The sequence below is a fragment of the Photobacterium sp. S4TG1 genome (assembly GCF_036040035.1).
In the GTDB taxonomy this organism is placed as follows: Bacteria; Pseudomonadota; Gammaproteobacteria; order Enterobacterales; family Vibrionaceae; genus Photobacterium.
Genome location: NZ_JAYXUH010000001.1, coordinates 1 through 57131 on the forward strand (window position 1 = coordinate 1; position 57131 = coordinate 57131).

At 39.6% G+C, this 57131-nt stretch carries 66 protein-coding genes and 1 pseudogene (1 of these 67 running past the window's edge); 15 read left to right on the plus strand and 52 right to left on the minus strand.

Annotated features, from left to right (window positions below; genetic code table 11):
- Positions 1-178: 178 nt before the first annotated feature.
- Both VXS03_RS00005 and VXS03_RS00010 read right to left on the minus strand, forming a co-directional pair.
- Positions 179-1366: a DUF3800 domain-containing protein gene (locus VXS03_RS00005; RefSeq protein WP_327761273.1), complete on the minus strand. Its 1188-nt coding sequence runs from the start codon at positions 1364-1366 to the stop codon at positions 179-181.
- A 772-nt stretch (positions 1367-2138) separates the two neighbouring features.
- Positions 2139-2261: pseudogene (locus VXS03_RS00010) on the minus strand (DUF188 domain-containing protein); the annotation flags it as partial.
- Between the two features lie 360 nt (positions 2262-2621).
- Here VXS03_RS00010 and VXS03_RS00015 point away from each other — a divergent pair.
- A complete protein-coding gene (locus VXS03_RS00015; protein ID WP_327761275.1) occupies positions 2622-3524 on the plus strand; it encodes a hypothetical protein in 903 nt (300 codons plus the stop codon).
- A 22-nt stretch (positions 3525-3546) separates the two neighbouring features.
- Positions 3547-4353: an HNH endonuclease gene (locus VXS03_RS00020; protein WP_327761276.1), complete on the plus strand. Its 807-nt coding sequence runs from the start codon at positions 3547-3549 to the stop codon at positions 4351-4353.
- A gap of 149 nt (positions 4354-4502) precedes the next feature.
- Here the strand turns inward: VXS03_RS00020 and VXS03_RS00025 are convergent, their stop codons facing one another.
- From VXS03_RS00025 to VXS03_RS00190, 34 genes are all read right to left on the minus strand, one after another.
- Complete coding sequence (locus VXS03_RS00025; protein WP_327761277.1) at positions 4503-5381, minus strand: hypothetical protein; 879 nt, start codon at positions 5379-5381, stop codon at positions 4503-4505.
- 66 nt (positions 5382-5447) lie between these two features.
- Positions 5448-5732 (minus strand): MarR family winged helix-turn-helix transcriptional regulator, encoded by a 285-nt coding sequence (locus VXS03_RS00030; protein ID WP_327761278.1) that lies wholly within the window; start codon positions 5730-5732, stop codon positions 5448-5450.
- Between the two features lie 40 nt (positions 5733-5772).
- Positions 5773-7077: a site-specific integrase gene (locus VXS03_RS00035; RefSeq protein WP_327761279.1), complete on the minus strand. Its 1305-nt coding sequence runs from the start codon at positions 7075-7077 to the stop codon at positions 5773-5775.
- Entirely contained in the window at positions 7077-8051 is a 975-nt protein-coding gene (locus VXS03_RS00040; RefSeq protein WP_327761280.1) for a hypothetical protein, read from the minus strand. Before VXS03_RS00040 ends, VXS03_RS00035 begins: the two co-directional genes overlap by 1 nt.
- 3 nt (positions 8052-8054) lie before the next feature.
- Positions 8055-8258, minus strand: coding sequence for a hypothetical protein (locus VXS03_RS00045; RefSeq protein ID WP_060999062.1), 204 nt, complete (start codon positions 8256-8258; stop codon positions 8055-8057).
- Positions 8255-8623 carry a phage tail protein gene (locus tag VXS03_RS00050; RefSeq protein ID WP_087819789.1) on the minus strand — a complete coding sequence of 123 codons (369 nt, stop codon included), beginning with the start codon at positions 8621-8623 and terminating at the stop codon, positions 8255-8257. The genes VXS03_RS00045 and VXS03_RS00050 overlap by 4 nt, the downstream gene beginning before the upstream one ends.
- Positions 8624-8631: 8 nt before the next feature.
- A complete protein-coding gene (locus VXS03_RS00055) occupies positions 8632-11394 on the minus strand; it encodes a phage tail tape measure protein (protein ID WP_327761282.1) in 2763 nt (920 codons plus the stop codon).
- Positions 11395-11506: 112 nt separating this feature from the next.
- A complete protein-coding gene (locus VXS03_RS00060) occupies positions 11507-12076 on the minus strand; it encodes a hypothetical protein (RefSeq protein WP_060999070.1) in 570 nt (189 codons plus the stop codon).
- A 92-nt stretch (positions 12077-12168) separates the two neighbouring features.
- Positions 12169-12663, minus strand: a complete 495-nt coding sequence (locus VXS03_RS00065; protein WP_327761283.1) for a phage major tail tube protein — start codon at positions 12661-12663, stop codon at positions 12169-12171.
- Complete coding sequence (locus VXS03_RS00070; protein WP_327761285.1) at positions 12656-13831, minus strand: phage tail protein; 1176 nt, start codon at positions 13829-13831, stop codon at positions 12656-12658. Before VXS03_RS00070 ends, VXS03_RS00065 begins: the two co-directional genes overlap by 8 nt.
- A complete protein-coding gene (locus tag VXS03_RS00075; protein ID WP_327761286.1) occupies positions 13831-14025 on the minus strand; it encodes a hypothetical protein in 195 nt (64 codons plus the stop codon). Before VXS03_RS00075 ends, VXS03_RS00070 begins: the two co-directional genes overlap by 1 nt.
- A 58-nt stretch (positions 14026-14083) precedes the next feature.
- Complete coding sequence (locus VXS03_RS00080) at positions 14084-14404, minus strand: tail fiber assembly protein (protein ID WP_327761287.1); 321 nt, start codon at positions 14402-14404, stop codon at positions 14084-14086.
- 14 nt (positions 14405-14418) lie between these two features.
- Complete coding sequence (locus VXS03_RS00085) at positions 14419-15222, minus strand: hypothetical protein (protein ID WP_327761288.1); 804 nt, start codon at positions 15220-15222, stop codon at positions 14419-14421.
- 3 nt (positions 15223-15225) lie between these two features.
- On the minus strand, positions 15226-15879 hold the full coding sequence (locus VXS03_RS00090) for a hypothetical protein (RefSeq protein WP_327761289.1): 654 nt from the start codon (positions 15877-15879) through the stop codon (positions 15226-15228).
- Between the two features lie 8 nt (positions 15880-15887).
- Entirely contained in the window at positions 15888-16190 is a 303-nt protein-coding gene (locus VXS03_RS00095) for a hypothetical protein (protein WP_327761290.1), read from the minus strand.
- A complete protein-coding gene (locus VXS03_RS00100; RefSeq protein WP_327761291.1) occupies positions 16183-16563 on the minus strand; it encodes a hypothetical protein in 381 nt (126 codons plus the stop codon). The genes VXS03_RS00095 and VXS03_RS00100 overlap by 8 nt, the downstream gene beginning before the upstream one ends.
- 6 nt (positions 16564-16569) lie before the next feature.
- Entirely contained in the window at positions 16570-17094 is a 525-nt protein-coding gene (locus VXS03_RS00105) for a phage tail-collar fiber domain-containing protein (RefSeq protein WP_080176538.1), read from the minus strand.
- Positions 17091-17834, minus strand: coding sequence for a phage tail protein I (locus tag VXS03_RS00110; protein WP_327761295.1), 744 nt, complete (start codon positions 17832-17834; stop codon positions 17091-17093). Before VXS03_RS00110 ends, VXS03_RS00105 begins: the two co-directional genes overlap by 4 nt.
- Positions 17818-18798 carry a baseplate J/gp47 family protein gene (locus VXS03_RS00115; RefSeq protein ID WP_327762012.1) on the minus strand — a complete coding sequence of 327 codons (981 nt, stop codon included), beginning with the start codon at positions 18796-18798 and terminating at the stop codon, positions 17818-17820. Before VXS03_RS00115 ends, VXS03_RS00110 begins: the two co-directional genes overlap by 17 nt.
- Positions 18792-19124: a phage baseplate protein gene (locus tag VXS03_RS00120; RefSeq protein ID WP_087819800.1), complete on the minus strand. Its 333-nt coding sequence runs from the start codon at positions 19122-19124 to the stop codon at positions 18792-18794. The genes VXS03_RS00115 and VXS03_RS00120 overlap by 7 nt, the downstream gene beginning before the upstream one ends.
- Positions 19121-19705: a phage baseplate assembly protein V gene (locus VXS03_RS00125; protein ID WP_327761296.1), complete on the minus strand. Its 585-nt coding sequence runs from the start codon at positions 19703-19705 to the stop codon at positions 19121-19123. The genes VXS03_RS00120 and VXS03_RS00125 overlap by 4 nt, the downstream gene beginning before the upstream one ends.
- On the minus strand, positions 19686-20177 hold the full coding sequence (locus VXS03_RS00130) for a hypothetical protein (protein ID WP_327761297.1): 492 nt from the start codon (positions 20175-20177) through the stop codon (positions 19686-19688). The genes VXS03_RS00125 and VXS03_RS00130 overlap by 20 nt, the downstream gene beginning before the upstream one ends.
- The gene (locus tag VXS03_RS00135; RefSeq protein ID WP_087819803.1) at positions 20143-20658 is read right to left on the minus strand and encodes a phage tail protein; all 516 of its coding nucleotides are present in this window, start codon (positions 20656-20658) and stop codon (positions 20143-20145) included. Before VXS03_RS00135 ends, VXS03_RS00130 begins: the two co-directional genes overlap by 35 nt.
- On the minus strand, positions 20639-20971 hold the full coding sequence (locus tag VXS03_RS00140) for a hypothetical protein (RefSeq protein WP_327761298.1): 333 nt from the start codon (positions 20969-20971) through the stop codon (positions 20639-20641). The genes VXS03_RS00135 and VXS03_RS00140 overlap by 20 nt, the downstream gene beginning before the upstream one ends.
- 23 nt (positions 20972-20994) lie before the next feature.
- A complete protein-coding gene (locus VXS03_RS00145; protein WP_327761299.1) occupies positions 20995-21318 on the minus strand; it encodes a capsid cement protein in 324 nt (107 codons plus the stop codon).
- Between the two features lie 70 nt (positions 21319-21388).
- Complete coding sequence (locus VXS03_RS00150; RefSeq protein WP_327761300.1) at positions 21389-23386, minus strand: ClpP-like prohead protease/major capsid protein fusion protein; 1998 nt, start codon at positions 23384-23386, stop codon at positions 21389-21391.
- The gene (locus VXS03_RS00155; RefSeq protein WP_181316966.1) at positions 23370-24857 is read right to left on the minus strand and encodes a phage portal protein; all 1488 of its coding nucleotides are present in this window, start codon (positions 24855-24857) and stop codon (positions 23370-23372) included. Before VXS03_RS00155 ends, VXS03_RS00150 begins: the two co-directional genes overlap by 17 nt.
- Positions 24850-25059 (minus strand): hypothetical protein, encoded by a 210-nt coding sequence (locus VXS03_RS00160; protein ID WP_036794937.1) that lies wholly within the window; start codon positions 25057-25059, stop codon positions 24850-24852. Before VXS03_RS00160 ends, VXS03_RS00155 begins: the two co-directional genes overlap by 8 nt.
- Positions 25056-27149 carry a terminase gpA endonuclease subunit gene (locus tag VXS03_RS00165; RefSeq protein ID WP_327761301.1) on the minus strand — a complete coding sequence of 698 codons (2094 nt, stop codon included), beginning with the start codon at positions 27147-27149 and terminating at the stop codon, positions 25056-25058. Before VXS03_RS00165 ends, VXS03_RS00160 begins: the two co-directional genes overlap by 4 nt.
- Complete coding sequence (locus VXS03_RS00170) at positions 27130-27600, minus strand: hypothetical protein (RefSeq protein WP_327761302.1); 471 nt, start codon at positions 27598-27600, stop codon at positions 27130-27132. The genes VXS03_RS00165 and VXS03_RS00170 overlap by 20 nt, the downstream gene beginning before the upstream one ends.
- Before the next feature lie 17 nt (positions 27601-27617).
- Positions 27618-27911, minus strand: a complete 294-nt coding sequence (gene lysC / locus VXS03_RS00175) for an Rz1-like lysis system protein LysC (RefSeq protein WP_235180404.1) — start codon at positions 27909-27911, stop codon at positions 27618-27620.
- A complete protein-coding gene (locus VXS03_RS00180) occupies positions 27823-28212 on the minus strand; it encodes a hypothetical protein (protein WP_327761303.1) in 390 nt (129 codons plus the stop codon). Before VXS03_RS00180 ends, lysC begins: the two co-directional genes overlap by 89 nt.
- A complete protein-coding gene (locus tag VXS03_RS00185; protein WP_327761304.1) occupies positions 28199-28735 on the minus strand; it encodes a lysozyme in 537 nt (178 codons plus the stop codon). The genes VXS03_RS00180 and VXS03_RS00185 overlap by 14 nt, the downstream gene beginning before the upstream one ends.
- Positions 28713-28928 (minus strand): HP1 family phage holin, encoded by a 216-nt coding sequence (locus tag VXS03_RS00190; protein WP_036794948.1) that lies wholly within the window; start codon positions 28926-28928, stop codon positions 28713-28715. The genes VXS03_RS00185 and VXS03_RS00190 overlap by 23 nt, the downstream gene beginning before the upstream one ends.
- 408 nt (positions 28929-29336) lie before the next feature.
- Here VXS03_RS00190 and VXS03_RS00195 point away from each other — a divergent pair, with 408 nt between their 5' ends.
- Entirely contained in the window at positions 29337-29954 is a 618-nt protein-coding gene (locus tag VXS03_RS00195) for a hypothetical protein (RefSeq protein WP_327761305.1), read from the plus strand.
- Positions 29954-30973 carry a Kiwa anti-phage protein KwaB-like domain-containing protein gene (locus VXS03_RS00200; RefSeq protein WP_327761306.1) on the plus strand — a complete coding sequence of 340 codons (1020 nt, stop codon included), beginning with the start codon at positions 29954-29956 and terminating at the stop codon, positions 30971-30973. The genes VXS03_RS00195 and VXS03_RS00200 overlap by 1 nt, the downstream gene beginning before the upstream one ends.
- A 51-nt stretch (positions 30974-31024) precedes the next feature.
- Here the strand turns inward: VXS03_RS00200 and VXS03_RS00205 are convergent, their stop codons facing one another.
- From VXS03_RS00205 to VXS03_RS00235, 7 genes are all read right to left on the minus strand, one after another.
- Positions 31025-32341 (minus strand): reverse transcriptase domain-containing protein, encoded by a 1317-nt coding sequence (locus tag VXS03_RS00205; protein ID WP_327761307.1) that lies wholly within the window; start codon positions 32339-32341, stop codon positions 31025-31027.
- A gap of 7 nt (positions 32342-32348) precedes the next feature.
- Entirely contained in the window at positions 32349-32930 is a 582-nt protein-coding gene (locus tag VXS03_RS00210) for an SLATT domain-containing protein (protein ID WP_327761308.1), read from the minus strand.
- Positions 32931-33223: 293 nt separating this feature from the next.
- Positions 33224-33817 (minus strand): hypothetical protein, encoded by a 594-nt coding sequence (locus tag VXS03_RS00215; protein ID WP_327761310.1) that lies wholly within the window; start codon positions 33815-33817, stop codon positions 33224-33226.
- Positions 33814-34539 (minus strand): ATP-binding protein, encoded by a 726-nt coding sequence (locus VXS03_RS00220; protein WP_262054049.1) that lies wholly within the window; start codon positions 34537-34539, stop codon positions 33814-33816. The genes VXS03_RS00215 and VXS03_RS00220 overlap by 4 nt, the downstream gene beginning before the upstream one ends.
- Complete coding sequence (locus VXS03_RS00225; RefSeq protein ID WP_327761313.1) at positions 34536-35414, minus strand: hypothetical protein; 879 nt, start codon at positions 35412-35414, stop codon at positions 34536-34538. Before VXS03_RS00225 ends, VXS03_RS00220 begins: the two co-directional genes overlap by 4 nt.
- Positions 35415-35461: 47 nt before the next feature.
- A complete protein-coding gene (locus VXS03_RS00230; RefSeq protein WP_060999128.1) occupies positions 35462-36031 on the minus strand; it encodes a toxin YdaT family protein in 570 nt (189 codons plus the stop codon).
- Positions 36032-36083: 52 nt separating this feature from the next.
- Positions 36084-36311 (minus strand): helix-turn-helix domain-containing protein, encoded by a 228-nt coding sequence (locus tag VXS03_RS00235; RefSeq protein WP_060999130.1) that lies wholly within the window; start codon positions 36309-36311, stop codon positions 36084-36086.
- Between the two features lie 101 nt (positions 36312-36412).
- Here VXS03_RS00235 and VXS03_RS00240 point away from each other — a divergent pair, with 101 nt between their 5' ends.
- The 4 genes from VXS03_RS00240 to VXS03_RS00255 all read left to right on the plus strand — a co-directional run bounded on the left by VXS03_RS00240 (position 36413) and on the right by VXS03_RS00255 (position 38836).
- On the plus strand, positions 36413-37081 hold the full coding sequence (locus tag VXS03_RS00240) for a LexA family protein (protein ID WP_327761314.1): 669 nt from the start codon (positions 36413-36415) through the stop codon (positions 37079-37081).
- A gap of 152 nt (positions 37082-37233) precedes the next feature.
- Positions 37234-37614 (plus strand): hypothetical protein, encoded by a 381-nt coding sequence (locus VXS03_RS00245; protein ID WP_327761315.1) that lies wholly within the window; start codon positions 37234-37236, stop codon positions 37612-37614.
- Positions 37615-37616: 2 nt separating this feature from the next.
- Entirely contained in the window at positions 37617-37823 is a 207-nt protein-coding gene (locus tag VXS03_RS00250; RefSeq protein WP_327761316.1) for a DUF4224 domain-containing protein, read from the plus strand.
- The gene (locus VXS03_RS00255; RefSeq protein ID WP_107187318.1) at positions 37820-38836 is read left to right on the plus strand and encodes a tyrosine-type recombinase/integrase; all 1017 of its coding nucleotides are present in this window, start codon (positions 37820-37822) and stop codon (positions 38834-38836) included. Before VXS03_RS00250 ends, VXS03_RS00255 begins: the two co-directional genes overlap by 4 nt.
- A gap of 102 nt (positions 38837-38938) precedes the next feature.
- Here the strand turns inward: VXS03_RS00255 and VXS03_RS00260 are convergent, their stop codons facing one another.
- From VXS03_RS00260 to VXS03_RS00295, 8 genes are all read right to left on the minus strand, one after another.
- Positions 38939-39835 (minus strand): DUF2971 domain-containing protein, encoded by an 897-nt coding sequence (locus tag VXS03_RS00260; protein ID WP_327761318.1) that lies wholly within the window; start codon positions 39833-39835, stop codon positions 38939-38941.
- Positions 39836-39964: 129 nt separating this feature from the next.
- On the minus strand, positions 39965-41266 hold the full coding sequence (locus VXS03_RS00265) for an SIR2 family NAD-dependent protein deacylase (RefSeq protein ID WP_327761319.1): 1302 nt from the start codon (positions 41264-41266) through the stop codon (positions 39965-39967).
- A gap of 759 nt (positions 41267-42025) precedes the next feature.
- On the minus strand, positions 42026-42571 hold the full coding sequence (locus tag VXS03_RS00270) for a hypothetical protein (RefSeq protein WP_327761321.1): 546 nt from the start codon (positions 42569-42571) through the stop codon (positions 42026-42028).
- Positions 42572-43235: 664 nt separating this feature from the next.
- A complete protein-coding gene (locus VXS03_RS00275) occupies positions 43236-43691 on the minus strand; it encodes a YaiI/YqxD family protein (RefSeq protein WP_080157251.1) in 456 nt (151 codons plus the stop codon).
- Positions 43692-43816: 125 nt separating this feature from the next.
- Positions 43817-45412, minus strand: coding sequence for an ABC-F family ATPase (locus VXS03_RS00280; protein ID WP_080157764.1), 1596 nt, complete (start codon positions 45410-45412; stop codon positions 43817-43819).
- A 145-nt stretch (positions 45413-45557) separates the two neighbouring features.
- A complete protein-coding gene (locus VXS03_RS00285) occupies positions 45558-46034 on the minus strand; it encodes a VF530 family DNA-binding protein (RefSeq protein WP_080157250.1) in 477 nt (158 codons plus the stop codon).
- Between the two features lie 146 nt (positions 46035-46180).
- On the minus strand, positions 46181-47212 hold the full coding sequence (tdh, locus tag VXS03_RS00290) for an L-threonine 3-dehydrogenase (protein WP_327761325.1): 1032 nt from the start codon (positions 47210-47212) through the stop codon (positions 46181-46183).
- Positions 47213-47312: 100 nt separating this feature from the next.
- The gene (locus VXS03_RS00295) at positions 47313-48506 is read right to left on the minus strand and encodes a glycine C-acetyltransferase (protein WP_327761326.1); all 1194 of its coding nucleotides are present in this window, start codon (positions 48504-48506) and stop codon (positions 47313-47315) included.
- A 289-nt stretch (positions 48507-48795) separates the two neighbouring features.
- Between VXS03_RS00295 and VXS03_RS00300 the strand changes: the two genes are divergently transcribed.
- From VXS03_RS00300 to VXS03_RS00315, 4 genes are all read left to right on the plus strand, one after another.
- Complete coding sequence (locus VXS03_RS00300) at positions 48796-49719, plus strand: LysR family transcriptional regulator (protein WP_327761327.1); 924 nt, start codon at positions 48796-48798, stop codon at positions 49717-49719.
- A gap of 173 nt (positions 49720-49892) precedes the next feature.
- Positions 49893-50180, plus strand: coding sequence for a hypothetical protein (locus VXS03_RS00305; RefSeq protein WP_327761328.1), 288 nt, complete (start codon positions 49893-49895; stop codon positions 50178-50180).
- Between the two features lie 150 nt (positions 50181-50330).
- A complete protein-coding gene (locus tag VXS03_RS00310; protein WP_327761329.1) occupies positions 50331-51458 on the plus strand; it encodes an anhydro-N-acetylmuramic acid kinase in 1128 nt (375 codons plus the stop codon).
- Between the two features lie 47 nt (positions 51459-51505).
- Positions 51506-52462: an LD-carboxypeptidase gene (locus tag VXS03_RS00315; RefSeq protein ID WP_327761331.1), complete on the plus strand. Its 957-nt coding sequence runs from the start codon at positions 51506-51508 to the stop codon at positions 52460-52462.
- Positions 52463-52539: 77 nt separating this feature from the next.
- On the opposite strand, the gene def is transcribed toward VXS03_RS00315, so the two are convergent.
- Positions 52540-53052 carry a peptide deformylase gene (def, locus tag VXS03_RS00320; protein WP_327761332.1) on the minus strand — a complete coding sequence of 171 codons (513 nt, stop codon included), beginning with the start codon at positions 53050-53052 and terminating at the stop codon, positions 52540-52542.
- Positions 53053-53564: 512 nt separating this feature from the next.
- Here def and VXS03_RS00325 point away from each other — a divergent pair.
- From VXS03_RS00325 to VXS03_RS00335, 3 genes are all read left to right on the plus strand, one after another.
- Positions 53565-55766 carry an immunoglobulin-like domain-containing protein gene (locus VXS03_RS00325; protein ID WP_327761333.1) on the plus strand — a complete coding sequence of 734 codons (2202 nt, stop codon included), beginning with the start codon at positions 53565-53567 and terminating at the stop codon, positions 55764-55766.
- A gap of 207 nt (positions 55767-55973) precedes the next feature.
- A complete protein-coding gene (locus VXS03_RS00330; RefSeq protein ID WP_327761334.1) occupies positions 55974-56252 on the plus strand; it encodes a hypothetical protein in 279 nt (92 codons plus the stop codon).
- A 93-nt stretch (positions 56253-56345) separates the two neighbouring features.
- Positions 56346-57131 carry the 5' portion of a DEAD/DEAH box helicase gene (locus VXS03_RS00335; protein ID WP_327761335.1) on the plus strand. 561 nt of this gene lie beyond the right edge of the window, so 786 of the gene's 1347 nt are visible here — the first part of the coding sequence; the start codon lies at positions 56346-56348; its stop codon lies off the right edge, out of view.

The following is a 57131-nucleotide window of genomic DNA, read 5'->3' on the forward strand; positions in this document are numbered from 1 at the left end:
TCAATAGCAAAAAGCCCTCCTAATTTGAAGTGAGGGCTTTTTATATGGTAGGTATTAGAAATACCTACCAATAACACTCGACTTTTGTCAATACCAACCTTCATGATATTCGCAATATTTACCTATATAAGTTGGCTTGTTTATGTTCAATACTTTTTTAAGTTCTAGGATAATTTAATTAACGTGTTAGCAGCTGCTCATCAAAATCATCAATACTGAAGCCTAGACTTGCGATACCAATGTTCACATTTACAGTCATATTTAAAATATCAAACAGTTTATCATTGTGTGTTTTCGGCAAGACAAAATTCACTCCAGCTTTAAAATAAAGACTTGCCAACGTTCGAAGTAGTATAGATTGTTCTTTTTCAGTCAAGCTATTCTCATCACGTATTAAATATGGGACTGCCTTATTTATGAATCCAGCATAGAGATCTGCCACTTGCAGCCCAATTGCTTCTTTATCATCTTTAAACTCCAAATTCGATTGGTTTGTGAAATTAAATTTTGTATATTTAAATGCAGAAGGATTATCAACTTTGGTATTTATAGCATTTTCATGATAATACTTTAAAATATCATCAAAATGAGATTGGTTATCATGAATTATAACTACATTTGATAAATCTTGGTCAACAAGATAATTTAACCTTGCATGAATATTAGAGAACGAGCCTATATATGGTAAAATTGCTAATACTTCTCCTCTTTTATTTAAATCAGGTAAAGGAAAGAAATAGGTGTACGCCTCTCTATCTAGATTACTTTTTTGTTTAAATTGATAAAAATCATCTAAAGACTCCTCAATTCCCATAAAAATAGTATTTGCTAATGGATCTTTAGCCATTTTAGCTATATTAAGTAAATCATCAAATAAACCTTTTAAAGACTCTTCTGATGCTACTCTAGATGCATTTGTGAATTTGATAAAAAACTCTTCTGGTACATAGTCATAAACCCATTGACTAAGTTCCAAATGCATCAATTTAGCTTGCTCTGGTTCCATTTTAGGTTGAAAATACGGAGGATTTATAAGACAATTTACTATATTGGTCGAAACTATATATTTTTTATCCACAATTTCGATAATAAAATCACTTTCTTCTATGTATTTTGTTAGTTCAAGCATGAAGCCGATTTTTTTGCCAAACAACCCCTTAATTTTAGAAAATTTTAATTCTTTTGACTGAATTTTATATTTTTGCTTTAATTTTTCTATATATTCAAATAAGGCACTTAACTTTGAAGTCTCTAAACCTATGCAAGCTAATGTAAAATACTCTTGGGAGCTAAAATTCGTATTTCCCTCTGTTATTAACAAATCACCTGTATTACCACTTTCATCAATATAATATTTTTTATGCATAATTCTTTTTATTAAGATTCAGCGTACTGAAACCCACTCCTCCATAATACAAAAAACTCATATTACCTTTATAGACAATATGTTATTCCTAAAATCCCACTAAGTAAATATAAATGGTTATAGTCAACTCAGCATTTGAATAAATCACCCGATGAGTTAACATCTAATGTTCTAAAACATTTTTTCTCAAATCATTTAAAACCATAAAAATTGATCGTAATAGATTACAAGTTATACTTCAGAAACTTAAATATAAATTGCGTAGAAAACTAATGTTTAACTATATCACTTCAACTTCATACAAGAGGAATAAATAAAATTAATCAAACTCACGTTAATAAAATATGAATGAGTATTAGGTCTAACCCATAACGGGTCAAAAACTCGTTAGATTCATATTTCACATCATTGTGATCACCAAGCGATTCTGTAGTACCCTAACTACCAAGTCTATTAACCTACTCAATATAATCACATTTCTAAAAACCATAATGCTCCATATTAAACCCTACCTATTTAAATAATTAATTTCGACTATTACGGTCAGAATAAATAGCTAAACCCCACCATATTAAATTCATTTATTTTAAATAATTATGCACGTTCATTTTCTGAAAAAACACAAAATAATCATTTATATTAGCAATTCATATTAGCAATTCATATTAGCAAAACGTTAGCAATTGGGATTTAGCAGGAAAATAAGAAGAAATGTGAATACTACAGAAGGGAGAAAAGGAGGTAAAACCTAGTTCACCTCCATAGCTATAACTTATTGTATCTTATGATTTTTAGCTAATAAAGCATCAAGTTTATTAGCGAAGTTTTGGCGGTCAGCTTGTGTTAATGCAGACGGTCCACCTGTCTGAATTCCACTACTCCGCATGGTTTCCATAATATAAAATAAACACCTGTATATATATACAGTTATCGTTGTTTTTGCTAACTCCTTGTAATCTATAAGGCATTGAATTTATTGATAGCACAGTTAGAGTATTAGCAGCAATTTAATTATGAATGATTACGTAGATAATGAATTACTATTCATAAAATACTGCTTGTTGAATTGACTCTAATATGTCACTTATAACCATTTAGCATGTTCTATCACCTTCTCTGCAGACCTAAGTACTGCTTTTTAAAACATTTAGCACTAACAATGCTGTTCTTATCACACATCACACCAAAACATATTGAGTAAATAAATACTAAGAATATCCTAGCTGTATATTACATATAAGCTATTGAGTATATTATGATTAAAGCTAAATTTAGAGATAATGGCTCAGAATGTAGTACTGAAGACTACGCACAAAACCCAGATAAATATCGAGGGCTAATAGACTGTATCGAATGCTCCCAAAAAGCTTGGTTTATAAAAGGGTTTGAAACAGAAAAAATGAGTCGTATGGCTTGTTTTGGTGCAAGGCATTTAGATGGATGTAATGCTTCTACTGTAGATTTAAAATCAGAAGCAACAGATGAAAACATTGATGACCCAAATAGCCCAGGCTCTAGCTTATATGTAAATTTAGATAAATCAGCGACATCTAATATTTATGTCTCACAGGATAATGACAAACATGGTGATGAAGAATCAACTCGCCCATCACCAGCAATAAAAAATCCACTTGGCAACTCTAGCGGATATCCTTTAAATAAATCACTAAGAGGAATTCTAACTAATCTTATCCGCAACCCAAATTATGGTGAAAATGGTCTAGAAATTAAAATCGTTTCGAATGGTGGCCGTACAATTATAGACGGAAAATTAAAAGACAATATTGTAAACATTAAACATGTATCAAAAGACCATATGAGACAAGAATATATTTTCTGGGGACCAATTAATAACCTAAATATAGATAAAAAAGGTGTTCTTTGGCTAAATTATGGTGATTATCGAACAGAGCCGAGCATTCGTCTAAACCCTGAACTATCTCAAGAATTAATAAAGAACTTTAGACTTAAAGATGTTTCTGAGCTTGATGGTTCTGATTTTATTATTGTTGGTCATCTTGGCTATTCTTCTGCAGGCAAAGCTATAATTTCTACTAGTTTTACCAAATACATCTCATTCAGAAAAATGAACATATCTAAAATCGATGACCATTTGAAGTCTAGTTCCAAAAAAGAAGCAGTACTATTTGATAACTAATCTTATTACCTCAAGGATTAATATGAGCACATATCTTTTAACATGGAATCCTCGTGTATGGCCTAAGGAACAATTTGAGATCTATTATCAAAAATATACACAAGGTAAAATATTGAAATGGAGCTGTGGTACAACAAAAAAAATCCTTGTTGGCGATAATATTTTTTTATTAAAACAGGGAAAAGGAAATAAAGGTGTTATTGGTTCAGGGGTAGTTACCGCTGTTCCATATTACGCACCACATTATCAAGAAGAAAAACGTAAAGAAGGTAAAGAATCTTTATACGTAGACGTGAAATTTGATTATTTATCAAACAATCAATTCAAAACTCCAATTTCACGAGATGAATTAAATACCCCCGAATTTATTAGTAACATTTGGGACTCGCAAGGTTCCGGTAAAACAATTCCAGCTAACATTGCTGACGGTCTATTTGATTTTTGGAATTCACGTATTGAAAGAAATGAGCAGGACTTTAGTGGTCCAGATGAAGCAGAATCATCAAAATTAAAAGAAGGAGGAAAAAAAGTTATAACGGTTAACGCTTATGAAAGAAATACAAAAGCAAGAAGGTTGTGCATTGAACACTGGAAATATAATTGTGGTGTATGTAATTTTCATTTTGAGAAAACTTATGGCCAACTAGGAAAAAATTACATTCATGTACATCATTTAAAACCCCTTTCTGAAATAAATGAAGAATATGAGATAGATCCAGTGAAAGATTTAAGGCCAGTTTGTCCTAACTGTCATGCAATGCTCCATCGTAAACAACCAGCACTTTCAATAGAAGAGCTAAAAGAAATATATACAATTTATAATAAATAAAATAAACGTTACGCATCACGCTCTGCCCTTCACCACCGAAAATGGTCTAAATCACCAACCTCGGTGGTGGTGGCTAAGAGAGCCCAAAAATTTTTATTTCCCGAGAGTCGGACTCGTTTGAGGTTTTTATACGCCCAGAAGAACCTAGCTTATTTAATATTACAAGTCATCACCTTATAAAGAGGCTTCCTGCCTTCTTTATATGTTAAAACCTTAGAATACTGCGAGTCTAAAAAAATCACACCATCTACTTTTTCAGAAAAAACGCAATAATAGTGAGAGTCAAAATCAAATGTGCTTGCAACTCTCTCAAAGTTTTTAGATATATGAGTACCTACCCCTAAACTTACGATAAATAAAACATATACTCCAACAAGAGCATTTATTAAATAAAACTTATTATCACCATCTTTATTTTTGAATAGGTCTGTTTTTTCATTAAAAACAATTATAAAAAAGAGAACAACAAAAGAAATAATCACAAAAAATGGGGATAATACAATGAACATTGACAATATAGTTGAAAATGGAAGATATTTAGCATTAATTCCAAAAGTTTCATTAACAAGTACAGAGGCATATCCATTAATAATAAAAGTCAAACTACTACCGAAAATAATAGTCACTATAATATATTCCCATGGCCCTCTCATTTTCTTTTGAAATACTGCTAACACAGGAACACTTACACAATAAATACTCAATAAGCAAGATAAACATAATAAAATAAAACACAGCATTGAGTACATATCAAAACAAATTCCAACCATAGCAATTAATGCAAAAACAATAGATATAAATCCTGCGATTATATGCATTCCGTATTCTAGTATTTTATACTGAGAAAAACCATACACCCACACAAACAGCATAATAACAAATAAGCCCCCAACCTGATAACGTGCGATCGTCTTTATAATGTCAATATGTGGGAGTAAAAAGCTAAACACTTGAAATAAAGATAAATAAGATAAAACTGGAGCAATAGTGATTAAAATAAAAACTAAAATTAATAAAAACTTTTTCATATAACCTTCTTATTAGCAGTAAGTGCTAATATGCTACTAAAGTAATATTCTTAATTCATTCATTATTTAACTTTTATATAAAAAAAATACGCCACCGCATTCTCTCACAAAGACGGTTCTCACCAAATACCCTCTTTCCCAAACTGTCTTCAACAAAGTACTGGCCCACGAACTCGACAAATTACAACGCTCGGCAATCTGCTCTGCTGTTACCTTTTCACCAGGCATAATCGACTGCAGAACTTTCAACTGGGTTTTACTCAATTTGATTAGACCAACTTGGTGAGGAACTGCTCGTGCAGCTCCCATCAAATTAGCGTTGATTTGTTCGTTTTTTGTACAAATCTGCATTCTTATTATCATCCGCTGAGGTTTATAATGAAAAGTGGCTTCAAGCCAGTCTGGATAAGGGTTTATCGATGATGGGATTTTGAATCGAGACAGGTGCTAGACAGGTACACCATCCTTCTTTAAGCCATTTATGGTACGTTTCTAACGCTTCTTTCTTCTGTAATTCCATATGTGTATGGATATAGGCTTGATCTAGCTTATCCCTCGCATGATTGAGCAAAGATTCACAGACAATATAATCAACACCCAATTCAGCCCATATTGATCGTGCTCGCTTCCTAAGATCATGTGCACTCCATGCTTTCTTTGATACTCCCCGCACCCATTCACTGGCTTTAGCACTGTGTATTGGTTGATTATTCCAACGAGATAACGGGAACAAGTGATCACTGCTATAGCCTAGCTCACGTTGCCATGCTTGATATGAACGTAATAGTTCAATCATCTCACTGGTAAGTGGATAACTCATTGCTACTCCGTTTTTGGCATCTTCTTTAGGAATTAGCCACCGCTTTTCAATAAAGCTGATGTTCTTCCATAAAGCCTTTCTAGTTTCACCAATACGTGAACCATGGGCTAACATCATCATTAGAAGTAATCGTTGTGGTGGTTGCTGTTGGCCAATCGCTGGCAAGATATCAATCAGGTCTTCAGTATTCACGCGGCAGCCTTTGATTTGAGCTTCTGTAACAGAGAACGTCTCAGGGAAAAACGTCTTAAATTGCACTTCTGATAGCGGATTGGCGGTGATGTGTTTCAATCGTCGAGCGATAGAGAAAGCCGTTTTCAATAAGAAGAAGTTCGCCCTCACATAACTCACTGAATAGCCTTGCTCAAACATAGGCTGAATCAAGGCACTGTCTATCTTTTGATGGTCCATATCCGTGATAGCAACACCATGGAATAAGCTCATCACATGAGTTTCTGCCATACTTTTTAGGTTATTCAATCGCTCTTTCGTAGAACGTTTTAAGGTACATTGCCGCTGAACATGCCAATCAACCAACTGATCTACGGTTTCAAAGCGATTACATTCGATGGCTTTTCCTTTGGCTATTTGGACTGATACCGCACTCACCACATCCATGATGTCTTTGGCCTGAGTACCAGGATATTTCGCAATCCGATATGGGTATTGTTTGCCAGCTTCATAACGATAAAACCACCACGTTCCACCAGTTCGAGATGCGTTAAACCGTAAGTAAAGTGGGCATCGAACATCTTTTAACTGACGAACACGTTGATCATTAATATGACGTTTGATTTGAGCATCAGAGATTTTTACGGGGAGGGTTGCAGAAAAGAAGGCATGTTGATTAAAGCGAATTTTACTGTTTGTGATCATTACTCACCTATTAACGTAGCTTGAATACTCATTCGATTGGGTTGTAATCCTTGGCCAGAGAACGACACTTGATCAACAGAACATTGACCTTTAAAGGCGCGAGGGAAAGTGTCATCAAGTACCACTAACCCTTCAGCAAAAATGGTGGGATTAGGCGGTGCTTCAATGCTGATTTTCCGCCCTTGCCGTTGCATTTTCCGAAGCTCTGCAGCACACGCTTGTTCTGCTTCCTTCTTGGTGTTCTTATCTTTGCCTAATGACTTAAACGGTTTACTCCCCACTTTGACCTGTTGCCGGCTTCCATCTGCCGTTGAACTATAAAAAGCCTTAACACCATTAAAATCTTGTCGACCATCTAATTCTGCAGACACATTAACAAAGTCACTATTACCCGGATGATTAACCACAGGCAGTGACAGCGTAACGCTTTCAATGTGCTTACCTGAAGCACTACGTTGTTCACCCATTGGCACAAAGATAAACCGCCCTTCAACAGGTTTCGCTATTGCATCATAAGACTTAGCCAAGCGGTTCATAAATGCCGGCGTACTTTCATCAGAACGATCTATATGCTCGATTTCAATTTTTTGTAATCGCGGATGAACAAAAACATCAAAGCCATGAGGGGTAAGACAGTCATACACGATTTGTCCTACTGTTGTTTTATCCCAACTGCACGACTTACGTTCACGATAACCACTTTCATCCTTGATAGAAAAAGGCGCAACGGTGAGAACTAACGTGATCTCTCGTGGGTATAAACTCACTGACCGTTTTGATATCTGAAAACTATCCCGTACAACATCCCCCAATCGCACCGAATAACGTTCACCTTTGGGTGGCAGTCCATCAACATCATCAGAGCTCACCACCAAAGTGACGTTATCGCCTTCGGTTCCATTGCCATCATTCAACCGCCATGACTTTAAACGGTCCAAGATCAAATCAGCATTATTGCCTATTAGATGAAACATTCTTTAATCCCATGATTTAATAACACGTTGCGTTTTAGGTACCTGCTTGACTTGAGGTAACACCACTTCAGTATCGACAAAAAAAACCTCACGCCGAACGTGAGGATTTAATTGATAGAAGGCTTGTTCTAATTGGTCATTATCTTGGCCTGTGTGCTTATAGAGTAAATCGGTGATCAACTCACCGGCTTTGGCGCTTACCTTCATTCGCGGTACTCCTTCAATTGCAGCATGACATCCGTAACCATGGCTTGACCGTTATGAATCAATGCCGACTTACCTTCTTTCAGTTGTTGGATAGTCCATTTACCTAAGTTAATACCTTGGCCATCACTGACTTGTTGTGGTAATTCAATCAACGTTCGAAGCTTTTCAACTGACTCCTGCGCCCCGTATTGTAACCATTTGGCGGTTATATCAAGGGTTTCAAGCGGTCTGCCCGTCATTTCAGAGCGGGCGTCATAGATCAAACTAACTTCTGAATACGCGCCTGGTGAAGTTCGTTCAAACTTCATAATCGGTGTTTTGTCACCCACAGAAAAAACGAACTCACCAATCACTAAATGGTGCATAACGATCCTTAGCTATCTCTATCAATAGCGGCATAACTAAATTGGGTTGATAAGGTGTTCTCGCCCATTAATGACGATAATTGTTGGTTCATTTGACGGGTAATTTCTTGCGCTATCAGCTTTTCATCTTGACCCGCTGCAGCTGTTATTTGAAAGGTAGGTGAAAATGAGATGGGTGGGCTTTGCTTGGCCATCGCCTCTTTGCTTTGAACTTCATCGACCTTTTTAGCGGTTTCTTCAGGTGAATCGAGTTTCTTACCAAACCAGCCGCCGAGCATTTCACCACCCATGCCACCAGCAATAGAGCCCAACAAACCACCAATCGCAGTACCGATACCAGGTAAAATAAAAGTACCAATGGCAGCACCTAACGCACCACCGCCCATAGAGCCACCAATATCCCCCAATGCACCGCCAGTTTGTTCCATATCACCATTAATGACACCTTCAGCAACAGAAGAAGCATTCATCATCATTCCTAGCGGTTTCAATACCTTGGTCAGCCCTGTTTTGCCTACGGTTTCTGCAATATCACTACCAACGCCAATCACATCCATTGCATCAGATGCCATCGCGCCCATTGGCATTAAGGCCAAACCTGAGCCGGCTAATGCCATTGCCGTACCTTTAGGAGTAACATGGCTCATTAAAGACTGAGCGCCAGAGCCCACCTTTTGAACCATTCGACTTTCCATAACAGAACGAAGCAACCCACCAAGTCCTTTACGACGACCACGAACACGGCGACGACCTTTACGCTTTTTACGGGAACGTGCGTCTTTACCGACACTGCTACTGCCTTTACTTTCTGGCCCTTGACTAGATGAAACTGCCGCATTTAAGCTTCGCCAACGTTTGGCAGCGAGTGCCGCAATCCGTCCACCGTCTTGGGTTTCACGATTTAAACCTTTCGTAAATAAACGGGTTTTATCCATCGAGTTACCAAAGACGAGCGATAACGCTTTACCCGCTAATAACACCCCTTTCAAACCAATAAATGCTGCAACACCAAGACCCACTGCTTGAGTAACACCGGTATTCGCTTCAGCAAAATTAGCCAGTAAATCAACACCTTTACCTAACGGCTCAAGTACCCAATTAAGGGCTGGTAATAATGCACTACCAAATACCACACTGAGTCGATTTAACTTATTCACGAACATATCAATGCCACTACCAGTGGTACTGATTCTGGCATTGTATTCTTGGTCAAGAGAATCAAGATGAACGGTAGAATCTTCTTTTGAAAGCGTTAACAGCTTGGTGAAATTCGCCATATTGCCCGATAGTGATGCCACTGCACCTTTGGCCTCTTCGCCAAATATCTGACTTAATATGGCGCTTTTATCTTCTTTTGGTGCCTGATTAACGGCATTAAGCACTTCAATCAAGGTACCTGATGCATCATCTTGCATTCTTGCGGCAATATCACCAGCATCTAAACCAATTGAGGCCATCGCCTTTTGTTGAGTACCACTTGCGGCATCACCTAACGTCAATCGACCGGAGATATTCTTCAAGGCTGTTGCTGCACGCTCTTCACCCATGCCTAATGACAATAATGAAGCTGATAATGCCGTGGACTCATTGACTTTAAAACCACCTGTTTTGGCTGATGCCCCTTCACGCGCCATCACACCTGCAATATCTTTCGCTTTGGCATTCGAGTTGTTTGAAAGGTAGTTAGCAAGACCAGCAACATTCATTGCCCCTTGTTGATCAACACCTAATACCGCCTTAAAGATTGATAAGGTTTCACCGGCTTGACCCGCATCCATATCAAAGGCAACACCCATCTTAGAAGAATCAAGTACAAAGCTTTTCAGCTCATTGATGTCTTTAATGCCGCTTTGACCACCTGCAGCTAACATCGCATTGATATTATCGGCACTCATGGGTGTGGTGGTTGAGGTTTTCAGCGCCCACGATTTCAATTCAGTGGACTGCTCATCACTCATGTTGACGACTTTTTTTACATCAGCAAATGAGGTTTCATTTTTAATCGCAGTCCAAATCGATCCAACAATGGGTGCTGCAGCTACCGCCAATCCTGTTGCTTCACTGCCAATTTCACCTAACTTCGCTTTACGACTATCAATCCGACCTTGAATTGATTGCATCTCTTTTAATCGCGTATTCTGCTTTTCAAGGGCTAAGGTGGCTTTATCCGCTTGTTGTTTTAAGCGACTTTGTTCATCACCAAGCTTATCGGTACTGACACCCGCCGCTTGCAGTGAACTTTTTAACTTATTCAAGGTGTTATGTTGTTTCTCTTGCCTATCAGTTAACTTACCCACTTTTCCGCTGGCACGTTTATAAGCGACAGAGAGATCATCTGTTTGAGCTTTATTCTGATAAATTTCAGTATTAAGCGATTCAAGTCGAAGTTGAGCCTCTTTTAGCTTAACTTGTAAGACCTGTGCCCCTTCCTTTGAGGCTTGTTGCATTTCTTTATTTAACCCACGAATTTCGTTCTGAGTTAAATTGTATTCACCCCGCAATTGGGTGGTTTTCTGCTTACTCTCAGCGATGGCAGCACTAAGAGACGTCATGGTACTTTTGGTTTCAGCTAATTGAGCAGACAGCTTTTCAGCTCTAAGCTCTGCCGCTTCAAAGCCTTTAATACCCTTTAGCTGACCATTTAATGACTGAACCTCACCCCGTTGTTCTGCCAATGCTGCAGTTAATCGTTCTGTCGCGGTAGTGGTTGAAACAATGTCTTTAACGCCTTTGACTGACGCATCTAAGACAAAACTAATCTTTTCGGTCATTGTTTGACTCCGAGCTTAGATAAGATCAATTCATAACGCCGTAATGCCTGGTCTTGTGACCATTCTCTGAGTTCACTTTCAGTGGTATTACGGTGCATTGGGATCAAATCAATCAGAGCTTCGACGTCACGGGGCGAAAGTAATCCCCCGCAAGTTGAAAAAAAGCGCCCACCTGCGGTTTAATGGCTAAGTAATCATTCAATGCCATGGCGTCCATATCTTGTTTGTCTAAATGACATACCACACGAAACATAAATTCTTCACGTTCGTAATGATCATCAATATCTGCCAATGCTTCAGAGTGTTTCACCTTAGGAACCGCAAATTTAATGTGGCTAATGGTTTCTTCTAGTTCATTGGTAAACGGAAACGCCAAATCAAATTCAAAGTCTTTACCCGTTAATGCGTGATCATTCATTTCATCGGATGGCGTTAAGATAAAAGCACGAATATCTTGATGTAATTGGGTGAAATCAGGCACCGACAGCTCTTCAAACTCAGTTGGTGTTAAGTCCGTACAGGCTAAAATCATCGCCTTAAACTGCTTAAATTGTTCCGCTGCAGACAGATCATCCTTCATCACAAAAGGCAGCTTACGAAACGCGCCTAAGGTAATGGTATTAATCGTTAATTTATGGCTACCTGAACGGGTAAAAAACGGAAGTGTGATTTGTTTATTCATTGTTTTTCCAAAAAATTCATCAAAAAAAAGCGCCCGTAGGCGCTATTCGTTATTCGTTATTCGTTATTCGTTATTCGTTATTCAAGATAAAATTAGATTGAAATGATGCCGGCTAATCCCATCAAATCGACACCACCAACAATCGTTTTACCGGTATTCACATTGATGTCATGAACCACAATGCCCGTATCATGTTGGGTATACGCTTTACAGGTACCTTCAATAGTAATGGTTGGCTTCTCGCCCATCTTCACCGCTTCTTTCTTAATGGCCGTAATCGGTCCATACATCGAATAGGTTTCCACATAAGGAACACCATCGGTACTTTTGCCTTTTTCAACCACGTTAATCTGGGCATTACCCATGGTGTACTTACCCAAAGAACGCGATAACACCCCATGCTCACCTTTCACTTTTAATGACCAACTGAGCTTTTCTAAGCCAACAGTATCTTCAGAAGCAACAAATGCCCCTTCGTTATTGGCTAACTTGGCTTTCACTTCCGGTGGCGTAAAGTCCACGATTTCATTCATCAATGGCACAGATTCAACCTGTGCCGTAATGCGCATACGAATACGATCAGCCATTTACCACCTCATCAAGCCATGCTGCAATTAACCCGTTATCAACACTCATTTCATACACCATGTGTTCATTTGGTGAATAGCGGCCATAGTTCACGCATAGGAACCATCGACCCGCCGTGTAATTTTCAATATTATTCTTGGTGGGATGAAGAAAGGCTTTAAACACCGGAATCACGGTCTGCGCCACTAAGTCCTGCCCCCAATTGGTTAAACGATCAACAACTTGCTGCATGAACTCTTCAGTCAGTTGTTTACCCAATAATGGTTGGCTGGTTTCTTCTAACTTACGTGCCATCAAGTCTTCTAAGCCAACATGAGAGATAAAACGTCCGGTATTAGTACGGTTACCAATAATTGAATAACCGCCCATGCGTGTATGCGCTATCGTCACCACACCATGTTTATTCAGAAAGTTCGCTTGCGTAGTTTTGTCATTTATTTTATAGGCAATATTACGGGCGGTTTCATCACACACCACAGAGCGATTTTGTGGACTTTCCCAACCGGATACCGAAGCCATTGCCGCAACTAAAGCGATGGATGCTGGCATTAATACCTGCACACCATCGTAAGTTTTCATAAACCAAGGATCGATAATGCACAGCTTATCTTCGCCCGTTCCTTCCGCGCCAAACCCTGCCGCAAACTCAGCGGCAGCCATATCATTGGTGTTTGGACCATCAAGCACCGGACGACAACGCACATCACGCCCAATTAACGCCAACTTTTGTCCTACTGCTTTTGAATGAAAACCAGGGGCGGCAATAATAGTGGGTGTTTCAGGGCAAGCCTTAACGGTTTCCAAACCACGAATGGCACCTGTAGCCGAATCTACACCACCAATCACATTGGCTTCTGTGGCTGCAGTAGTTGCACCAACTTCAACCACCGTGACATAGAGCGTGCATTTCACGTACTCAAACAAGTAACGCACCACTGTAGGTAATGAACCTTGACGATTACCGGTTGAATCTAATGCCATCATTGCATCAGCATAATTCCATAACCGTGTTGACTCGTTATAAGCAATAGTGCCGCGTTTATCGGGCGCCGTACCAATCAAGTGCACCACTTGTTGCGCTAATGGCCCCATACTTGGTTGCGGTTCAATGGTACGAACCTCAACCCCGTTTAATTCAAAATCTTGAATGGGTGCTAATGAACTCATTATTGCTGTCCTTTGGCTTTTTGTGGGATTGGAAGTTGTACTGGTTTACCAATCTTGCCATTCATCAGCAAAAAGGCGGTTTGGGTTGGATGTAACGCAATGGTGTTATCTGCAGGTGAATACCAACGCCCATTTAAACGAAAAGGCTGCAAGATCGGATGATCTTGCAGCCCTGTTTGATTCAAGGTTGCCATGTTATTCCTTTATGATTCAGATTTTAGATACAAAAAAACCGCTGACTAAGAGCGGTTTCTAAAGGGTTGGCTTCGTTGGCCATACAATGTTATCAGGATTATCGTAAGTTTGGGGAATGTCGCGTAATACTTGGCGATAAGCAGTAAATTCAGCTTTCTTTTCGGATGTTAATGGCGCATCGTTCGCCTGAGTCCAATCTGTTTTTATCATTAGTTGATCCCGCGTTCTTCGAGTTTCTAACCACTGATTTTGTTTTTTTAATATATCGGCTTGTTCTTTTGTTATACCAAAAAACGAATAAATCTGATCACCATTATAATCTTTATCATTTAAATTAAGACCATAAATACGCTGACCATTAATCAATATTGAATCCATAATATAATCACCCATTATGCTAATGAAATATTCGTTAATGTATTTGCCGCAGTTGCACCAGATAAACAATCTTTTAATGTTTTAGATGTATCAGATAATGAAACACCATTAAAAGTGCAATAAAACGTATCTCCTCCTGAGTTTAATTTAACTTGACGGCCAACATGATGAATAATGACTGCTCTAAAATTATAATCAACACGAGCATAATGAGATGAAAACTGATGATCTCTAATTTTAATTTCACTATGAGATAATGAAATTAACGCATTACCAACTTCACCTAACGATCCGTCTCTAGAAACAAAACCACCATATTCTGGCCACGGCTTTGCTTGATCTAATGGTAATGACATTGTATCAATCACACATTCAATAACGGTAATACTGCTAAAAGTCGATACTATAAAACCATTAAGAATACTCCCTGTTGGCTCATCTGTTGTTAACATTTTAATTACAGGTTTAGAACCTGCACTGTATGCTGCTAATTGTATTTTTTTATTTGTTGCATTAGTAAACCGAGGAACTGTTCCCGACATAAAATGATCCTGATTTTTCTTCAAAAAAATACTTACAGAGCCATTTATAGGTGTACGAATAACTGCTTCATATATTGTCTTGATCGGTAAGGATTGTGTCCCTAATGCATTGTCATTACCTGCAACACTATCGATATAATATGTTTTATGTAATTCAGGAATAGCTTTAACTGCAGCATCAACCTTCTTATCAATCTCCCCAATTTTGCCATTCACAGCACCCGTTAGGTTTTCTGAGGCTTTAACTAATGCCCCTATTTGTTGTTCTAAACTCATTGATTAACTTCCATTAATTGTATTCGCCGCATCATTAAACGATGCCGCAAGTCGTGTAAAACCATCCGCAATCTCTTGCTCTAATGTGGATATTTGGCCTGAGGTTGCATAGTGAGCGGGCGCATTACCACCAAACAGCGTGGTATCTGCCGCTTTTCCTCGTTTAGTTAGAAATTGTGCATCCGCCGCCGTAATGCTGTAGACCTGATTGGCATTGGCTTTCTTGGCTAATTCCGCTGTCATAGTGGCAGCAAAATGCGGATCATTACCTAGCGCCTTGGCCAACTCTTCAAAGGTATCTAATACTTCAGGTGCCACGCCTATCAATTGCTTAATACGGGCATCAATTTGTGCCAGTGTTAAGGTATCAATCGTATCGGCTTTATCATCAAGTGCAGGAATGGTGACCTGCAGCGTGACATTGCCTGAACCATCAAAGGACACTGAGCCATTGGCATCACGGCCAAGGGTGATGGTGCGGGCGACTTTGAGTTTATTGGCCGTTGCGGTGTTAGCACCTAAAGTAGAAAGCGGATCATCAAGATAAGAACGTGAATATATTTCTGTTTTGTCAGCTTTTAATCGCAACTTGCCATTAATCACACCCATCACGTTATTGAGTGCCGCTATCATTTGGTCAATTTTATTGTTTAACACTTTCACTCCTAAGCTGACAGTTCCCCCGCCTGAAAGTTAAACCCGTTAGTTATGCTGATAATGACACTATCTAACAATGTTGCGGTTGATTGGGTAACTTCAGAAGCCACTACCGCTAAGGCTTTAGCTTCTGCCGCCGTTGCTAAGACTTCTTCACTAACCGTACCCACAGGCCCTTGCTGACCAATCGTTACCACTTGAATATTGGGTTTCACTTGTTCTCGAACGACAGCTATCCCTTGCGGTAACCGCACTGTTATCACGCGGTCAGTATTGAGCGTGACCAACACTTTTGCATTCGCGTTAATCATCAACCGCCCCTTTTATCAGTACAGCAGGACCACGTAAGATGCTGTAAGGATCACCACTAGGAAACGTTACCCGCACTTCATAACTCGCGTTCTCCCATGCTGTTGGTTGATGGCCTTGAGTTTGGTCATGGGTGACTTTGATATCGAGTGCATCGCTTTGCTGTGGGTGTTCAATAATGGTGATATGTCCAGATTCTGTGGTCCCCCGCACCAACACTTCACCCTCAATAGAACGCACAACGAAAACAGCGGTACAGCCAAACAATTTTACATAGGGATTGCTATCATCACCCGTTGTCCAGCTAACACCAAAGCCAAAGGTTGTGCCGGCAATAATGCTCAGTAACGGCGGTCCCTCTATTGTGCATGCCATAATCCCTCACACTCTTTTCTCTAATGCATTAAAACGAAATAGCAATTCAAGATGACGCGACATATTGCCAATTTGAGCTGTGGCCATCGTGGTTAGCTCTTCACCCAATAACAGGTTTATATTGTCATTACCGACCTCAATCGTGATGCTATTTGACGGTAATGGGGAGACATCTAGCGTGAACTTCTGCAACCAGCTGGCATTGGCTGATTTATACGCCAATAGAGTATTTGGCACAGAATAGACAGCTAACAAGGTGCCTGTTTCTAAAAAGAACCCGACTTCTCGCACCTCATATTCCAGATTGCCTTTAAATACCGCCGCCATGCGTAGTTGTGTGGGGCTTAATTCTTCCCAATCTGAAATCAGTTCACGTTGCTTTTCGTTGTACAACGCTTTTTGTTCAGGTGTTGGCTGATAACTGCGGTCACCTGCCGCTATCCATTTAATTGCCCCTTTGATGCCTTGGTTTTTGGCGCTAATTAGCTCAGCCAATCCCACTTTAGTAAATTGAACAACGGGTGAACTCATGTTCTTGCTCCTAACGTTATATCGGTACTCATCACCATACGCATACCGCCTGCAAAATAGCTCCCACCTGCACACCACGCATCATTAGGCATGGATCCCTGATATGACTCATCACCAACCGTGGTATGAAAGTGAGCACCTGAAACACTCAAGGGAGCCAATACCAACGGGGATGGTGGCATGATGCCAGTCGCTGAATCATCGTAATCAACAACGGATGGCTGTTTTACCCCTGAGAACGTGAGTCCTGTGTCTAAACCAAAGGCTAAAATCAGTTCAACGGTGTCACGCTCAGATTTAGTGTTTTCAATCCGTGTCAGCATCCGTTTCGCCGTTTTTTGATTCACTGGCTCATTACGTTTCCAAGCTACCACCTCTATATGATAAGGACCTGGCGGCGCATCCATTTGATACCAAGGGGTAACTTCAATATCACAATCCAACGCATCCATAGCCACCGCTAAACCGTGACGAGTTCCCGCTTTGCGATGGATTTCAAAGGCGTTATCGGCTGTTTTACGTTGCTGCTCTAAGGAATCTTCAGGTCGCCAATCGGTTACCCCTCGCTCACCAGCGAGTAAGGAAACAAAGTGCTCTGAGGTTAATCGTGGTTGTTTCAGTTCAGGAAAGGGATCGCGTTGGTTCGCCAGTAAGGTATGCCAAGCATATTCTAAGGATTCTTCAATCAGGGTGCGGTTTTCAGGTTGAACAGAAATAAAAGGCTCAGTCACCTCGAACATCAATGATCACCTCCGTACAATACGGCGCTTGATCCCACTGGCAAATAACATCAGCGGCAGGTTCGTGGACTTTGGCGCGTTTTGCCCCTAACTCATAAAGAATGTGTGCCACTTCTTCTCTATCAACAATGCCATTGAGCTTATGGCGTTTTTCAGCTAACGCCCATGCTGCTTGTTCGGCTTGGGCTTTATCAACATGCGAACTTGGATCTGAACCTGTATACACCGTAGCCACAATTCGATACAGCTTTGGAGCCGCACTTTTGGTGGTGATTTCATCAGACTCTTGAGCTATATCATCACGTTGAAGGTAATCAGCCACCCGCTTTAATAACGCAGCACTGGCAATGCCTTGTGGATGTTCTCGACTTAGCACTGCCACACACACTTTGCCAGAGTTAGGCACTAGCATTTTAGGCATCGCATCTTTAACTGGCATCGGTCTGTTTAAGTGCTGAAACTCATACCGCATCACCACTGCATCGGATTCTGATTCAATCTTTATCAATGGCCGTTCATCTAAGGTCAGCGCATGGAATTTATACCCCATTCGCGTACCTGTGGTATGAAACTGATAAGGCGCTAAATCAAACCGCTGCAGTAAGCTTTCATCTGATTCCATGATGGCGGGTTTAGGTGGGAAAATACTGTTATCACTTGGCGTTAATATTTGCCGCTTTAAGCCATATTGCAATGCCAGCAAATCCACCATATCGGATTCAGTGACGAACTTACGAAACATCTGTAAGGCTTGGTGGTTCTGCTCTCTAATTTCAGCCACCCGCTTTAATACAAACGCCTGAGTCACTTGAGCCAGCAGCTCACCATCATTAGTCATGGCTTGGTGTAATAATTGCGCCTTATCGGTATCGGACTTAGCACAATATGCCACCGCAGCTTCAATATACTCACTTAATAAGGTTTCAAATTCAGGTACCACAAACGCTTTAGGTAAACTCATAATCGCACCTGTAATTTAATATCATTGCCTTGCCATACGCCTTTCACCACCACTGAAAACCCCGTATCACTTGCTATGGCTTGGCACTGCTTGGCTTTAAATTGAATTAAACCATTGGCAGGATTAGCCAGCGCTTCAAGGGATAGGTTTTGCACTATCATGGCTTCCGTTGGGCTTTGCATGCGACCTAAACGGGCAATGGCTTTATTGCCTATTTGGCGGCGCTTAATGCGTGAGGTCATTTGTGTTGTCAGGATCCGTTCAAACCGACACGTTAACGCTGCAATACCTGTGACGGTTTTCCCTGTTTTAGGATCAATCCCTATCATTGTTGTTGCTCCGTTGTACTGGTGTTCGGGTTTCCATGCCTATGGATGTGACCGTTATAAATCTTACGATCCGCAGCCATCGAACGAGTACCATCAGCCACATCACCCGAAGCACGATAATTACCCTCTTGTTCTATATCACCCACCACTTTGACACCACCAGGATAATGCGCCGTTAATGCCCCGGTATCTAAGTTATAACACTCAGTCATGCCGTTACCGTAATCAGTCATCACTTGGTTTTCTTCAGTAGTAGGACAAGGAAAGTTTGTTGATGGTAATCCCATCAGAGCAACAGAATTATTGAGGTTATCGCCACAGCCTAAGTTAATCAGAATGCACTGCTCACCCACACTAGGACGCCGATAGTGACTAACACGCCCCGCACTATGAACAAAGAACGGCACCCGCGTTGCCTTATTCTGACCAGCGGTAACATCAACACTTTGTTCTGATGTCGCAGCCACCACACCAAGGCGAATAATATTGTTTGAAGAACGGCGGTTTTCTTCCATTTCTTCACGCAAAGCCATCACTTCTTTTTCTAACGAACGGATCCGTTCAACTAATGCCCTCAACATTGGCTTTCGTTCCTATAATCTCATGCCAATCGTGTTCAATCGGCCCCATAAAAATACGCTGCTTAATGGTGACAACCCGCAAGAACACCCCATTATCAGGATTAAAACGGCGCGGCAGATTTGAAATCAACCGCGCCTCTTCAACATCATCCACACAACCAAAACGTTGATTGAATAACTCACGTTCAATACGGCTGGATAAGTCCAGCGCCACCACATCAAAATTTGCTTGAGCAATAGGCACTTCAACTAAGAATCTCAGCTCAATTTCATGGATTTTACGGCCATCATTGTTGGTGTGATTAATGGATTGGCATTCACCACATTGGTAACGCACGATAGGCGCACTGGGCTCGGTTTCTTCACGTTGATAAGCGGTTTCTATCTTGCCGAGCTGTAAACGCTGCTCTAACCGTTCAATAACGGTCATCACCCATTCACTGGGTGCCCGAAAGAATGAATTGGAATTCACGATGAAAAAACTCCTCAAATTTACGGTTCAAATCAGGTAAGTAAGAATCAATGATCTCTTCGGTTTCTTCACTAATCTCTAACGATACGAGCTTAATAGATCCTCGACCTTTACTTTCACGACGAAAGACCAGCAGTTGATCACTGTCCATCGGTGAGATAAACGCATCATCATAAAAACGACTACCCACTTGCACCCCTTTACCATTTTGTACCGGCTTACCTAATCGATGCACACCAAGGCTTCTTACCCCCACCCACAGCTTTGACATACCGCCGTTTTTATAGGTTCTAAAACGGGTGGTCATGGCTTTTGAATCAATACTGAGTTCATAGCCTAAATCAGCCATCGAAGCCGCTCTTAACCAGCGATTGGTTTTGATCATCGCTTGTTTAGCGGCTTTGGCTAATTCATCAGGTAGGTAGGAAAGACGAGCAAGAAAACGGGTGTCCAATTCCATATTAGTATTCAGAGAAGTCATGCTTAATCCCTGCTTGAGACAGATTTAAAACATATTCACGCTGCAGCTGACTCTCGCGCTTTCCTTTGCCTTGTTCATGGCCAGAGAGCACCAAGCTATAACGCTTACCCTTTATCATCATGGTTGATAACGGTGGTAAACAACTCCCCGTTAATAACCGTTTAATGGCATGATTCTCTGATGATTGGTGTTTGATGTAACCTTGAATTTTTCGTTGTTGGCCATCAGGTAACATCACCACTAATTCACTGCCAAAGCACTGCTGAATAGAAGTTTGAATCAACTGCCGAGCATCATCAAACGCACTCTTCATTGATGATCACCACCCTTTGTGAATTAACCGTTTAAGGCAACGCCCATCAACAATACGCCGCTATCAATGAATGAGCCGATAGGAACGGTCACCACACCATCACCTGTTGGTGCGGTTTTAGTAAATACCCCACCATCAAAATAAGCCGCTTCACCCACAAAGGATGGAGAATCGCCGGCTTTAATGGGTCCATCAAACAAACCACGGTAAGTACAGCTCACTACTTGGCCTTCTTTAGCCGAATAATTAGGTACCACAATCAACGCACCATATTTAACCGGCACATCTTTCACAAAACCACCCACTGGCGCTTTTAAATCAATCTTTGAACCATCAGCAATACGCATAGTGTTCTCTGTTCCTGTTGTTTATTTCACTTATAAAAAAGGATGCCGAAGCACCCTATAACAATCGTTATTATTTATTGGTAAACGTTGCCTGAGCGATGCCACGACGATCGAGCACTTTCGAGGTCACATCATAAGTAATACGGAACTTCGCACCATCACTGCTCCAACCATCCCCCGTTTCTAACCAAGGATCTTGTGCACCATCAAGGAAACCCATCACCACCGAATCAAAGTCTTTACCGGTTAACGCAATCGCACCATTAATCGTGGCTAATCGAGCAGTTTCGACTACCTTGGCAAACTTCTTATAGGCAGGGTTAAACGTATCAGGTTTACTTGCAGTATTAAGTACCGCTTCTAAGAATGAAGCATGGTCAGGGTTAGCCAGCAGGATTTCACCGCGTAAATCTAACGCATCACCTTCAGAGGTGGTCGCGGTTGCAAAGGCTTTATGCAGCGCCATCACTAAGGCTTGGTAATCAGCGGCAGGAATATCATTAACTAAGTTGCCCCACTTATTCGCGCCACCCGCTTGGAACACACTCTTACCATCACCCATTTTTCCGCTAAGAATGGCGTTAAACATCAACTTATCCGACAAGCGATAAGCCGATTGCATGAACTTACGCGGAATTTTTGAGATCAAGGCAATCTCATCATTGATGATAGCTTGACGAGTAAAGGCAATTTCACGACCAAAACTGGCTAACTGAATTTTCTCACCGCTGCCTTTGATGGTGGCTGATTTGTATTCACCGTCTTCTGATACCGCCATTAAATCAGGCGCATCATTAATCAGAATTAAATCAGTCTCTTTAAAGTTAGGCAGGTTTTCAGTATTAGCAAGCTCTCGCCATAATGGTGCACGTACTTGCGCTTCATCTCGCATCACCGTTCGTACACTTTCGGTGATAATATCTGCAAAATCGCCGCTGTTAAACGCACGAGCGACTAATTCATTCTTGTTGCCGCAATATTTAGCATCCTTACCCACCGCTATTTCAGCCATATCAAGTAAGGTTTTTAAGCGGTACGGGTTATCTTTTTCAATTTCACCCGTACCACAACGAGCATTTAGGGCATTTTGCAGCGCATCTTTAGTGGTATTACCGTTACCCACATGAATATGGGTATTGGTTAACCCTGTTGGTGGTTGTTCGGCATTAGGCACTTGGCCATTAATGGAAATCGCCCCCAAGTATTGCAGTATCTTGAGTGAGCTATCTTCAGCACTGCACTGTAAATCATTGAGCATTTCATCACGCAGGGTGTCACTCACCTTATGGGTTGCACACAAAGCACGAATAGTCGATTGACGTTGGTTCTCGTTTTTTAACGCATTTTGTAATGCATCGTTATCGATAGGTTTAGGCATAGGATCACTTTGTTGGTTTATTAGAGGTTCAGGTATTGGCGTTGCTGGCGGTTGCACAAGCTGATTCAATAAATCATCAGGGGTATGTTTAAAGGCTTTGGCTTGCAGTTCAGTGGCAGAGACTTTTTTAAGGCAATTTGATAAGTCCACGGCATCAATCACCGCATCAATCAAACCAAACTCCAATGCTTGACTGGCGGTGAACCAGGTTTCTTTTGCCATCGCTTGCAGCACATCATCTAACGACTTACCACAGCGTTCGGCATAGGCTTCTGCAATGGTTTGCTTGGCGTTCTTTAGTTGGGTTAACGCACTTTCTATTTCATTTTCACCACCCCAAGCACCAATAGCGGGATCATGAATCATCAGCTTAGCGTTTTCAGGCATTTGAATTTCATCGCAAGCCATTAAGAAATAGCTAGAAATCGATGCTACTAACCCATCAACGATGCCAATGGTTTTACCTTTGTGGGCTTTAATGGCGTTATACATCGCCAACCCTTCATAGACCGAGCCACCATAACTTTGAATACGGAACTCAGCATCTTGCGTACCGACAGACTGCAGGGCTTTGATTAAATCAATGGCTTCAATGTCATAACTACCAATGTCACCATGGATCCACACCTTCACCGGTTGGCCTTCGCCTTGGTTATTAAGCGTGAACCACGATTTAGTTGTCTTTGGCATGTTGTGCCTCTTTGGTTGAATGTTGGATCTTCGTTTGAACGTTATGCGCAGGATCAGCCGTACTCACAATGGCATCATCATTCATGGCTTGGCGTTCGGCTTTTATCTCGCGGCGTACAGCGACTGGGTTATAGTTGCGTTCACGTTGGAAATGACTCAGTGATTGCAGCCCTAACCGAGTGCCTTTTTCAATGCCGGTCATTTCCTTAGCGGGATCAATCCACGGCATCACAGGGGCTTGATAAATGGCGTTAAGCACTGAAACCACATCCACTTCTTTAGGCACCACCAATTCACGCGATAAAATCGCCATCTGCAGTGCCATTCGATATTGAGGACGCGTCCAACTGGTGACAAACTTACGTTGTAAAATGCGATAACGAGCAAAGGAATCAATCAGCTCTTGCCGTTGGGCGGAATAAGAACCAGTGTAATGACGGGTTACGCTCGAGCAGTTAACCCCCGCACCTGATGCCGCTAATCGCATTTGAGCATCACGAAACGGACTGCTCATCGCTTCTTGGCGCTTACTTTCAACAATGCCAGCATCTTCACCAGGGGCGAGTTCAAAACTGTTCCCCATTCCTAGAAAGATATCGCCGCCACGTTCAAAGTTATCAGTCTCACCTGAGCCCGTATCTCGTTTAATGAAATAGGCAAAGCGGCTGGCAATCTGTGCACTGACACGCTCTGATTGATCGTAATCTTCAATATCGGCAATCAAATCTAGAACCGAATGCAGCAGTGTTACCCCTCGGTTTTGATGAAATCGACGGGTGAATTTTAAATGCGCCACAAACCGCGCATCGACTTCAGCAAAGGAAAAACCATGCGCATCACGCTGGATCAGTAATGACACCATCTGACCTAAACCATTACGGCGAATACCTTCATACATGCCCTTTTCAGGCTCGTTGATATTCAATGGTATGTAATCAGGTTCAAACGGCTGCACCCCAAACGGTGTTGATGATGGGTATTCAATCCCTGCATCTCGCCCTAGGTAATAACGGGCAAACACTTCACCATCTCGCAACCACGTTCGACAAGCTAACCATTCGGTTTCAGCCCGAGATAACTCACCATCAATGTTCTGTTGCAATGAAAACCGTTCAAACCATTCGCTGATCTTACGGGCAAACTCAGTGTGAACATCACCGTTCATGTCTAACGGCTGTGGTTCAATCATAATGCCGTTAGGTCCTACGACATTGGCACACAGTTCATCAAGGATGGCAGTGACATAAGGCGTGTTTTCATCCATATGTCGTGCACGTTCGCGTAAAGACTTCGCATCTTTATTGATTTGGTTGGCTTTGCCGGTAGAGCGACTATTACGTTTTTTGGTATGAGGATTAGCAGGCAGTGCAGCTTGGTATTTATTAATCAGGTTACGGTTATAAAGCCGTTCAGCCCCCGACTTAGGATTAAAATAACAAATGATACGATCGGCTATATTCAATTTACTCAAGGTAGTTTCTCCGGATCATACTGCGGCGTCCTCCCTGATTTTCACGGCTAATCAACTGCTGCAGACGTTCTATTTCACGGCGTACCGTTGCCAAACTCGCAAAGGTCAGCTTTTCCCCTTCTGCTGTTTCAACCGCTTGTTGCATCAAGATCTTTTTCTCGGCATCGAGATACCACTGCAGCCGTTCACGTTGGGTTGTCATCCAAAAATTCCTTTTGAGTGGTTATATCGTCGACGCGCCACCCGCTCAAACTTCGGCGTTTGGTCTGCATCAACCACATTGCTATTAAATTGCCAATCAGCGGCCCATGCTGGCGGATTATCCCAATGGATATCATCACCACCTTTGTAATGCATACCGGCTTCAGCATAGGCACATAAATCAAACGACTCATTACGTGCACCATCAGGCTTTTGCCAATGGCCAAGTTCATCAATATATTCAACGGTGAGTTCATCAAACCAAACTCGATCCGCCCAACCTGGTAAATGAAAGAACCGCGCACCAAACTCTAACCGTGAAAAACTGGCAGCTACGCGGTTTTTTAAACGGTTGGTATGCAGCATTAACAGCGGGATTTCACCGTTGGCTAACTTACTGCGTTTATCTGGATAGGTTTCTTTAACCAGATCATCAATGTCACGGCTTGCCCCTTTCACTAAGCGGAATAGATGCGATAAGCCATGCCCTTTAAGGCGGTTATAAAACTGATAAGCATGATCGGTAACGGATGAGCTTTTCTGCTTACCTTTTTTCTTCTCACCTGAGCCACCGGAATCACACAAGGTTAATACCGGTTTCATCACCCGCCCTGAGCCATCCGCTAAGGGATAGGTTTTCTTGATCACTTGTTCAATCAATAAATCCCAATCTTCGGCATACACCATTGGGTTAATGCGGTCATTATTACGATAGGGATTAGTAAGAATTTCAAAGCGGTCAATCACCCATCGTTGCAGCCCTTCACCATAGACATGGGCTTGCACCACAAAACGTGGGTTCTGTTTGCCGCCTTGCACATCGATGGACATCATTAAGAAGCGTCCACCTAATGGCACAATGCCACGTTCATGATCAGCAGCTCGCGCCATTAACTGATGCGCACCGACTTCTTGACCACGCGACTGCATCACATAAGGTCGTCCCATGCGCACATTGATAAAAGTTTTTAATGACTCTTCATCACCACAGTCTTGGAACAAGGCATTCGCATTTAAAAAGCGATACACCAAGTTTTCCCAACTGGCATACGCTGCCACAATGCCTTCAAACCAAAACGTTGCCCATTTACTGGTTCGAATGGCTGATTCATCGGTGACAACCTCACCATATTGGTCAATTGCACCATCACGAAACCAACGTCCTTCAAGGTTCATGGTCTGTTTTTGTGATTCAGTATGACGATGGCAACAGCGAGGACATTCAACCCATGCGGTTTTAGCGGCCTCTAAAGGCTCAGCATGTTGTTCCCATTTCAATGTTTCAAAATCAGGACGAAAATAGCTATGACAGTCTTGGCATAACCAATAGAAACGGCGGCGATCACCTTGGTTATATAAGTCAGCAATACCACCACAGGGTTGGGATTCATGCGGTGATAAGTCTTCAACCCGTTTAGGGTTACGCACAATACGACCAGGAGAAGATTCTGCCATCACCATGCCGGATGATTTCGCGTTTTGAACACGCATTAGCATCAGTTCAAACTTAGAACCTTCTTGGCCTACCGCATCATCAGCACGATCGTAATCGGTCGCGCCGGCATAACGATAGGTGGACGCAGATAAACTGGTTTCGGTGGCAGAATCCAACTTTAGGATCATGCCATTTTTAAATTTCTTCGAGGTGATATTGTCATCAGCTTTACGCCCTGTTCGCAGCTTGGCAATGCCTGCAGTAGCTGAAAAGCTCCGTTCTAAATCGACCTTCGACATATCAGTAGCTTTAGTCTTGGTACTGTAGATAAGCAGCATGTCACCAGGGGCTTGAGTGACGGTGTAATTTATCCAGCCTTCCACCATGGCTTTGGTTTTACCTGAACGCGCAGGACCAACCACAATCACTGCTTCATAAATACGCCGAGCCAAACAATTTAACGGCTCTCGCATGTACGGTACTTGCGACGATAGAAACTTAGTCACATCAGTACCATCAGAGATCCACAGTTCATCATCAGCCGCTTCCACCGGTGTTTTATCCGTGGGAGCACACAGGTAAGCAAAACTGCGCCGAATATCTTTGGCATTGGCAAACTCAATCCCTAAACGGGCATCAAACTGTCTCAAGCTCATCAGCGACCGCCTTTAAATCGAAATTAAGCAGAGTTTCTAAATCTTCAAGTTGTTGCGGTGTCGCGGTCGGAATAGCGGATTCAATACGGGTGATCACCTTGTCTTTAAAGCCTTTAACACTGGCAATACACACGGCAATTTCATTTTCATAATCTTCTTTGGTGACACTCTCACCAGATTCCCGCATCAAAATCAGCTTTTCACGTTCACTTTGCACATACGCCCGTAATTCAGCTGCGGTTTTAAACCCCATTAAATCGGGTGCATCTGATTCTTTACGCGGTTGTTGGCATAGGTACGGTGCGACTTGCACTACATCATAAAGTGGCGTGTTGCCCTTAAAGGCGACAGGTGAAACCCCTGCCGCTTTTAAGTTCTTACGAATGGTTGAACGATGTTTACCAAACTGTTCAAGTTCGGTGGTATTCCAAAAACGTTTTTCATTATTCATGGCACTCTCAATCGTGGTTATGGCTCTCCCTCTGTAATGGGTAACGCCGCACAGTGTGTTGGGTCGTTATAACAACGGCGTAGGTTTTCAATTTGTGCAGCACACAGCGAGAAATGGTGTAACCACACCGGATCACGTTTAGCGGCTTCACCCCAAGTCATGGGCGGTTTATGAAATGGTTGTTTGCAGCTAATCAAATACGCTGCAGGTGGTTTGATGTATTCAATTTTGTATTGAGTCACCACTTGCGGGCTTGGTGTAGTACAACCACTGACTAGCGTTAGGGATAGGCAAATCAGCACACTTTTCATGAGCAATATCCTTATCGATTTGACGTTGTGCTTTTAACGCTCGTTGTTGCCATTGCTGACGTTGACGCTCGTTATATTCAGCGGCTAATCGTTCTTGGTGGGATGCTTGCTCTAAACGGGTAATGGTAGATTGCATCGACTGATTAACGTCCACTAACTGCTTTGATTGGGTTTGTTGCTCCACAACCAATGCTTGAGCCGCTTCCAGCTTTTGCACTGTCTGTGAATACGTCCACGCCAATATCGATAATGCCGTTAATACACCTGCTGTTGCGATTAGCTTGAACTTACTGATAGCCATACAAGCAAACCTTTTGCTCTGCTAAACGGCGTTTAACGATGCCAGCACAGTGACTGCTATCAAGTCGGCAATCTTTACCATTCACAAATACCCACCGTGGAAACTCATTACAAGCTGCGGTTAACTGCCCTGCTTTAAGTTTCTTGAGATAGGTAGAACTGCGAAAGTTACCAGCCCCGAGGTTAAACACGAATGACACTGCCATATCGTATTGAGGGCCAGCAGCTAATGTCACTTGCCGATCAACCACTTTTTCCGCTGCGCTGATATCTTCAATGTACCAATCAGCAATGGTTTCGGTGGTTGCTTTGTCGCCTTGTTTTACTCCTGTGGTATGGCCTAACCCTGCAGTCCAACGATCGGCACTGCATTGATAAGCGGATGATGAACACCCCTCTAAATTACTGATAAACGCTAATCCATCAGGGGTGGTTTTTAATTCGTGATCGGTACCAGCTACAACCGCCAACACACTGGCGACCAAGCAGCCAATAACGCCACTAGTCTTCTTCAATTTGCTCATAGATTTTCTTCACCTCTGGATGGTTTTGCAGGGCTTTGAGGGTTCGATGTCGATAAAACCAGTTAATAAACGCGGTAAATACGGTGGCAAAAATAGAGATGAGCACCCCTATTTCGTTCATGGAAAGACCAGAGGCTACACCGGTTAAACCTGCCCAAAGGTAAGCAAACCAGCTAATAACTTTCTCTCTCATAGGCGAATTTCAGACATAAAAAAACCGCCTCAAAGGACGGTTATGGATTTAATGGAATCCTAAAACGACAAAACCCCACCGAGTAGGTGAGGTTCTGCAATGTGGGGATATTGCGGCATTAATAAAATAAAGTCAATATTTCTAAATAGATTATTTTAAATTTAAAAAACTATTATTTTTTTTTGAATATTTACTTAACATAATATACTGTATATAAACACAGCAAAACAAGTAAAACTGTAGAATTGATCACACAAAAACTTACAGAAAAACAAAATAAAAGTAATTAACAAGCAAATTCAAAACAATAGCGTAACATTAAAATATGAAATAGAATCATTAAACTGCTACTCATAATGAACTCTATTGTATATAATCCCTCACATAAAATACGGTGGTTTGACTTCGATGAGACAGAATAAGCTACAATTAGGGGCTAGGTTTTCACTCTTTATCGTGTCTTATTTCCCTTTATTTTTTATTATGTGCTTTACCCAAGTTTATAAATATAGCGAATATTTAAATTGGGGTGGATTTAACGAAAAAGCCATTTTAGTTTTTATTAAGTATTTTGGTGCTGTTACATTTTTATGCACCTTATCCTTAATAGGCATAATTGGCTTAATGACCTTATTAAAGAATGTATCAAGACGATGTGATACAAACGGTCGACTTGTGCAAATTAAAGATATAGAAAATAAAAATAGTGAATCAATTACCTATTTATTTACATACTTAATACCATTTGTATTTCAAGATTTATCATCAGTTACAAACGTTGTATCTATTACTGTTTTATTAATTGTTACATTCTTAATATATATTAATTCAGGAATGATTTTAATAAATCCAACAATTAGTTTGAAATATACTTTATTTCAAATTACGTATATAGACATTGAAAGTAAAAACAAAAGAAATGGGATGATATTAACAAAAAATAAATATCTAGAAGATGATGATTTAATTGATATTGAAATTGTTGGACATAAACTCTTTTATGCCAAACTAGCTGAGGAAGATTGATGTTAGCGTTAGAAGATTTGCTAGAGTATGCTGAAAAATTAGACGAGCAAAAAAAAGCAAAAATATCGTTATTTTTTATAACTAGAATATTAAAATCAGGCATGACTCGTAATGCAAAAGTTCTAGATAAATATAACTTTGAACTGCAGCAAGTATCTTTATCACCTGATATTTCAGAATATTTTAAAGGTATTTTATCAAATCAAATTAAATCTCATGCATCAAGAGATGAAGTCGAATTAAAAGAATACACTGTAATAGATGATGACCTTGATGACAAAATATACACTTATGCTTTAAATAATGCGCTATCATTTGCTAATGTAATTAATGAACAAATGAAAAAAGATAATATACCATTAATTACAAACCTTTCTGATATTCAATCTAATTTATGGGCTTATTGCATCAAAGTGAGAATGGGTGAAGAGTACACTTATTCATTCAGAAAGATTAGTAAATCAAAAGTTACAACAGATCAAGTTCAAGGCGTTAAGCAACGTTTCTCTGCCCTTTTTGACAAAACTGGTGGTGAACTAAAAGCGTTTGACGGTAACATAATTAGTTTTGATGACAAAATTGACTGTATTTATATAGATGATAGATTTTATGTCTTCAAAAAGAAAAGCTTTGAATCCATTGTAGGATTAGAAGAAGAATTTAAAATCGCAGCAACTGCAACAATAAATACTATAAAAGAATGTGGTATTGTCGATAATTTAAATATTATTGAAGAAATGATTAGCCATAAACCTTCAATATTAAAAACATTATCTCATATAGCAGAAAAAGGAAATCATTCAAACTTATGCTTAACTGATGTAAATAAAATGAATAATATATTAGATAAGTTTAAGGGCAAAAAATTTGACATTAGTAATGATGGTAAAATCATACTAAAAACAGCAGAAGATGCTCGTAATTTTTTAAAGCTATTAAATGATTATTATAAACAAGGTATGACGACTCAAAAATATTATGCTACTGAAGGTGGTAGTATTGTAAATCCAACAAGTTAATTAACATATATTAAATGGTCTCAATAAATAGAGACCATTTAAATTTTTTATTCAACTATTTTCTCTTAAATCTTCTTCAAGATCTTTTACTAAGTGTCTAACTCTTTTAGAAAAAATATTATTTATATTAACATCATTTAATGTTGCTAATACTTTATTATCCATAAATTGACTTAACATCTTCCTTTTTTCATCTACTGTATACCCATCAAAATTCACTATATACTTATGATTATCTAACCGATTTCTTTTAATTTCCATAAATGTTTTAGCAAACGTCTTTGGCTTAAATACATTTTCTAACTTAGCTTTTTTTATCATCCTAACTATAGCTTTATCTATTTTATATAATATCTGACGCTCTTCCATCTGAGAGTAATAAAATAGCCACCCTCTCCTTTTTCCTTCAAAAATACATCCTGTGATTCTAAGATTTAGTTTATTATTTATATTATATGAATTTTTATCTCTCATATACTTATACGATACAATTATACTTGAAATTGATTTTTCTATTTTATTTATTGATTCTTTTTTTATTGTCAACTTTCTATTTTTAATTTCATACCCAAGAAAATCAAATGTTTCTGTCAATTTCCCATACTTAGTTTTACTTCCTATTTGATTATAATCATGACAATTAAGACCTATAGTTTTAAAAGATGCAACAATATTATCTAATGGTACTATAGGATTAAGTCCTTTATAAAAAATCAAAATATCATCAACATATCTATAATATTTTATTTTTTTATCAACTAGAGAGTTATCAATGTCTTTAACGTATATTTCAGACAATATATTAGATATAGATAGGCCTTGAGGAACACCTTTCTCAGGTTTAATATGTCCAGTTTCATTTGTTATAGCTTTTTCTAATAAATATATTAATTCTTTCTTTCTTATTTTTCTTTTAATTTTAGAATTCAAAATATCATGTTTAATGCTTGGATAAAAATTCTCTATATCTATTTTTACATATGATTTAAAATCATGATTTTTAATTTCACGAGAAATATCCTCAAGCATTAATTGTGGTATTAATGTTTTTGAACACTCAGGGTAAATATCTTGCAATGTTAGATGAATAGCTTTCAATACAATTCTATCTCTGACTGTAGGTATTGATATAACCCTTGGATTCTTCCCTACACCTTTAGATATCAATTTTTCTTTGTACCGACTAAATGAATATGTTTTATCGCCTATTTTTTTTATTATAATTTCAATTTCATTTTTTATATCAAAACTTTCATTTGCTTTTTTTCCATCAACTCCAGTCGATGGTGTCAGCATTATATATCGGTGATATATTTCTAAAAGACTTTTCTTTGAAAACCTTCGATTAAATGCTTGATATGCTTTCATAGTTCAATCACCAACAATATATAATAAGAGGAGGTAAAACATATGCTGCTAGTAAAATAAGAAGTCTAATAGAAACACAAATTATAATATAAATTGATTCAAGAAATGTTAATTTCCGTTCACAACCCCCATCAGAATCGAATATTATAAAATATAACAAATCTCTAGTCTTATGGTTTTCAACAGAATATAGTAAGTTTAAATACTCACTATTTATACCTTTCAGTTGATATTCCGTTCTACATAATTTTAATTCAAATATTAAACTTTGCAGCTTTATATAATTTTCTTTTAATTTATCAGATCTATTTTTAAATTCTAGCTGAGGTACAAATAGAGATAATGTAAATACAAATCCTGTAGCAATAGTCATTAGAACATCAGCATTATCACCTAAATATTTTGGATATTTAATTAAAATTATAGATAATACAAATGTTAAAAATGAATACCATATTAATATAGCATTAGAATGGAAATGATTGCTAAGTATTCTTTCTGAGGCTCTAATTCTACTTTTACGCGTAAACCAAATTTGATTTTCTAATTTGGTTATTTCTTTATTCAAAGAATTAGTGGTATCTGTCATAAAAATAATCCGTTAGAAGATTGCTCTAGGTGGGTACATATAACTTGTATAACACGCAAAAAGCGTCTTGATATAAATCAAACACATAAAGTGTAGAGATTAGATTTGCCCATTACTAATAAATGAACCTTAGCTGAAATTAACAGCCAAACAACCATAAATGGTTGTCCCACCTGAGCCTTATGAATTCTACACATTGCATATGCATAGTCAATACTTAACTCACTAATTAAGATACAGACGCCAATAGCAACATTTTAACCACATAAAACCAACCAATTAAGATCAAAAAATCAATTGGTTTCATACATTAATTGACTTTCTTTTTCTAGATGCTCTTCCATTGTCAAAACGGCTGTAATACGACTCTCAATTAGCCAGTTTACTATTTTGAATAATACTTCGTTATATCTTTTAAAACGGCTATAGGTCACAGGTAAAACTTGAGCAAAATAAGCAAAACGAGTTTCCTGCGTCCATTCAATACAACCATTTTTACAACATTGACATTTTCGCTGATGATTACACTTTGAAAGCACTTTTCCAGAACCATTACATTCTGGACACACTTGGCCGTTCTGTTGAGTAGCTTCAGCAATTGCAGTCGCACATAACGCTGTTAATGCCTTTTCAGGATAAACACCGCGCCAATCTTCCATTAATCGTAATACTTCACCTCTAGTCGCTATTTGTAATTGTTTAAGTGCATGAACATCTCTTAGCCCTTCAACAAACAGTACCAACCACCCTACTGGCGATTCATGCCAACATAGCCCCACTACCGCCAATTGTTCTTCTGCAGACAATAACGCTTTACCACCACCAGACTGAGGATCGTAGTTAATCCCTTTAATCGCAAATTTACTCAACAGGGTTTCGATTCTCATGCTGATTGTGTTCCTTTGTTAATTCTAAAACTTGACCAATTAAATGTTACCCACTTACCATCTTCCATAATACGGTCGACAGCTGCACGGCCTAAGGTTGTTATAAGTTCATCACTCTGAAGGTTGGTAATCACCCCTGTTGGTTTTTCTAGGGTATAACGTTCATCAATGATGCGGTTTATCATTACTCGCTCGTTATTGCTGTTGTGCTGAACGCCCAATTCATCTATCACCAGCAAATCGACATTACTCAGAAAACGAATCAGTGCTGTTTCACTGGTTGCTGAGTCTTGGCGATAAGTATCACGAAATTTAAGCATCAATTCGGCAACGGTGATCACCACTACTGATCGGCGTTGCTGAAGTGCTTGATTGGCAATCGCACACGCTAAGTGGTTTTTACCTGTGCCTGATGTACCCGCAAAGATAAAACCACCACACGCACGATCATTCAGTAAATTATCGACAAACGTTTTTGACTCATTGAACGCATGTTGCTGACCTGCATTCTGAATCACGAAGTTATCAAAGCTACAGTGTTGGTGACGCTTCTTGATACCTGAACGTCCTAATGCTTTTGACACTCGTGTTTGTTGGTTTTGCTCATAAAGATTCTTAGCAACCACATCGGCTTCACGCTGACGAATGGCTTGCATTTGCTCGTAAGTGTATGGCTTTACATGCGCAGGCATGGTTTGCGCTAAACGTTGCATGATGTTCATCGATAATCCTCCGGTGGACCATATTTGCCATCGCTGGCACCCATTCGCTGTGTGGTCAAGATTTGTTTGTTAGTTCGCTCTGCTGCCCACTTGTTGGCATTGCGCATGCCGTTACGCCAAGCAGCTACCCAATCTAAATATTTACAATCACGGGCTTTCATCGCATCCGCCCACTGACAGGTTGCGGCTTGTGCATCTAGTATGAATCCTTGTGCTGAGTACCACTGCTGCATTGACTCGGTGATAGTGAAATCATCTGCCAGTTCAGTTTTCAATTTACGCTGAACACGAACAGGTTTGGTGTTACGTTCCTGTGGTGCTGGTTGTGGCTGCTCAGTGATTTGAGAATCTTGATAAGCATCCTCACAAGGGACTACAGGGTTATTGATCTGTTTTATCGGATCTGTATTGGATCTGTTAATGGATTCGGTAATTTTCCCGTTTCCTAGGTTTCGGTGAGATCCCCGAATGGATTCGGTAATATTCCCGTTTCCATTCGGTAAATTTACCGAATCGGAATATTGACTAAAAAAGATGATTTCCATTAGCTTTGCTTCGTTGAATTTGTAGTGCACTGTCGGCACACCATTTGCTTTCTTACGGGCAGTCTCTAGGCAATCATTTAAGCGTGTTTTTAGCTTCTTCAATGCATAGCGAACTTGGTCTACAGAGAAGCCTAATTCATCCGCCAATTGCTCATGACGCTTATAGAACCAACCATCTGTTCTGGTTGTACGACCTGACCAAAACACTAACTGAGACAGCACTGCAGCTTGGTTTAAATCACCGTTACAAAAACGAATGTAAACACGCGGAATACTGATATTAGCTTCGTTACCTGATAGCTCTCGTATTGCGTTAAATAACCCTGACATACCGCCCCCGTACCTGTATTGATGTAATGTTGATAGCTTGATAACAATTATTCATGGCTGCCAACCTTATGGTTTTTAGCGGTCATTAAGGTTTCTAAATAACCCAGTAAAGGTTTATGAGAGCCTTCACTTTCTTGTACTTCTCGGTAAGCAGCACGAAGCTGTTCTACGGTGGCGTTATCAGGTAGCAACAATAACGATGACAATGCTTCGGATGATTCTTTGTTAAACATCGCTAGTAGCTGATCACGTTTAGGTGTTTCACTCCCCGTTCCTATTACTGCTACGGAAAACCCAAGTGGATTTAAAAACGCATTGAGCGCATCAGAAGCTCGCTGTTTAGGTAAGGCAACCAAAATAGCCGGTAACAAATCCATCATGGTGGCCTTGGCTTCAATACTGGTTCGTTCTAAATAACGGAAAAAGTTTTGTTGGTTGTTCTTATCATCAGCCCCTACCGGTTTAAGCAATTGCTTTCGTTGAGCATCAACTTCAAACGGTAAATCCATGTTGTGATATTGACGGGCAACTTTTTGAGCAATGAACTCTTTACTGACTTCAGTACGCCATCCCTCAACAGCGTTACGCATAACGCTTTTTAGGCTCTGAATTGACATGCGGGTTTTCCTTAACTGTATAAATAACCAGAAGATGGACAATCATCTATAATCAGATTGTTTCGTTACTATTTTGTTTAGGGTTAGGAAATACTTGCTCAAAGGTACAATTGGCACCTAACTCATTGAGTGCATTCACGATCATCCAACAGGTTTTTAGGTTGGGTTTTCTAATTGATGCTTCAAAATTAGAGATTCGAGATGGACCGCTATCTAATTTTCCAGCGAGTTCTGCTTGAGAAATATTAAGCAGTTTCCGTTGCTGTGCGATTTGATTCATTAAAGCTCCTTGGTTACCGTCAAGATACACATTTCGTGAATTATTATCAACCCAAAAATCACAAATTGTGTGTTATTTAATTTCACGCTTCGTGATATTTTATGAATATGGATAAAAAGACTGAAGTTGGACTGCGTTTAAAGCAGCTCCGTATAAAACAAGGCATTAGCCAAAAAGACCTAGCCGAACTTTGTGGTTGGGGACCTTCGCGTATCAGTAACTATGAGTCTGGATTAAGAAGTATTAATTTAGATGATGCTGACATGCTGGCTAAACATTTAAGCATTAAGCCCTATCAGATTTTATTTGATGATGATGAGCTAACCAGTTTTGCCAATGTCACCACTATTGATATCCAACCGAACTATCAAAAATCATTCCCTGTTTTAAGTTCAATTCAAGCTGGTGCATGGACAGAAGCGTGTGAGCCTTACTTGAAAGATGAAATAAGTGAATGGTACGGTACGACTGAGCGCACAAGCCCTAATTGTTTCTGGCTTCGTGTTCATGGTGATTCAATGACATCATCAAGTGGTATTAGTTTTCCAGAAGAAACATTGGTTCTTGTTGATGCCGAACGAGAAGCCATAAACGGATCATTGGTTGTGGCTAAATTAACTGATGTGAATGAAGCCACGTTCAAAAAATTAGTTATCGATGCAGGCCAACGATTCTTAAAACCGCTAAACCCTCAATACCCGACTTTACCCATTAACGGTAATTGCAAAATTATCGGGGTTGTTATTGATGCCAAACTAAAACTGTTTTGATCAGTAACACATGAATATGAACCGCCTTCCTGGCGGTTTTTTTATGCCTAAATTTTAAATTCACGATTTGTGTTGACACGGCAAACACGTTTTGTGTATCTTTGTATTACACAAAACGTGAATTAAATCTGACTGGCGACCTATCTCGGCTTATGACTACTAATGATAAAAAACGTGAACAAGCACGTAAACGCGCCCAACGTTTGAGAGATAAACGCAAAACCAATGGCGTGACCAGTTTCCCTCTCCCATTAAATAATATGGAGATCGAACGGCTAAATGAGATCTGTAAATTCTTCTCTTATCCCAATACAGCTTGTGATAACACAGAAGCATTACAACTAATGATCCATCGTATTCATGGTGAGATGGAACAAATCAAACAATCACTAGGAACTTGCCAACATTGTGGTGAGTCATTACCGGAAGGATGTGCAAAATTAAAGGCAGGAGGCTTATTTAAAGGTGATGCCCGTTGCTGGCACACCATGAATCGGATTCGTCTTTCTCAACCATCAAATAAAAGGATTTAATCATGCAGAATCTAATTATTACTTCTCCTGAACTAGTAGAACTAACGGGTTATAGCCGCGCTGCAGATCAAGCTTCTTGTTTAAGAAACCACGGTATCTTTTATGTTGAAGGGAAAGATGGTCGTATAAGAACAACCTGGTATCACATTAACCATCCAGCTTCACACAACAATAATAATGATGGCTTTAACTTAGAGGCATTAGCATGAGAGAACGTAATAACAAAGGCGATCGTAAACTGCCACCTCGTGTCTATGCTCATGGTAAAAAATACCGTTGGCACCCTAAATCAGGTGGTTCGATTGCTATATGCCCTATTGAATCCCCTTTGTCATTAGTATGGCTTGAGTATGAAAAGCTAATTAATAAACATAGAAGAAATACCGCTGAATTATTTCATGAATATTTTGATTCACCGCAATTTAAAGCACTTGCACCATCAACACAGCGTTCTAATTTGGCACGAGTACCAATATTAATAAAAGTGTTTGGTAACATGAATCCTAATGCTTTATTACCTAAACATATTCGCGCATTTATGGATAAACGTGGTGAACATTCAATATCAACTGCAAATAATGACTTTTCACTACTCTCTAAAGTTATGCAGTGGTCATACGAACGTGGCAAGATAAATAAAAATCCATGCCGTGGTGTGAGAAAGTTTTCAGCTAATCAACGTGATCGCTATATTACAGATGAAGAGTATCTTGCTGTTTACCAATGCGCTAATACCATCACTAAAGTTGCAATGGAACTGGCCTATTTATGTGCAGCTCGTAAAGGTGACATATTAAAACTTGAGTACTCGCATTTATTAAATGATGGTATTTTTATTACTCAGTCTAAGACAGGTAAAAAACAAATTAAGATGTGGTCGCCACGCCTACGTGAGGCAATTGCACTATCTGAAACGTTAGCTGAAAAACAAACTAACTTTGTACTTCGTCGCCCTAATGGCCAAAAGGTTCACGATCGTTCACTACAAGATTATTGGCAAACAGCAAAAAAGAAAGCCGCTTTAGAATATGGTATCAATACTGATTTCACATTCCATGATTTAAAAGCAAAAGGTATTTCAGATTACGAAGGAACCATGGCAGACAAACAACGCTTCTCTGGCCATAAAGAATTCGCTCAAGTTAATACCTATGATCGAAAAGTGGACATGGTGCCACCACTCAACCTAAAAAGTATTAATCAACCAAAGAGTGATCAATAGCAAAAAGCCCAGTTAAGGTGAACAACTCAATACCGTTGCCACCTTAATCACTAAACTCAACACATATGTAAATTACTCTTAAACAATTTAAGAGTCCATTCCTTACATCTTCGCAATACTAAGACCACTTAAATTTACAGTCTCAACCACTTCATAGAAATCAATATTATTGCCTATATTCTGCGATACTAGTTCTTTGTAGTACTCTTTACGCTTATCGCTCATACGCAACCCAAAAACTACCTGACTCAAAATTCCAGGGTAGTCAAACAGTCCATGACTTTCCTCTACATACCTCCACTCTTTTTCATAGCTCCATGGCGGAGTTTTTGTACTGATAACCGAACGGAACACTTCATCTTCAAAAGAGACACGCTGAACATTCATCTGGCCAGAACCTGGTGACATAATTTGCACTTCACTTTTAAAACCAGAGCTAAAGGTAGGCTTTTCTCGCGTATAAGTTACAGGTAAACAATGTCGTTGATTTGAAAGTTTACAATCACTTGAACTACTAAAACCTAGAGCAAGTCCCTCATGGTTAGCACCATAATGAGCCCACATTAGTTCATTTGAGCAATCCTCACTCAAACTAAAAATACCCACTTTAGACAATCGCTTACGCATATCTTTGATAATATTTTCAGGTCTTGAAAGTTCGATACCGTAACCTGAGTACAGCTTTCTCATAGCTTTCACTTTTCTAGAATGATTTAACTTAGAGAAGCGTTTTATCCATTGCTTAGTCTCACTTTCTGAGAGAGAAAAAAGGCGTTTACGTGGTTCAAATAGAGTTGGCCCAGTTACCACCCCCATTAACTGACCATTCTCAAGCTCACGAATAGTCTTTATTTCCCATTCCAATGAAATATCGCCTGTTCTGCACTCAAGAGGATCGTTCAATTGTTCTGGGGAGGACAACCAAACTTTTTTATTTTTAATAATATCTTTAGTTCGCTCGGAGTCGTCACGATATTTATAAAGCACTTCGGGTTTCAAATTAAACTCCCTCTATTAATTTTGATTACACTCTAGAGGACCTAACGTCGCTCATTATAGGTAAATAATGTGTGCAGAAATTACGCATCGCGTTAATCGTACTCATTACAATCAACCACTAAGGAATTGTTACAAAAGAGATTTCTGTACAATAGATAGCGCATCTTCGTAGCCTGACTTCTCTTCTACAAATTTCTTTACGAGGGAACGATTGCCAGGGGTAAGTGTTGCCCAACCTCGATCCCATGCCTTATAGGCGTGCCAAGAGTAGCCCGTATATAACTCGCGGCGCATTGTTTCCATAGAACGCTTAACTGCTTTTAGATACTCGATTTCCAATGCCGTATCTTTGATATCCAATACACTGCCTATGTATATCAACCAATTAGCTAACTGAACATACTGATCCCAAGCGTTATTCTCATGAGTCAGTTCTGTTTTAGAGGCTATTATTTTACTAATCGCCTTAACTACATTTTTATCGTTAACACTCAAACCAACAGCGCCAAGTGAAGCAATGATTTCATAAAATGAGTTAGAAAGACCTAAGAATTCTTTTTTATAACTGTGATTTTCAAAAAGAACTTTTTTGATATTGCTTACTGAAGACGCGGCACATTTTTCCGCCTCTGGTATTTTGTCATTTAATAGTGAAAAAAATTCAACAGCATCTGTGTTGTCTAGAACACGAATACCATAGCAGTGTGAATAATAGTCTTTAACTTGTTGAACCACAGAAGATCGAGATATCAGAAATATGTTTGAACTCACTACATGGTTTTTTGAAAACCCTTTATAGTCGCTAATGATAGCCTTCAAGTTTGTATCACCTAGAGAATAACCAAGAATGACTACCGTATTTTCATGCAATACTGTACTCAACTTTCTTGAGAAATATGATTCTCCATTAAGGAACTTGAAGTAATCGTCAGATGTTATGACCATATTATTAGGGGCATCCACAGACCCATGAACATGATAGATTTTGGCCCTAGAGATTGATCTTGGTATAGGCAGACCTGGTGCAATTGAATGGCAGTCACTTTCGTTAGCGATTTTTTCTAGTAACTTGTCGTAGTTTGTAGTGATAGCTCTGAATGAGCGTTTAGTCATAAACTCAACTATAGGTTCTATATCCCCGGAGAGTTCGACTTTCTCAATTAATTTAGCTGTTTCTGTATGGATATTAAGTCCAATACTGGACAATTCAATTGCTATAACTTGAGCACTTTCTTCCAAAGTTAACGGGTTTTTCCCATTTTCTGGGAACAGAGCAGCTTTAGTTTCTTTTGCATTAGGCAATAAATCGATTAGCTCTTCGAGAAGCTCTTGCCAACTCGGTGCTTTGTTATCTGTTATCGCTTTGGAAAATCCAGTTCCAGTAAAAAAACAAATTCTATTTGATGCCGCCGCGTAAGCAATTTCAAACATCCCACTCAAAATACATTACCTCTTTGTTAAATCATCCTTACTATCATATAGTGGATGACTAAAAAATAAGGCAATTATACTCAGACTTTGCACATTAAATCATGACGTTGGTAACACTTTGTTACCCCAAAATATAGGAATATACAAAAAAGATTTGTATTGAAAGAGTAAGGCTAAAGGTATTACTAATACAAAATCATATTAACAAGATATAAATGAGTTTTTACTCTATACAATTTTGGGGCAGACGAATTAGCAGAGAAGCTAAGTCATAACTGGACAGAACCGTGTGAAGTAGTTTGCTCTATTAATTAGAGAATATATTAGAAATAATTATGGCTAGTGCTTAGCTATGTGCCTTATTTAAATTAACCAGCCTAGAAATAGACCAATTAAAAATACCAAAAGTAAACTTAAGCTAGTTTTATTATTTTTGGCAGAAGTCGGCTTAATATTAGATTGAATTGACTCATAAGGAGACATGCAATTATTGCAATATAGGTAATGTTGCCCTTTTTCTGCTTGAAATAATGTGAAGTTATCAATAGATAAATCTATTTCTGATTTACATTGAATACACTCTCGATCAAATAGTGATATTTTCGGCATAGTTAAAATTACACTCTACTTCTGAAATACACATAACGCCTTGTTAAGGTATGAAGCTCGCAATACTAAAGTCTTCGCATACCACCTTAATCACTAAAACCAACGCACAATAAAAATGCCACGCGTGCCGAATCACTCTTAAATTATTTATTAATTTTTTACGTTCCACATGGAGTAAAAGTATTTTTCAATGAGAGTTTTCCTCTCTATCGACAAACCTAACTCTTTTACTATTCCCTGAAAGAAAAACCAAAGAGGCTCTGGGAAATCAGTCAGAAACAAACCAAGTGGCTCATGTGAAAGCTTATCCATAGGGCTTTCGAGTTCTTCTTTCCATGGGTAACCATACGTGTACTCTAATTGTGAACTTTTGCTTTTTAATGCATTTTTACCCAAAAATATGGGAGGAAAACTCTCCACTCTTCCCAAGCTAACCGCAGCATCAATTGGTAAGCCGTTGTACTCTAGCCATGAGTGTCCAAAAACTGCCTTATCGCACTTTATCCATCCTGTACACATTTGAACATCCACATCGAGTTCTTTGAGTAGAATGTACATAAACGCAGTACTAGCATGGCAAGCGGCAGTCCAATTATATTGATGCATTGCGCAAATCATTTCGATAAAAACGCATTTTATTTTAGCCTCATCGCCACTGAGAACAACAATGCTTTCAAGCTCGCAACGCATATTCACTTTCGGCTCTTCCCTAATGAAAACTGACAGCATATTAATAAGTATTCTCACTTTTATGCAAAAATATGTCTTTAAAATCCTATGTTCAGAATCAATTTAATTAATAAATATCATAACCTCAATTACATTTTTTGTCTTCCAAATCCTTTTTTGGAATGTAGAAAGTAATAAATATGTCTTATTAACTATGATCAAAAAACTTAAAATTAAAATATTTTCATCTAGTTATAAACCCCTTTCCATTTTTAATAATAGCTTTTTCTTATTAAAAACGAAATCCAATCTGATAAAATCACTAAGCTTAATTATAACTGGTCAAATACACAGTAAATCAAACTAATGTAAAAACACATTAACACGATATAAATGAGTATTTGATCTAAGTAATAAAGGAATAGAAATAAGTTAAAACCTCATATTTCCAAATAAACTATTTCATCAATTATAGATGACATTAATCGCCTATCATTACACCAATTAAATTCACTATTTTAAATAATTATGCATGGGAATTTTCTAAAAAAAGGCAAAAGAATCATTTATATTAGCAATTCATATTAGCAAAACGTTAGCAATTGGGATTTAGCAAGAAAATAAGAAGAAATATGAATACCTCAGAAAGGATAAAAGGAGGTAAAACAGCGTTCACCCCCATAGTTATAACCTATTGTATTTTATGATTTTTAGCTAAAAAAGCATCGAGTTTATTAGCGAAATTTTGGCGGTCAGCTTGTGTTAATGCAGACGGTCCACCAGTCTGAATTCCGCTACTCCGCATGGTTTCCATAAAATCACGCATTTGTAGGCGTTGTTTAATGGTGTCTTTGGTGTACATTTCGCCGCGTGGGTTTAATGCATGTGCGCCTTTGGTGATCAGTTCATCAGCCAAAGGAATATCAGCAGTGATCACCAAGTCCCCTACTTCGCATTCCTGAACAATATAGTTATCTGCAACATCAAAACCCTGCTCTACTTGAATCGAGCGTAAAAATGGTGATGGTGGTGTGCGGATATATTGATTCGCCACCAGCGTTACACTTATTTTAGCGCGATCTGCTGCGCGAAAAAGAATCTCTTTTACAACGTTTGGACATGCATCTGCATCAACCCAAATTTTCATAGATTTCCCTTAAATATTGAGATTACGTGAATGAACACGTTAAATTTATCTATAAAAAAACCGCCCTTAATAAAGGCGGCTTTTATTTAATTCTTTGGCTTAGGCCGCTTCATTAATAATGAAACTTAACCAATTAGCGCTTTCTTAGCAATGTACTCATCGTAAGTGCCGTGGAAGTCTTCTACGCCATCTTTAGTGATCTCAATGATGCGCGTTGCAACAGAAGTTACAAATTGACGGTCATGAGATACGAACATTAATGTACCTTTGAAGTTCTCTAACGCAAGGTTAAGTGCTTCAATAGATTCCATGTCCATGTGGTTTGTTGGTTCATCCATTAGTAGGATGTTAGGACGTTGCATGATTAGCTTACCAAACAGCATACGACCTTGCTCACCACCAGAAATCACTTTAACTGATTTCTTAATGTCGTTTTGTGAGAACAGCATACGACCAAGGATACCACGAACTACTTGCTCGTCGTCGCCTTCTTTCTTCCACTGACCCATCCACTCTAGTAGTGTAATATCTTCAGCGAAATCAGCACTGTGATCCTGTGCGTAGAAACCGATATTGTTATTTTCAGACCACTTAATCATACCTTCCATTGGGTCCATTTGGCCCGCTAGTGTATTTAGGAAAGTTGATTTACCAATACCGTTTTCACCGATGATCGCAATGCGCTCACCCACTTCTACCAATAGGTTAACGCCATTGATAAGAATGTTATCGCCGTAACCTTGTTTTAGGTTCTCAACTTCAAGTGCGTTACGGAACAGTTCTTTTTCCTGATCGAAACGAATGAATGGAGATTGGCGGCTAGATGCTTTCACAGCTGTTAGCTGGATCTTGTCTAATTGCTTTTGACGAGATGTTGCTTGCTTAGCTTTAGATGCGTTAGCAGAGAAACGGCTTACGAACGTTTGTAGTTCAGCCATCTGTGCTTTCTTCTTCGCATTATCAGCTTGAAGTTGATCACGAGATTGCTCTGCTGCGATCATGTATTCGTCGTAGTTACCAGGGAACAGACGCATTTCACCGTAATCTAGGTCAGCCATGTGGGTACATACGCTGTTTAAGAAGTGACGGTCGTGCGAGATGATGATCATTGTGCAGTTACGTGCAAGAAGGATCTGCTCAAGCCATGCAATGGTGTGAATGTCCAAGTTGTTCGTTGGTTCGTCAAGCAGCATGATGTCTGGGTTAGCAAACAATACTTGAGCCAATAACACACGTACTTTAAGACCAGGAGCAACGGCGCTCATAAGACCAAAGTGTTGATCTTCAGAAATACCAAGACCTAAAAGAAGTTCGCCTGCACGTGCTTCTGCTGAGTAGCCGTCCATTTCTGCGAATTCAACTTCAAGATCAGCAACACGCATGCCGTCGTCTTCAGACATATCAGGCATCGCGTAAATACGATCACGCTCTTCTTTCACAGTCCATAGTTCTTTATGGCCCATGATTACAGTATCGATAACACTGTAGTTTTCAAATGCAAATTGGTCCTGACCTAATTTCGCCATACGCTCGTTAGGATCAAGTGAAACAGTGCCACCAGATTGCTCTAGTTCGCCACCCAAGATTTTCATGAATGTCGATTTACCACAACCATTTGCGCCGATCAGGCCGTAACGGTTGCCACCACCAAATTTAACTGAGATGTTTTCAAATAATGGCTTATCGCCAAATTGCATTGTGATATTAGCTGTTGAAATCAATGTACTGTTTCCAAAATTTGTGAATATATCAAGCATTAAAAAAGCCGCTCAATATAGGCGACTTTTTCTCTAAATTGTTGTCTAGTATAGCAGCTTTCGTGACATACATCACCCTAAATTAGTGCTGCTATTTAGTAACTAATGATTAACGACGCGATCGACCGCCGTTATTGCGGCCACCATTACGACCACTGTTAGAACGTTCTTTATGTGCTGACGCTGCTTTTGCTTGTGATAACAAAATAGACTCAACCGTGAGTTCCATTGGTGTTTTGGGTGTAATGCCGTGGGCAAATGTACGCATACGTGGCGGTAATTCAAATTCAGCCGCAGAAGCACGAGGCATACGCTTAAAACGAGACAGGTAAAAACCTTCTACTTTTTCACGTGCCCACTCTGTTTTCTTCAGGTATTTAACGCTACTTGCAATAGACGGTTTGGTATTGAAACAGTTCATACGCATTGCTGTATCAAGAATTTCCCAACCGTAATGATCAACAAGTTCTGTTAGCATTTTCTCTAAGCTAAGACCATGTAATGGATTATTTTGCAGTAATTGCTGCTCTAGCGTCAGTTCTTTTACTTTTTTTTCTGATTGTGGTTGTTGATCTAATTCTTGCATGTTAATTCCTAACAGAGACTCACTGAGTGGCGCGCATTATACTGATAATAGCAAAATAATCATTAATAAAAAAAGAGAATAAAAAAAGCGAGCACTATACTCGCTTAATAATAGATCTCGATTTTATCGTTTAGAAAGCCAACGACTTATTCCCAATCAAGAATAACTTTACCTGACATGCCTGAACGCATAACGTCAAAGCCTTGCTGGAAATCATCAATCTTGTAATGGTGCGTAATGATTGGCGTTAGATCTAGGCCTGATTGAATCAAGCTTGCCATCTTGTACCATGTTTCAAACATTTCGCGACCATAGATACCTTTAATGATTAAGCCTTTAAAGATAACTTGTGTCCAATCAATGCCCATGTCTGATGGTGGAATACCAAGTAATGCGACCTTACCACCATGGTTCATGCTTGATAACATGCTGTTAAATGCCATTGGATTACCTGACATTTCTAAACCAACATCAAAGCCTTCTTTCATGCCTAACTCATCCATAACATCGGTTAGGTTTTCATTGGCAACGTTAACTGCACGTGTTACGCCCATTTCGCGCGCAAGATTCAAGCGGTATTCATTTACATCAGTGATCACAACATGGCGTGCACCAACATGTTTTGCAACCGCGGCTGCCATGATACCAATTGGACCAGCGCCAGTGATCAATACATCTTCACCGACAAGATCAAATGATAATGCAGTATGAACAGCGTTACCAAACGGGTCGAAAATCGACGCTAAATCATCTGAAATATCATCTGGAATTTTAAACGCATTAAATGCAGGAATAACCAAAAACTCAGCAAATGCACCTTCACGGTTAACACCAACACCAACGGTATTACGGCATAAATGGGTACGACCACCGCGACAGTTACGGCAATGCCCACAAGTGATGTGCCCTTCACCAGAAACACGGTCACCTAAGTTAAAGCCACGGACTTCTTGCCCCATGCCAACGACTTCGCCCACATATTCATGACCCACAACCATAGGCACAGGAATGGTTTTTTGTGACCATTCATCCCAGTTATAGATATGCACGTCAGTACCACAGATAGCTGTTTTCTTAATACGAATAAGTAGATCATTATGCCCCATTTGCGGCTTATCTACTTCAGTCATCCAGATACCTTCTTCAGGCTTTAACTTAGCAAGAGCTTTGATTTTCATAACACTTATTCCATAAAGCTAGAACAACCTCAATAGCTGTTCTATACAATAGCCTTAACACACTGCTAAGGCCGTGCCGATGTTAACAACGAAAAACGAATTAAATAATAGCCATCTCTTTACCCACTTCGATAAAGACATCAATGGCTTTATCAAGTTGCTCACGGGTATGTGCTGCTGACATTTGAGTACGAATACGTGCTTTGCCGTTTGGTACTACTGGGAATGAAAAACCAACCACATAGATACCTTTAGCTAATGCACGCTCAGCAAATTCTGCTGCTACTTTTGCATCACCTAGCATAATTGGAATGATAGCGTGATCAGCACCGGCCATAGTAAAACCAGCCTCAGTCATACGGGTACGGAAATGCGCCGCGTTGATCCATAGATTGTCGCGTAAATCACCACTTTCAGCTAATAGATCAATCACGCGGTTTGATGCGGCAACAATCGCTGGCGCAACAGAGTTTGAGAACAAATATGGGCGTGAACGCTGGCGTAACCAATCAATCACTTCTTTCTTACCTGACGTGTAACCGCCAGACGCACCGCCCATTGCTTTACCTAGCGTACCTGTAATGATATCAATACGATCCATTACATTATGGTGTTCATGTGTACCACGACCATTTGCACCCATAAAGCCAACCGCGTGAGAATCATCCACCATGACAAGTGCGTCATATTTCTCGGCTAAATCACAAATAGCAGGCAAGTTAGCCACTACGCCATCCATTGAGAACACACCGTCAGTTACGATCAATGTATTACGTGCACCCGCTTCTTTAGCTGCGATCAATTGTTGTTCAAGCTCTTCCATGTTGTTATTTGAGTAACGGAATCGCATTGCTTTACATAAACGTACACCATCAATAATAGAGGCATGGTTTAGCGCATCTGAAATGATGGCATCTTCAGCACCAAGGATCGTTTCAAACAGACCCGTATTGGCATCAAAACATGAGGTATAAAGAATGGTGTCTTCCATTCCTAAGAAATTCGATAGTTTTTGCTCTAATTCTTTATGTGCGTCTTGTGTGCCACAAATAAAACGCACCGATGCCATACCAAAACCGTGTTGATCCATACCCGCTTTTGCAGCAGCAATCAGTTCTGGGTGATTAGCCAAACCTAAGTAGTTATTTGCACAGAAGTTTAATACTTCTTCACCAGATTGAATCTTAACCGCAGCTTGTTGTGCAGACGTAATAATACGCTCAGATTTGTACAAACCCTCAGCCTTAACATCTTCAATTTGCTGATTAATTTGCTTATAGAATGCAGAAGACATGTGTTCCTCACAGATTTATTGGATGGTAACTAAGCGCAATCGCTGATAAAACCTAAAAGCTCTTTCATCTAGACTTAAATATGCTGCAATGACAGCATTAAATATCGAGGTCTAAGAAGTAACTTTCGTTTTACACCTTTTTTATTTGAAAATCGCCAACTATTTGGTGCTTTTTATCAACACTTTGAACTAGAACTTAATTGGTCACTTTTCAGCATTCTAATTCAAACCTAACCACAGTATTATCCCATACCATGGAAAATGATTATTGACTCTCAGGCACAAATAAATGGAAACTCATAAGCTAATCGCACTAATGCCAGATCTGGCGGTATTTATTGTCGTCGTTGATGAAGGCAGCTATACCTCTGCCGCCAAAAAGCTCAATGTCACCCCTTCTGCATTAAGTAAGCAGATATCACGCTTAGAGAGCGCGCTTTCCGTTAAATTATTAGAACGCACCACTCGAACCTTGGTCATCAGTGAATCTGGTAAACGTATCTATAACCAATGTACAACGATGTTTGATGCCGCAAAACAAGCGATTGAAATCTCCCATTCAGAGCCGATTGTGCCTGCGGGTATGATAACGGTTGCTGCACCCAAAGCATTTCTATCGATAGTATTACAGCCATTAGTGACGCCATTTTTAACTCAATACCCTGATATTCAATTAAAGCTTAAAGCCCGTGATGGTGATATTGATATTATAAAAGAAGGGATTGATGTGGTATTTAGGCTAACTGAAAAGCCAAGTGAGGATTTAGTCTTAAAGCAAATAGGCAAAGTTGATCTCATGTTATGTGCCAGTCCTGAATACTTAGCACAACGTGGCACACCCCAAACGCCATTAGATCTTATTCATCATGATTGTTTGTATTTAGGGGAAACTAATACAGACAATATTTGGGATTTTGAACAACAACATACACGACACCGCGTTACCGTAAGTGGTCGTTATGCAGTTAATCACTCTCAAATGCGACTTAACGGCGTAAAAGATAACTTAGGGATTGGTATTTTCCCTGATTTTGTTATCAAAAATGCTTTGCTCGAAGGTGCAGTTATTCAAGTATTACCAGAATGGACAATACGCGGTAATTATCACGGTGATATTGCGCTGCAATATGCCCAAACTAAATTTATGCCAGCACGGCTGCGAGCATTTATTGACTATATAACAGCAAATTTTAACTCGCAAACCATTGATTAATTAGGAAAATGTGCGTTTTTGTCACTTTTTGTTTTTTTTAATACTTATTTTTGTAGTAACGCTAAAGTTATCATTTTCACTGAACTGATACACTTAATGCATAAAGGCCATCACAAAATAAAGGACAATCGGTCCTCTCAATGTATGCCTCCAATGCAAAAGGATCAGTGTTTATGCACTCAAAAATCATAGAAAATCATGATGAATTAATCCACTGGATGCGTTTAGTCGAGAATACATATGGTCGTTCAATTTTAACCGATACTGCTATCCACTTTGTTTCAGGCACTTATGATGACGGTACTACAGGTCATATGATTGAAATTTTCGATCTTGATGATGCCATGATTGCCAGCTCGGCTGTGAGCCATGAATTAGCCGAATTTGCAAATAAAATGAACAGTGTCGTTCAGCAGCAAGGCGCTAATAGTCTTACGGCTTCTCGCAATGTAATGCATTAAAACAATTAGCTTAAATATTCCATCGCTACTTTATTTCTCTGTCACTTCTGATTAGAGTGACGGTATAGCTTATACTTCAAACGGTATAATTAACTGCTTAACGGTTATGATAAATAACAGCCGTTAAATTGAAATACAGTGGGAACAGCGATGGAAAAATATATTGGTTTAATGTCAGGCACCAGCATGGATGGCGTTGATGCTGTTCTGGTAGAAATTGACAACAATAATATTCGATTACTTGGTTCACACCCCTTTGCTATGGGTAATAATCTTAAACAATCGTTATTAGATATCTGTTTAGGCCAACCAACGAATTTACAAACTTTAGGTGAACTAGACCACCGCCTAGGCCATCTTTTTGCTGATGCGGTGTTAGCACTGCTGAATAAAACCCAAACAGATGCAGCAGATATCACCGCTATCGGTAGCCACGGTCAAACTGTCTTTCATTCTCCCCACACAGAATATGCGTTTACGATGCAAATTGGTGATGCCAATATTATTGCCGCCAAAACAGGTATAACTACCGTTGCTGATTTTCGTCGCAAAGACATGGCATTTGGTGGTCAAGGTGCACCGCTGGTTCCCGCTTTTCATCAACAACTATTTAGTTCCCCCCAATGTACTCGCGTAATTTTAAATATCGGCGGCATTGCTAATATTACCGTCTTAGAGCCCAATAAAGCAGTAACAGGTTTTGATACTGGCCCCGGTAATATGTTGATGGATGCGTGGATCAACCTCCACCAGCAAAAAAGTTATGATGAGAATGGTAATTGGGCCCGCTTAGGTACCGTAAGCTCGGTGTTATTAACCCGCTTATTGTCTGAATCGTATTTACAACTACCTGCGCCTAAAAGTACTGGTCGAGAGTTATTTAACCTGCCATGGTTAGAACACTATTTAGCCGAACCAACGGTTGCAGAACTGCAACTCTCTGCTTGTGATATTCAAGCAACACTCACTGAATATACTGCGCAGACTATTGCAAACGATGTCAAAAAAACAGGCCTCATTCCAGCTGTTACGCCAAATGAACTATTAGTCTGTGGTGGCGGTGCGCACAACCCTATTTTAATGCAACGACTGGCTGAATTACTGCCAAGCTGGCAAGTTATGACAACCGCCGATCGTGGTGTAGATATCGATAACATGGAAGCGATGGCATTTGCGTGGCTTGCATATCGCACTATGCATCATCAATCAGGTAATTTACCTGAAGTAACTGGCGCTAGTCGTTTAGCCCAATTAGGTGCGATTTATTCCGCTGATTAATAACATATTATGCTTTGATGATTATTTTGCTTTAACGAGAGTTATCGATGAACACACCCACAATAAACACGCCTTATAAAAATGTAGCCTTAATTGCCTGCTCTACTCAATTTGATCCGACACAAGTATCACAAGTTACTGAAGTTTTTTCGAATCATGGTTATCAAGTTAGTTGCCATTATTTACGGCAAAATATTTCAGATTTAGGTTATGTTGATACCGATCAAGCACGGGCATATAACTTGATTAAAGCATTACTTGATCCAACAGTTGATGTGCTGTGGTTTTATCGTGGTGGTGGTGGCGCATTAAACTTACTTCCGTATCTCCATCGTTATAAACAGCAACTCTTAGCCATACCTGCAAAAATCATTGTAGGATTTAGTGATGTAACTGCTATTCACAGTTTTTTAAATGATGAATTAGGATGGCGCTCAATTCACGGTGTTAATGCAAATAACCACCTTGATATGGGTACAACAAATCAGCAACCATTGCCTGATATCTTTGAAATAATGAATAACGGTGTAGTTTATAACAATGCACTGCCACTTAATGCATTAGCACAACAAGCCACTTCTATTACGGGAACTTTAATCGGTGGTAATCACACCCTTGTTAGTGCAACATTTGGCACTAAATATCAGCCTAATTTCACAGGTAAAGTATTATTACTTGAAGATATTGGTGTGACTTTTCGTCAATTAGATCGTTACTTACAACAATTATTATTTCTAAATGAATTTAATGTAGAAGCTATTATTTTTGGCCAATATTATTCTAACGATCCAACAGATCAAGAACGGATGATGTACAAAGCAGTACTACAACGATTTGCTGATCAATATGATAAGCCAGTGTATTACTTTCCTTTCTTTGGTCATGGTAAATATAACCAACCTTTTATTCTCGGTGAGAGCGTAACGTTACAACGTAACCAAGATTCAACGGAATTAGACATGACTGAATACGTAACATGCATTCAACCCTCTCTTTCACAGTAAATAAATCGTCATCATTTACAAATAAAAAAGGCTGCTGAGTCGTTCTCAACAGCCTTTCGATAGCTATAGTTAAATGATTACTTTGCTTGAGTCTTCAAGAATTTCTTCACTTTCTTCATTGCCATTTGGCGCTTAAGAGGTGATAGATAATCAATGAAAAGAATACCTTTTAGGTGATCAATCTCATGCTGGAGTGCGATAGCAAGAAAATCATCACGCTCAAGGTGAATATCATTACCATCACGATCAAGCGCTGTTAATTCGATTTTCTCGAAACGCTCTACATCTGCGTAGTAATCAGGTACTGACAAACAGCCTTCTTGACCAATTACTGGGCTTTCACCACGAACAATCTTAGGGTTAACAAATACCTGTGGTTCATTACGCTCTTCAGATAAATCGATAACAATAATAGATTCTTTACGACCTACTTGAGGAGCAGCTAAACCAATACCATTACCCGTTTCGTACATGGTTTGTAGCATGTCAGCGATAAGCGTTTGGATATGTTCAGCTTTTACATCTGTTACTTCTTCAGCTTGAACGCGTAGCTTTGGATTTGGTTCGGTTAAAATTTCTAAAACTGCCATTTTATCTCTTACTTAATCGAGTATTTAGGTTACTTTGCGGTAACTTATCAGATTACCGTAAAGGATCAAAATCCCTACGATATTCTGTTGATGGCGCTACTTTACCTAAAAAAAGGCTGCAGCAACAATTGATAATAACAATTAATTTAATAAGTTAACCTAATCCAAGCCCTAATCATGATTAAAAGTACCTTTTTTATTAACATCTATTCATAATATTACGCGACTAATAACGAAAAAATATCGACTACATTGGTAATATTTTTCATATTTACGCTTATTTCCTTCATGATTTATCCCATAAAAAAAACATCTAATACTCATCTGTTCAATTGCATCTAAATAACGACAATGTTCAGGCTAAAAGTGATATTCATTCGACAATTAATTGACACATAACCAACTGATTTCAAGGTTTTTTGTTACATAATCACGCTTCTCATCCTCCACCCTTGTGGTAGCATTTATTCGCTTTATTATTACAACTCTTACCTCTTCTCAGGGTCAAATAAATGAATAAAAAAACAACGTTTCTCACATTAAATGCTATTGCTCTCGCGTTAACTTCTATGAGTTTCACCGTCAACGCTGGTGAAAAGATGGTTAACCCTGAAAATGGTGTTGTTGTTGGTTACTGGCACAACTGGGCCGATGGCCGTGGTTATAAAGCAGGTAATGCCCCCGCTATGAGCCTTAAAGCCACTAACCCAATGTATAATGTGGTCGCCGTTTCTTTCATGAAGGTATATGACGTCGCTGAAGGCCGTATTCCTACTTTTCATTTAGATCCTGCAACAGGCTTAACTGAATCACAATTTATCGACCAAATTAAGCGACTGAACGATCAAGGTCGTGCCGTTATACTTGCACTTGGTGGTGCAGATGCTCACGTTGAGCTGCAAAAAGGTGATGAAAATGCTTTTGCCGCTGAAATTATTCGTCTAACGGATGTTTATGGTTTTGATGGCTTAGATATCGATCTTGAGCAAGCAGCCATTGATGCAAGAGATAACCAAACCGTTATTCCTGCAGCACTGCGTATCGTAAAAGATCATTACCGTGAGCAAGGTAAAAACTTCCTTATCACTATGGCGCCAGAATTTCCGTATTTAACTGCTGCGGGTAAATATATTCCTTATATCACCGCTCTTGATGGTTACTACGATTGGATCAACCCTCAGTTTTACAACCAAGGTGGCGACGGTGTTTACGTCGAAGGCCCAGGTTGGATTGCACAAAATAACGATGCGCTAAAAGAAGAGTTTATCTATTATATTGCGGATTCATTGGTTAATGGTACGCGTGGTTTTACGACTATTCCACATGACAAATTAGTGTTTGGTATTCCAACTAACATTGATGCCGCGGCAACCGGTTTTATTAAAGATCCTCAAGATCTGTTTAATGCTTTTGCACGTTTAGAAAAACAATCGCAGCCTCTTCGTGGCGTGATGACATGGTCTATTAACTGGGATATCGGTACTGATGCTTCAGGTAAAGCATACAACAGTAGCTTTATTGAAACCTATGGTCCATTTGTTCACAGCCAGACGCCACCAGTTGTTCAACCAGGAAAACCTACTATTGCAGGAATAACCGATGCGCGCATACAGCATAAAACATCGTTTGATCCAATGGCTGGTGTAACGGCTAACGATAAAGAAGATGGCAATCTAACCGATTCAATCATGGTAACGGGTAATGTTGATACTCAACGTGTTGGTGATTATGTGCTGACTTACTCAGTAACAGATTCAAATGACAACGAGACCGTATCACCACGTAAAGTCACTGTCTTTAGCGCTCTTCCTACTTTTGCTGGTGTAGAAAACAGTGTGATTAAAGTAGGTGAAAACTTTGATCCAATGACTGGCGTTTCAGTAACAGATGCCGAAGATGGTGACTTAACAACAAACATTTCTGTTTCTGGCACTGTAAATACAGCTATTACAGGTTCGTATGAACTGATTTACAGCATTACAGACAGTGCAAACCAAACTGTAACCGTTAAGCGCGTTGTAGTGGTTAACGATGGCTCTATCGTATGTACACCTGCATGGAAAGCAGATGCAACTTATGTTGAAGGCGATGTTGTCAGTCACAATGGTAAAGATTGGCAAGCGGGTTGGTGGACACAAGGAAATGAACCGGGAACCACTGGCGAATGGGGTGTATGGCGTGAAGTTGGTGACACCGATTGTGGCGGCGATGTAGAACAACCTGAGCTTGATTTTACTGCGAGTTTAACCGGAATTAATAGCAACTACACCATAACTAATGGTACTGCAAAATTAATCCTTAATTACACCGCAAATAAAGCAGCTTCAGTACAAATCGATGTCATTGATGCAATGGGTTACCCTGTTTCAGGCGGTCAATTTACGGCTAAGGTCAATAACAGCAAAACCATTAATATGGTGCTTGATAATGTTGTTGCTGGCACATACTCATTACGTATGATCGCTGAATCAAGCAATGACAACGTAAAACAACGTGCACATTTCACTTTAGAAGATAAAGGCACCGTTGAACCACCAGTTACAGATGCACCCGCTTATGAAGCAGGTAAAGCTTACCTTGCAGGTGATAAAGTATTAGCGTCTGATGGCAATGTATACCAATGTAAACCATGGCCATACACAGGTTGGTGTGCAAGTGCATCATACGCACCAGCAACAAGCCAATACTGGGCTGATGCTTGGGACAAACTGTAATTATCCAGATAATAACGGTGGGTAATTAATGATAAGCCAGTGGTAAGTAAATAACTTATCGCTGGTTTTTTTATGATGACAAAATCAACTTTCTAGCCCTAATACCAATCAATTCATCTTTCCAACAATACCCTTTCATAAGATAAACATGGTTATTTTAACTATGCTTAATTAGAATACCAATTTAGCCCAGATACACTTGATAGCATGAATAAAAAACCTGATCGTCAAACGGCAATGCGCCAACTTCTGACTGAGGTTAAGCAGGCATTTCCACTTTATGAACCTGAAACCTTTGTTTGTGGACCAGATAATAAATGTATTGGCTGTCCTAAGAAATTATTAGAACTCGTCGATACCGAAGTCAGTTACTGGGAACATGCGATTGAACGTGGTGTAACGCCACAATTTGATGAAATTCGCCAGTTTGGCAAGTTATGTAAAAACGTCCGCCGTGGCTTAATACGAAATAATATAATGACCTAAGGTAGCCGTGCTATAATCCACGGCATTGTTCGTCGGCTATTACTTTAACTTTTAGAGATAGCCGTTATTTGATTTATTTATCTGAGATTCTACATGCCTTTCTCTAAGCTTGGATTAAGCGACGCTATCGTTAAAGCAGTAACCGATATGGGTTACACCACTCCTACGCCGATTCAAGAAAAAGCCATTCCGGTGGCACTAACCGGCAAAAACTTACTTGCAGCAGCACAAACAGGTACCGGTAAAACGGCTAGTTTTGTTCTTCCGATTCTGCAAATGCTTGATGATGGCCAGCAAGTGCGAGCTAAACGCGTTCGTGCATTAATTCTTGCGCCTACACGTGAACTTGCGGTTCAGGTTGAAGCAAATATTGTTCAATACAGCAAACACACTAATTTAACTTCAATGGCAATGTACGGTGGTGTCGATTACGAGCCACAAAAACGTCGCCTAATTGAAGGTGTTGATATTTTAGTAGCAACACCTGGTCGTTTATTGGATATGTACACCAAACGTGCTGTCCACTTTGATGCGATTGAAATTTTAGTACTTGATGAAGCTGACCGTATGTTAGATATGGGCTTTATCGAAGATATTAATAAGATCATTGAGCGTTTACCACTTGATCGCCAAAATATGTTGTTCTCAGCAACCTTATCAGCCCAAGTACGTCTTCTTGCAAAAACAGCAGTACGTAATCCTGTTGAGATCAGTGTTGCTAAAGATGAAGCATCACAGCCGAAAATTGACCAATGTCTGATCACTGTTGATAAAGACATGAAATCATCACTATTGAGCCATTTAATTAATGAGCAGCAATGGGATCAAGCATTGATCTTCATTGAAACCAAGCATGGTGCCGCTAAATTAGTAAGCCAA

Excerpts from the sequence above, each read along its gene's own strand:
- VXS03_RS00005 (WP_327761273.1), bottom strand. The coding sequence starts at position 1,366 with ATGCATAAAAAATATTATATTGATGAAAGTGGTAATACAGGTGATTTG.
- VXS03_RS00015 (WP_327761275.1), top strand. The coding sequence starts at position 2,622 with ATGATTAAAGCTAAATTTAGAGATAATGGCTCAGAATGTAGTACTGAA.
- VXS03_RS00020 (WP_327761276.1), top strand. The coding sequence starts at position 3,547 with ATGAGCACATATCTTTTAACATGGAATCCTCGTGTATGGCCTAAGGAA.
- VXS03_RS00025 (WP_327761277.1), bottom strand. The coding sequence starts at position 5,381 with ATGAAAAAGTTTTTATTAATTTTAGTTTTTATTTTAATCACTATTGCT.
- VXS03_RS00030 (WP_327761278.1), bottom strand. The coding sequence starts at position 5,732 with ATGCAGATTTGTACAAAAAACGAACAAATCAACGCTAATTTGATGGGA.
- VXS03_RS00035 (WP_327761279.1), bottom strand. The coding sequence starts at position 7,077 with ATGATCACAAACAGTAAAATTCGCTTTAATCAACATGCCTTCTTTTCT.
- VXS03_RS00040 (WP_327761280.1), bottom strand. The coding sequence starts at position 8,051 with ATGTTTCATCTAATAGGCAATAATGCTGATTTGATCTTGGACCGTTTA.
- VXS03_RS00045 (WP_060999062.1), bottom strand. The coding sequence starts at position 8,258 with ATGAAGGTAAGCGCCAAAGCCGGTGAGTTGATCACCGATTTACTCTAT.
- VXS03_RS00050 (WP_087819789.1), bottom strand. The coding sequence starts at position 8,623 with ATGCACCATTTAGTGATTGGTGAGTTCGTTTTTTCTGTGGGTGACAAA.
- VXS03_RS00055 (WP_327761282.1), bottom strand. The coding sequence starts at position 11,394 with ATGACCGAAAAGATTAGTTTTGTCTTAGATGCGTCAGTCAAAGGCGTT.
- VXS03_RS00060 (WP_060999070.1), bottom strand. The coding sequence starts at position 12,076 with ATGAATAAACAAATCACACTTCCGTTTTTTACCCGTTCAGGTAGCCAT.
- VXS03_RS00065 (WP_327761283.1), bottom strand. The coding sequence starts at position 12,663 with ATGGCTGATCGTATTCGTATGCGCATTACGGCACAGGTTGAATCTGTG.
- VXS03_RS00070 (WP_327761285.1), bottom strand. The coding sequence starts at position 13,831 with ATGAGTTCATTAGCACCCATTCAAGATTTTGAATTAAACGGGGTTGAG.
- VXS03_RS00075 (WP_327761286.1), bottom strand. The coding sequence starts at position 14,025 with ATGGCAACCTTGAATCAAACAGGGCTGCAAGATCATCCGATCTTGCAG.
- VXS03_RS00080 (WP_327761287.1), bottom strand. The coding sequence starts at position 14,404 with ATGGATTCAATATTGATTAATGGTCAGCGTATTTATGGTCTTAATTTA.
- VXS03_RS00085 (WP_327761288.1), bottom strand. The coding sequence starts at position 15,222 with ATGAGTTTAGAACAACAAATAGGGGCATTAGTTAAAGCCTCAGAAAAC.
- VXS03_RS00095 (WP_327761290.1), bottom strand. The coding sequence starts at position 16,190 with ATGATTAACGCGAATGCAAAAGTGTTGGTCACGCTCAATACTGACCGC.
- VXS03_RS00100 (WP_327761291.1), bottom strand. The coding sequence starts at position 16,563 with ATGGCATGCACAATAGAGGGACCGCCGTTACTGAGCATTATTGCCGGC.
- VXS03_RS00105 (WP_080176538.1), bottom strand. The coding sequence starts at position 17,094 with ATGAGTTCACCCGTTGTTCAATTTACTAAAGTGGGATTGGCTGAGCTA.
- VXS03_RS00110 (WP_327761295.1), bottom strand. The coding sequence starts at position 17,834 with ATGTTCGAGGTGACTGAGCCTTTTATTTCTGTTCAACCTGAAAACCGC.
- VXS03_RS00120 (WP_087819800.1), bottom strand. The coding sequence starts at position 19,124 with ATGATAGGGATTGATCCTAAAACAGGGAAAACCGTCACAGGTATTGCA.
- VXS03_RS00125 (WP_327761296.1), bottom strand. The coding sequence starts at position 19,705 with ATGTTGAGGGCATTAGTTGAACGGATCCGTTCGTTAGAAAAAGAAGTG.
- VXS03_RS00135 (WP_087819803.1), bottom strand. The coding sequence starts at position 20,658 with ATGACTTCTCTGAATACTAATATGGAATTGGACACCCGTTTTCTTGCT.
- VXS03_RS00140 (WP_327761298.1), bottom strand. The coding sequence starts at position 20,971 with ATGAAGAGTGCGTTTGATGATGCTCGGCAGTTGATTCAAACTTCTATT.
- VXS03_RS00145 (WP_327761299.1), bottom strand. The coding sequence starts at position 21,318 with ATGCGTATTGCTGATGGTTCAAAGATTGATTTAAAAGCGCCAGTGGGT.
- VXS03_RS00150 (WP_327761300.1), bottom strand. The coding sequence starts at position 23,386 with ATGCCAAAGACAACTAAATCGTGGTTCACGCTTAATAACCAAGGCGAA.
- VXS03_RS00160 (WP_036794937.1), bottom strand. The coding sequence starts at position 25,059 with ATGACAACCCAACGTGAACGGCTGCAGTGGTATCTCGATGCCGAGAAA.
- VXS03_RS00165 (WP_327761301.1), bottom strand. The coding sequence starts at position 27,149 with ATGAGCTTGAGACAGTTTGATGCCCGTTTAGGGATTGAGTTTGCCAAT.
- VXS03_RS00170 (WP_327761302.1), bottom strand. The coding sequence starts at position 27,600 with ATGAATAATGAAAAACGTTTTTGGAATACCACCGAACTTGAACAGTTT.
- lysC (WP_235180404.1), bottom strand. The coding sequence starts at position 27,911 with ATGAAAAGTGTGCTGATTTGCCTATCCCTAACGCTAGTCAGTGGTTGT.
- VXS03_RS00180 (WP_327761303.1), bottom strand. The coding sequence starts at position 28,212 with ATGGCTATCAGTAAGTTCAAGCTAATCGCAACAGCAGGTGTATTAACG.
- VXS03_RS00185 (WP_327761304.1), bottom strand. The coding sequence starts at position 28,735 with ATGAGCAAATTGAAGAAGACTAGTGGCGTTATTGGCTGCTTGGTCGCC.
- VXS03_RS00190 (WP_036794948.1), bottom strand. The coding sequence starts at position 28,928 with ATGAGAGAGAAAGTTATTAGCTGGTTTGCTTACCTTTGGGCAGGTTTA.
- VXS03_RS00195 (WP_327761305.1), top strand. The coding sequence starts at position 29,337 with ATGAGACAGAATAAGCTACAATTAGGGGCTAGGTTTTCACTCTTTATC.
- VXS03_RS00200 (WP_327761306.1), top strand. The coding sequence starts at position 29,954 with ATGTTAGCGTTAGAAGATTTGCTAGAGTATGCTGAAAAATTAGACGAG.
- VXS03_RS00205 (WP_327761307.1), bottom strand. The coding sequence starts at position 32,341 with ATGAAAGCATATCAAGCATTTAATCGAAGGTTTTCAAAGAAAAGTCTT.
- VXS03_RS00210 (WP_327761308.1), bottom strand. The coding sequence starts at position 32,930 with ATGACAGATACCACTAATTCTTTGAATAAAGAAATAACCAAATTAGAA.
- VXS03_RS00215 (WP_327761310.1), bottom strand. The coding sequence starts at position 33,817 with ATGAGAATCGAAACCCTGTTGAGTAAATTTGCGATTAAAGGGATTAAC.
- VXS03_RS00220 (WP_262054049.1), bottom strand. The coding sequence starts at position 34,539 with ATGAACATCATGCAACGTTTAGCGCAAACCATGCCTGCGCATGTAAAG.
- VXS03_RS00225 (WP_327761313.1), bottom strand. The coding sequence starts at position 35,414 with ATGTCAGGGTTATTTAACGCAATACGAGAGCTATCAGGTAACGAAGCT.
- VXS03_RS00230 (WP_060999128.1), bottom strand. The coding sequence starts at position 36,031 with ATGTCAATTCAGAGCCTAAAAAGCGTTATGCGTAACGCTGTTGAGGGA.
- VXS03_RS00235 (WP_060999130.1), bottom strand. The coding sequence starts at position 36,311 with ATGAATCAAATCGCACAGCAACGGAAACTGCTTAATATTTCTCAAGCA.
- VXS03_RS00240 (WP_327761314.1), top strand. The coding sequence starts at position 36,413 with ATGAATATGGATAAAAAGACTGAAGTTGGACTGCGTTTAAAGCAGCTC.
- VXS03_RS00245 (WP_327761315.1), top strand. The coding sequence starts at position 37,234 with ATGACTACTAATGATAAAAAACGTGAACAAGCACGTAAACGCGCCCAA.
- VXS03_RS00250 (WP_327761316.1), top strand. The coding sequence starts at position 37,617 with ATGCAGAATCTAATTATTACTTCTCCTGAACTAGTAGAACTAACGGGT.
- VXS03_RS00255 (WP_107187318.1), top strand. The coding sequence starts at position 37,820 with ATGAGAGAACGTAATAACAAAGGCGATCGTAAACTGCCACCTCGTGTC.
- VXS03_RS00265 (WP_327761319.1), bottom strand. The coding sequence starts at position 41,266 with ATGTTTGAAATTGCTTACGCGGCGGCATCAAATAGAATTTGTTTTTTT.
- VXS03_RS00275 (WP_080157251.1), bottom strand. The coding sequence starts at position 43,691 with ATGAAAATTTGGGTTGATGCAGATGCATGTCCAAACGTTGTAAAAGAG.
- VXS03_RS00285 (WP_080157250.1), bottom strand. The coding sequence starts at position 46,034 with ATGCAAGAATTAGATCAACAACCACAATCAGAAAAAAAAGTAAAAGAA.
- tdh (WP_327761325.1), bottom strand. The coding sequence starts at position 47,212 with ATGAAAATCAAAGCTCTTGCTAAGTTAAAGCCTGAAGAAGGTATCTGG.
- VXS03_RS00295 (WP_327761326.1), bottom strand. The coding sequence starts at position 48,506 with ATGTCTTCTGCATTCTATAAGCAAATTAATCAGCAAATTGAAGATGTT.
- VXS03_RS00300 (WP_327761327.1), top strand. The coding sequence starts at position 48,796 with ATGGAAACTCATAAGCTAATCGCACTAATGCCAGATCTGGCGGTATTT.
- VXS03_RS00305 (WP_327761328.1), top strand. The coding sequence starts at position 49,893 with ATGCACTCAAAAATCATAGAAAATCATGATGAATTAATCCACTGGATG.
- VXS03_RS00310 (WP_327761329.1), top strand. The coding sequence starts at position 50,331 with ATGGAAAAATATATTGGTTTAATGTCAGGCACCAGCATGGATGGCGTT.
- VXS03_RS00315 (WP_327761331.1), top strand. The coding sequence starts at position 51,506 with ATGAACACACCCACAATAAACACGCCTTATAAAAATGTAGCCTTAATT.
- def (WP_327761332.1), bottom strand. The coding sequence starts at position 53,052 with ATGGCAGTTTTAGAAATTTTAACCGAACCAAATCCAAAGCTACGCGTT.
- VXS03_RS00325 (WP_327761333.1), top strand. The coding sequence starts at position 53,565 with ATGAATAAAAAAACAACGTTTCTCACATTAAATGCTATTGCTCTCGCG.
- VXS03_RS00330 (WP_327761334.1), top strand. The coding sequence starts at position 55,974 with ATGAATAAAAAACCTGATCGTCAAACGGCAATGCGCCAACTTCTGACT.